This window comes from Variovorax sp. Varisp85 (assembly GCF_047304045.1).
Taxonomy (GTDB): domain Bacteria; phylum Pseudomonadota; class Gammaproteobacteria; order Burkholderiales; family Burkholderiaceae_C; genus Variovorax.
The window spans coordinates 1-57,118 of record NZ_JBGLYN010000008.1 but is presented as its reverse complement, the minus strand read 5'-3'; the positions used below and the strand labels follow the sequence as shown (position 1 = coordinate 57,118).

Genomic DNA, 57,118 nt, shown 5'->3' with positions numbered 1-57,118 from the left:
GGCAATCTGCAGGGCGATCACACGCAGCGACTCCAGCGTCTCGGCGTCGTCCACGTACGGATTGCGGGCAAAAAGCTCCAGCGCGGTGGTCACACCGGTGGTGACCATCGGCACAACGAGGCCGCCAGCCAGTCCGGCCTGCCCCGCCATCGCATCGCGCACAAAGTCGCCCGGGGCTGCCCGGGTGTCGATTTGCACGACGCCACCGGTCCCCCAGGCGCGGCCCAGCGAGCCTTCGCCAGGCCGGTATTCGAGCGAGCGGCTGTCGCTGACGAATTGCCGCACGGCCGGGCCGCTGTCGGCATGCCAGGCGGCGGCGCAGCGAACCAGGCCGTCGTCGCCGACGCGCCACAACATGCCGCAGTCCCAGCGCAACTCGGTGCATACCGCCTCCAGCGCCTGCGTGATCACCGTCTCTGCCGCGCCATCGCCGGCAAGCAGCCGGGCGATCTCGTACTCGAGCTTCTGGCGCAACGCATCCTTGCGGCGCCGCGTGGCATCGCGCACGGTGCCGCGCACCAGCGTCTTTCCGTCTTCCTCGGCCGACTGCGCAATGACGTGCAGCCAGCGTTCGGTGCCATCGGGCAGGCACAGGCGGTGCTCGAATTCGCTGCGTTCCATGGACCGGGAGGCCTGCGCGATCTGTTGTTCGACCTCGGAGCGTTCCGAGTCCGGAACTCGCGAGAGCAGCGCCGGCAGGTCTGGCAGCAAGAGGTCGGTCTCGAAACCGAGGATGCGCCGGGCTTCCTCGGAGCATTGCAGGGCTCCGGTTTCGGGATCGAGGATCCAGCTGCCCAGGCTCGCCAGGTGCTGGGCATCCTCCAACTGTCGTTCGCTGGTGCGCAGGTGGCTGGTCATCTCGGTCGCCAGGACCTGGGCCCGGCTGCGTGAAGTGGTCAGCGAAAAGACGATGCCGGCAATCAGCATGCTGGTGGCCAGGCCGCCGAGGACGATGAACCAGGGGATGGCCTTGTCGAGCGGACCGAAGACCTGGCGCTCGTCCTGGCCGACCTCGACCAGCCAGGAGTGGCCGCCCAACTCGAAGCCGAGCACACGCTCGAGGCTGCGCGCCGGTGCGACGGCCGACTTCGCCAAGGCCGCGCTGTCGAACAGCAGTTGCCGCTCGCCGAAGGGGGTCGGCTTCACGAACCTGGTCTCGACGCGCGTGCCGACCGCCCCCTGGCCCGGGCCGGCATCGATCAGGCGCAGCCGGAGCGTCCTCGCGGCATCGTCGCCCACCATGTCGCGCAGCATGCCTGCGATGCTGAAGCCCGCGCCGACCGAACCCATATAGGCGCTGCGCCGCTGCTCGAGCGTATCGAGCGGCTGCCCCGTGCGATAGACCGGCAGCCGCATCGCCAATCCGATGTCGGACTCGCGACCCGGGATGCGCACCTTGCGCCCGGAGGAGACGAGCCCGCCGGTGTCACGCCCCTGCTCGAGCGCGTCCCCCCTGTCGGGCATCGCGCCCAGGTCGTTGCCGAGCAGCTTCTCGTTGCCGGCCTGCGGTTCGATGTAGATCAGCGGGTAGTAGGTGTCACGCTCGCCGGGCGGCTTGATGGCGAAGCGGGAGGCAACGCTGGCGTCGAGACTGGCATCGCCACGGACCCGTGCCTCGAAGAACTGCTTGTCGCCCGCCGCAACGCGGGGCGCATAGGTGACGGCCTGGAAACCGGGGTACGCGGTCGCAAGGTTCAGCCCCGCGACGTAGTCCCTGAAATCGCTTCGCGTCACGGCCTCGGAGGTGTTGAATCGCGCACGCAGGCCGATGAGGACGGCAATGTAGTCGTCGAAGCGAGCCTCGACCTTGCGTGCCAGATCGAACGCGGTTGCGTCGAAGCGCGCCTGGGCGCTGCGCCCGATCTCCTGGCGCGCCGAAATGCTGAGGGCGATCGATAGCGCCGCGCCGAGGATGAAAATTACCAGCGGCAGGCGAATCCTGGCCCAGACGGACAAAGACATGGGTTTGATCCTGTCGCTTGTACGAGCCGGGTAGCTCCGTGGACAACAGTGTGGCACGGCAGAGAACGCAACGGTTGCATTTTGGAACAATATACGGGGGATGTAAGGGCGTTACAAATGATTTTTGCCTAATTTTGAAAATCAAAGTATTAGCTCTACCCAGTCATCTCCCCAATTGCAAAGAGCCTGGCGTCTCGCGACGCCTGGCTCTTGTTCAAAAAGTAAAAAGGCCCGTTCAGAACGGAATGTCGTCATCCATGTCGTCGAAGCCCGACGACGACTTGGCCGGCGCCTGGCGTGGAGCCGGCGCCGGAGCGCGCGGTGCCGCCGCGGGCGCACGCGCGGCGTACCCGCCGCCACCGCCACCGCCCTGCGAATAACCACCGCCGCCACCACCTTGCGAGTAGCCGCCGTCGTCATCACCGGGGCCACCCGACGGGCCGCCCTGGCCCTGGCGGCTGCCGAGCATCTGCATCTGGTCGGCGCGGATTTCGGTGGTGTACTTTTCGATGCCGTCCTTGTCGGTCCACTTGCGCGTGCGCAGGCTGCCTTCGACGTACACCTGCGAGCCCTTGCGCAGGTACTGGCCGGCGATTTCGGCCAGGCGGCCGTTGAAGACGATGCGGTGCCATTCGGTGGCTTCGCGCATTTCGCCGCTTTGCTTGTCTTTCCAGCGATCGGTGGTGGCCACGGTGACGTTCGCGACCTGATCGCCGCTCGGGAAGGTCCGCATTTCGGGGTCGCGCCCCAGGTTGCCGACGACGATGACTTTATTGACCGATGCCATATGCACTGCCCCTGATAAGTAGATGAAGGAGGAGGTTGAGAGGAACCCTCGATTGTGCCCCAAGGCTGTCGGAGCTCGGAGCCGGTGCATCCGTCTCCGCCGCAACCCGGCACCTCGCCATGAAATGCGCGGCGGTCTATCATGTCCGGTTGCCCTCGGACGATCGCCCCCTTTGAATTCAAAAGCCACTGAATACGCCGCCGCCGACGAGGAAAGCGCACGCGACGCGGAACTCGAGCGAAACACCTACCTCGGCGCCGTGCTGGCGCAGCAGCGCATCAGCATCCGCGGTGCGCGCACGCACAACCTGAAGAACGTCGATCTCGACATTCCGCGCAACAAGCTGGTGGTCATCACCGGCCTGTCGGGCTCGGGCAAGTCGAGCCTGGCCTTCGACACGCTGTATGCCGAAGGGCAGCGGCGCTACGTCGAGAGCCTGTCGGCCTATGCACGGCAGTTCCTGCAGCTGATGGACAAGCCCGACGTCGACGTGATCGAGGGCCTCTCGCCCGCGATCAGCATCGAGCAGAAGGCCACCAGCCACAACCCGCGTTCCACCGTGGGCACGGTGACGGAGATCCACGACTACCTGCGCCTGCTGTACGCCCGCGCCGGCACGCCCTACTGCCCTGACCACCACCTGCCGCTGCAGGCGCAGACGGTCTCGCAGATGGTCGATGCGACGCTCGCGATTCCCGACGAACCGCGCCTCATGATCCTGGCACCCGTGGCGCGCGAGAAGAAGGGTGAGTTCCTCGAACTCTTCGCCGAGATGCAGGCGGCCGGCTACGTGCGCTTTCGCGTCGACGGGCAGACCTACGAATACAACGACCTGCCCAAGCTCAAGAAGACCGAGAAGCACGACATCGACGTGGTGATCGACCGCCTGCGCGCGCGCCCCGACATGCAGCAGCGCCTGGCCGAGAGCTTCGAGGCCGCGCTGCGCCTGGCCGAGGGCCGCGCGATAGCGCTCGAACTCGGCGCCGAGGGTGCGCCCGACAAGGAACACCTGTTCAACGCCAAGTTCGCCTGCCCGATCTGCCACTACTCGCTGTCGGAGCTGGAGCCGCGCCTGTTCTCGTTCAACTCGCCCGTGGGCGCCTGCCCGAGCTGCGACGGCCTGGGCCATCGCGAGGTGTTCGACCCGGCGCGCGTGGTGGCCTTTCCCTCGCTCTCGCTCGCGAGCGGCGCCATCAAGGGCTGGGACCGCCGCAACGGCTACTACTTCAGCATGATCGAGAGCGTCGCGAAGCACTACAAGTTCGACGTCGATGCGCCCTTCGAATCGCTGCCCGCCTCGGTGCAGCAGGTGCTGCTGCACGGCTCGGCGGCCGAAGAGATCAAGTTCAACTACACCATGGAGTCGGGCAACTTCGCGGGCAAGAAGCTCACGAAGAAGCATCCCTTCGAGGGGATCATCCCGAACATGGCGCGGCGCTACCGCGAGACCGATTCGGTGATGGTGCGCGAAGACCTCGCGCGCTTTCGCAACCTGCAGCCGTGTCCCGACTGCGGCGGCTCGCGGCTGCGGCCCGAAGCGCGCAACGTGTTCCTGGTGGACGAATCGGCCCGCCCGGCCGATGGCAGCGAGCCGCCGCGCATGGCGATCTTCGAACTGAGCCATCTCACGCTGCGCGACTCGCTCGCGTGGTTCCAGACGCTCAAGCTGCGCGGCGCCAAGGCCGACATCGCCGACAAGGTGGTGCGCGAGATCGGCCTGCGGCTGAAGTTCCTGAACGACGTGGGCCTCAACTACCTGAGCCTGGACCGCAGCGCCGAAACGCTCTCGGGCGGCGAGGCGCAGCGCATCCGCCTGGCCTCGCAGATCGGCTCGGGCCTCACGGGCGTGATGTACGTGCTCGACGAGCCCAGCATCGGCCTGCACCAGCGCGACAACGACCGCCTGATCGGCACGCTGAAGCATCTGCGCAACATCGGCAACAGCGTGATCGTGGTGGAGCATGACGAGGACATGATCCACGCCGCCGACCACGTGATCGACATGGGCCCCGGCGCCGGCGTGCATGGCGGGCGCGTGATGGCGCAGGGCACGTACGCCGAGGTGTCGTCCAACCCCGATTCGCTCACGGGCCAGTACCTCTCGGGCACCAAGAAGATCGAAGTGCCCAGGCACCGCACCGCGTGGCTGCCGGTCGTGAAGAAGCCGGCCTTCAACGAAGGCAGGAAGCCCTCGCGCTTTCCGCAGAGCCCCGCGGCCGAACGCCGTGCCGCGCGCGAGGCGGCCCACCTCGCGACGCAGACCGACCTGCAGGAAATTCGCGTGGTCGGCGCCACAGGCAACAACCTGAAGAACGTGAGCGTGGCCTTCCCGGTCGGCCTGCTGACCTGCGTGACCGGCGTGTCGGGCTCCGGCAAGTCGACACTGGTGAACGACACGCTCTACACCGCCGTTGCACGCACGCTGTACCGCGCGCACGAAGAGCCGGCCGCGCACGAATCGGTGGAGGGCATTGAGTATTTCGACAAGGTCATCAACGTCGACCAGAGCCCCATCGGCCGCACGCCGCGCAGCAACCCGGCCACCTACACGGGCCTGTTCACGCCGATCCGCGAACTGATGGCCGAGACCAACACCGCGCGCGAGCGCGGCTACGGCCCCGGCCGCTTCAGCTTCAACGTGGCGGGCGGGCGCTGCGAGGCCTGCCAGGGCGATGGCGTGGTGAAGGTCGAGATGCACTTCCTGCCCGACGTGTACGTGCCCTGCGAGGTGTGCCACGGCCAGCGCTACAACCGCGAGACGCTCGAGGTGCTCTACAAGGGCAGGAACATCGCGCAGATCCTCGAGATGACGGTGGAGGTGGCGCACGAATTCCTGAAGGCCGTGCCCACCATCGAGCGCAAGCTGCGCACGCTGCTCGACGTGGGCCTGAGCTACATCAAGCTGGGCCAGTCGGCCACCACGCTGTCGGGCGGCGAGGCGCAGCGCGTGAAGCTCGCGCTGGAGCTCAGCAAGCGCGACACCGGCCGCACGCTCTACATCCTCGACGAGCCGACCACCGGCCTGCACTTCGCCGACATCGAGCTGCTGCTGAAGGTGCTGCACCAGCTGCGCGACGCGGGCAACACCATCGTCGTGATCGAGCACAACCTGGACGTCATCAAGACGGCCGACTGGCTGATCGACATGGGCCCCGAGGGCGGCGCGGGCGGCGGCACGGTGGTGGGCGAAGGCACGCCTGAAGACATCGCGGCGAACGAGGCGAGCCACACGGGGCGGTATCTGAAGCGGCTGCTGTAGCCGGCGCGGCCCATGCCTTCCTTCACCCCGCGCCAGCTGGTACTGCTCGTTCTCCTGACCCTTGCATGGGGGTTCAACTGGCCCGTGATGAAACTGGGCGTCGCCGACTATCCACCTCTCGCCTTTCGCGCGATCTCGATCTGGCTCGGCGTGCCGGTGCTGGCCCTCGCGCTGGTATGGATGAAGGTGCCGTTCCGCGTGCCGCGCAGCGCGTGGCCCGAGCTGCTGTGGCTGGGCGCGACCAACATGTTCGTCTGGCACGCCTGCATCATCCTCGCGGTGAAGGCGCTCTCGGGCGGGCGCGCGGCGATCCTGGGCTACACGATGCCGGTGTTCTCGGCCGTCATCGGCGCGCTGCTGTTCTCCGCGGTGCTCACGCGGCGCGCGTGGCTGGGCGTGGGCGCCTGCGCGATCGGCGTGGGGCTGCTGCTGTGGCATGAACTCACCGACTTCGCGGGGCGGCCCGGCTACGTGGCGCTGGCACTGGTGGCGGCCGCCACATGGGCGCTGGGCACGCAGTTGCTGCGGCACACGCGCATCGGGCTGCCGACGCTCACGCTGTCGTTCTGGATGACGGCGCTGACCGCGGTGGTGATGACGGTGCTCTCGCTGCTGTTCGAGCGCGGCCAGATGTACTGGCCGGGCCGCGTGAGCTGGGCTTCGATCGGCTACAACGCCGTGCTGATCTTCGGCTTCGCGCACGCCGCCTGGTTCTACCTGGCGCGCGGCCTGCCGCCCATCGCCTCGACGCTCAGCGTGATGTTCATCCCGGTGCTCGGCGTCTTCAGCGGCGCGGTGTGGCTGGGCGAGGCCGTGCACTGGCAGGACTGGGTGGCGGTGGCGCTGATGATGGTCGCCATCGCCTCCGTGCTGTGGCCCTCGCGCAACGCAGCGAAGGCCTGAGCGCGCCTTTTTCTTTTTTCAGGTCGTCGTCTGTACGTGCAGCCGGCTGCTCTTGCAGCGGTGCAGCGCGCGGTAGTGCTCCAGCGGCCTGCCATTGGCACCGTAGGCGATCGACTCGATGCGCAGCAGCGGCTCGGGCTGCGGCAGGTTGAGCAGCCGGCAGGTCTCGGCATCGGGCAGCACCGCATCGATCCAGCGCTCGGCGCGCACGAGGCGCAGCCCGTACTGGCGGCGCAGCACGTCGTACAGCGAGCGATCGTCCAGACGCGTGCGGTGCAAACCCGGCGCGAGGTCGGCGGGCACCACGGTCTCCACCAGCAGGCGCAGTTCGCCGTCGACGCTGCGCAGGCGCTTGAGCGCGACCACCTGGGTGTCGTCGGTGAGCCCCAGCGAAGCGGCTTCCTGCTCGGTGGGCGCGCGCAGTTCCTGCGTGAGGATCTGCGTGCGCACCGAGCGGCCCTTGCGCTCCATTTCGTCGGAGAAGCCGAGCACGGTGGAAACGAAATCCTCGTCGCGCTCGCGGGCCGACACGAAGGCACCGCGGCCCTTGATCTTGTAGATGAGGTTGTTGCGCACGAGGTCTGCCAGCGCCTCGCGCACCACGATGCGCGAGATGCCGAACTGCTCGCCGAGCTCGGCCTCGGACGGCAGCTTGGCGCCGATGGGCAGCACGCCCTGCAGGATCTGCATGCGAAGCGCGTCGCGGAACTGGGCCCACAGGGGCGACTCGGAGTCGCGGTCGAGCACGGTCGAGATTTCGGTCGGAGAGTTCACGTCGAGGGTTGGCTCAGGGCCTGAGGAGTCATCAATGATGCATCGAAAGATGCAGGCGCATCCGCTGCCACCGGCGAAAGCCGCACGCCGTGGCGCTCGCGCAGGGCGGTGGCGCAGGCATGCAGCTCTGCGTGCTGCTGCGCCGCATCCCAGCCCAGCGCCTCGGCCGCGATGCCCGCCATCTCGGCCAGCGCGGCATCGGTGACGAACCCGCGGATGGCCAGCAGCGTGCGGCGGATCACGAGATCGTCGAGATGCACCACGCCGGTTTCGAGGCAAAGGTACGAAAGCTCGGCCACGGAGTAGCCGGGCGCATGGCGCAGCGGCATGTCGCCCGATGCGGCGAGGCGCTGCGCCAGCGGCAGCGCCTTCGATCCGTAGCGCTTCAGAAGCACCTGCGCGCGCGTGCGGCTCATGCCCGAGGCGCCGACCAGTCGATCGACAAAACGCTCCACCGCCTGCGCATCGGCCGGCAGCTCGGCGCCGCCGCCGATGGGCAGCAGCTCGGTCGATGCGGTGCGCGGGCGGCCCAGCTGCTTCAGCACCTCGTCGGCCGCTTCTTCCGCGAGCGCGCGGAAGGTGGTCCACTTGCCGCCCACGAGGCCGACGATGGGAATGTCGCGCGTGGCGTTGGGCGGGTCGAGCACCACCGAGTGGTCGCGCGAGATCTGCCCCGGCTTGTCGGCGTCGGAGCGCGCGAGCGGCCGCACGCCGACGTAGGTATAGACCACGTCGCCGCGGCCAAAGCGCAGGTTGGGGAACACCTCGGCCAGCACGTCGAGCAGGTAGTCAACCTCGGCCGGCTCGGTGCCGATCTGGTCGGGGTCGTCCACCGGGATGTCGGTGGAGCCCACGAGCACGCGGTCGAGGAAGGGATAGACGATGCACACGCGCCCGTCGACCGCCTCGAAGTAGGCCATGCGGCCTTCCAGCGCGTCGCGCAGCGCGGGATGGTCGAGCACGAGGTGCGAGCCCTTGGTGCCCATCACGCGCGAGCCCGCGCCGCCGAGCACGGCCGTGCTGCGATCGAGCCACGCGCCGCTGGCATTCACCACGGTGTCGGCCGTCACGCGCACCAGCGTACCGGTGATCTCGTCGCGCAGCGTGATGATGTTGCCCGCGCAGCCCATCACGCGGCAGTAGTTGGCGGCGGCCGAGCGCGGCTGGTCGCGGCAGGCATCGCCGATGAGTTCGAGGATGAGCCACTCGGGGTGGCTGATCCACGCATCGAAGAAGGTGGCCGTCCAGCGCACCGCCGCGCGGAACAGGCTGCGGTCATTCGGCGGCACGCGGCTGATGCGGTGGTTGGGCATCACGCGCTGGCGGCGGCCCAGCAGGTCGTACAGGCGAAGGCCCGCAGCCACCGCAAGCAGGCCGCGCGTTCGCTGCGGCGGCGTGCGGCCGAAGAACTTGAGCGCGCTGCTCATCAGCCCGCCGAAGAAGCTGGACAGCGGCACCACCGTCTTCAGCGGCTGCACCAGGTGCGGTGCGTTGCGCAGCAGCAGGTTGCGCTCGCGCGTGGCCTCGGCCACCAGCGAGAAGCTGCCGTTCTCCAGGTAGCGCAGGCCGCCGTGGATCATGCGCGAGGGCGCGCTGCTGGCGCCCGCGCTGAAGTCGCCCTTGTCGACGATGAGGCAATCCACGCGCTGCAGGCACAGGTCGCGGAACACGCCCACGCCGTTGATGCCGGCGCCGACGATCACGGTAGAGAAATGACGATCGGCCAGCGAGGCCGGGCGCACGAAGGGCAGCTGCCAGGCGCTCATTTCGAGCCTCCCGACAGATGGAAAAACACAGGGGACATGGTGTCGATCAGTTCGTTGAAACCGGCGTTGAAGTCGGCATGGGCGCAGGCCTCGGTGGCATCGGGCTCGACCGTGTCGCAGGGCGCGAGCAAGGCGCTGCCCTGCCCGGCGTGGCCGATGCCCTGCGACATGGCGGCGTAGATCGCGGCGCCGCGCGCGCCGGTTTCGTCGTCGGCGCAGCGTTCGACCGGATGGCCGAGGAAGGATGCGAGCAGGCGCACGAGGCGCGCATCGCTCGCGCCGCCGCCGAGCACGGTCGATGCGGACGCAGGCAGGCCGCATGCCGCGAGGCGTGCCGCGTGCCGCGCATGCAGTGCCACGACCGCATCGACCACCGCGCGTGCCATGTCGCCCCGTGTGTGATGACTCTTGAGGCCGACGAAGCCCGCCGTCACGCCGCCACCGCCATTGACGAACGGCAGGAAGCGCAGGCCGCCCGCGCCCAGCGGCACCGACATCGCCAGGTCGACGACGGCGCGCGAATCGGGCAGTCCCAGCACGCCGGCCAGCCACGCGATGTTGGCCATCGACGAAGGGCTGTTCTCCATGTAGAGCCGCTGGTCGTCGCGCCCGAAGTTCACGACGGCCGCCACGTCGGGCCTGGGCTCGATCACCGGGCCGATCACCGCGTTCACGCACCACGTGCCGAAGACCGACACCGCGCGTCCGCGCCCTTCCGCACAGATCGCGGTCATCGACGCGAGCAGGTCGATGGCTCCCATCGCCACCGGAATGCCGGCAGGCAGGCCGCACAGCGCGGCCTCGGAAGGCCGCAGCCTGCCGATCACTTCGCCGCTCGGCACCAGCGGTCCGAAGACCTGCGGCCCGAGCTCCGCGATGCCCGAGGCATCGAAGGCCGCCTGCGACCACCTGCCCGTGGCGATCGACACCAGCCCCGCGGTGCTCGCATCGCTCGCGTCGGTGGCGATCTCGCCGGTCAGCAGGAAGCCGAGGTAGTCCTTCGCGAACAGCAGCCGGTGCACCGCGCCGCGCTGCACGGCATCGGTGCCGAGCAGCGCGGCGGCGATCACGGTGGGCTGCCCCGGCCACGGCCTGCAGCCGACGTCCGCGAACAGCGCCTCACCATGGCCGAGCGCCAGCGAGCGCGCCCGTGCGTCGGCGCGCTGGTCGGTCGAGGCAACCGCCCTTCCCCCCACGAGTTCGTTGCGCGCATCGAGCGCATAGAGCCCCGCGCCATGGCCCGTGCAGCCGATGGCGCGAACCTCGGTCACGCGCTCACCGAGTTGGTGGGCGACGTCGCGCAGCACGTGGGTCAGGGCCGTGCGGATCGCAGTCGCGCCCACTTCGCATCCCCCTCCAGGCAGCCGGTCGTGCGGCAGCGGCATGCGTGACAGGGCGATGGAGCGGCCGCTCCCGGCTTCGAGGGCCAGGGCCTTCAGGCTGCTCGATCCCATGTCGATGCCGATCAGTATGTTTGGCTTCATGTCATAACAGCTTCGGCGGAATAAAAGCACCTCGCCAGTAGCGTTTCCCCTAGTTATCCCGTCAAACGTCCAGAGCGTACATTCTACCTGTCATAACAAGTGACGCGACACCGAAGATCAAGATGCTGTCCTGAAAAGCAGCATCGCAAGCTGTGCCCCCCAACGTGAGGAGACAAAAATGAGGCGTAATTTCCTGAAGTCCGCCGCGGCAGCCGGCATCGGCCTGGCTGGCGCCAGCGCATTGGCGCAGCAGCAGGCGGCTGCCCCTGCAGCAGGCGGCGGACTGCGCGGCAACCCGAGCGACGTCTACGTGATGAACGTGATGGTGTCGGGCGTGGAGTACTGGTTTCCGGTCTACGAAATGATGAAGCAGCTCGGCCGCACGCTGGGCGTGCGCACGCGCTACACCGGCACGCCGGAGTACGACGTGAACAAGCAGCTCGCCTCCTTCGAGCAGGAGCTGGCGCGCAAGCCCGCGGGCATCCTGCTGCACCCGATGAACCCCGACCCGTTCATCGAGCCGATCAATCGCGCCGCGGCGATGGGCATCCCGGTCGTCACCTTCGCGGCCGACTCGCCGAACTCCAAGCGCACATCGTTCGTCACCTCCGACAACGACCGCGAAGGCACGCAGGCCGCCGACGCCATCGCCGCCTCGCTCAACGGCAAGGGCGAATACGCCGTGCTGGAGAACCCGGGCCAGGACAACCACGACCGCCGCATCGCCGCCTTCGTGAACCGCATGAAGGCCAAGCACCCGGGCATGAAGCTGGTCGGCCGCGCCGCCAGCAACCAGGACCCGAACAAGGCCTACCAGGCGGTGCTGAGCCTCGCGCAGGCGAACCCGAACCTGGGCGCGCTGTTCATGCCCGAGGCCAACTCGGCCCTCGGCGCGGCGCAGGCCAAGGTGGAGACCAAGAAGAACATCAAGGTGATGTGCTGCGACGTCAACGCCAAGATCCTCGACATGATCAAGTCGGGCGACGTGTTCGGCGCCATCAACCCGAACCAGGGCATGCAGGGCTACATGGGCATGATGATGCTGTTCCTGGCCAGGAACCCCACGCTCATCGACCCAATGAACGATGCCAAACGCAACGGCACCAACCCGATGGCCGTGCCCTTCCTGGACAACGGCCTGGCGGTGGTCAGCAAGGCCAATGCCGACGACTTCTACTGGGACAAGTACCTCGCACGCCGCGGCACCAAGGGAATCGGCGAGTGAGCCACCTGCTCGAACTGCGCGGCATCGGCAAGCGCTTCGGCGCTTCGCGCGCGCTCTCCGGCGTGGATTTCTCGCTTCAGCGCGGCGAGATCCACGCCCTGTGCGGCGAGAACGGCGCGGGCAAGTCCACGCTGATGAACATCATCGACGGCATCCACCAGCCGGACGAGGGCGAGATCTCGCTCGACGGCCGGAAGGTGGTCATCGACGGCCCCGCGCACGCCATGCGCCTGGGCATCGGCCTGGTGCACCAGGAGATCGCCCTGTGCGCCGACGCCACCGTGGCCGAGAACATCTTCATGCCGGAGATCAACGCCGGCAGGCACGCATGGATGGACTACGCGAGCCTCGACGAACGCGCCGCCAAGGTGCTGCAGCGGCTGGGGCAGGACGTCGACCCGGCTGCGCTGGTGAAGGACCTGAGCATTTCCACGCAGCAGCTGATCGAGATCGCCAAGGCGCTCACGCTGGACTGCAAGGTGCTGATCCTCGACGAGCCCACCGCCGCGCTCACCGACAACGAATCGGCCGCGCTCTTCAGGGTGCTGCACGACCTGAAGGCGCAGGGCATCGGCATCATCTACATCAGCCATCGCATGGCCGAGATCTTTGCGCACTGCGACCGCGTCACCGTGCTGCGCGACGGGCGCAACGTGCATTGCGGGCCGCTGGCCGAACTGGACGCCGACGGGCTGGTGCGCCGCATGGTCGGGCGCGACCTGGGCAACTACTACCCGCCGAAGCAGCAAGCGCCTGCATCGGAGGAACACGTGCTCGAAGTGACCGGCATCGCCGACGGCGAGCGCGTGCACGGCGTGTCGTTCACGCTGAAGCGCGGAGAGATCCTCGGCATCGCGGGCTTGATGGGCGCCGGTCGCAGCGAGCTCGCAGAGACCGTGTGCGGCCTGCGCCCCGCGCGCAGCGGCACCGTGCGCCTGCGCGGCAGGGCACTGGCGATCCGCAAGTACGGGGACGCGCTGCGCGAGGGCATCGCCTACCTCAGCGAAGACCGCAAGGCGGCCGGCGTGTACCTCGACCTGCCCATTGCGCAGAACATCGCCTCGATGGCGCTCGCGCGCGTCAGCTCGCGCTTCGGGCTGCTGCAGCGCGCGGCCGAGCACAGGCTGGCGGTCGACCTCGGTGCGAAGCTCAAGCTCAAGTCCGACGGCGTGGCCATCGAGGTGGCGAGCCTGTCGGGCGGCAACCAGCAGAAGGTGGCCATCGCCAAGCTGCTGGCCACCAACCCATCGGTGCTGCTGATGGACGAGCCCACGCGCGGCGTGGACGTGGGCGCCAAGTCGGAGATCCACCACATCCTGCGCGAGCTGGCCGGCCAGGGCGTGGGCGTGATCGTGATCTCGTCGGAGCTGCCCGAGATCATCGGACTGTGCGACCGCGCGCTGGTGATCCGCGATGGCCGGCTCGCGGGCGAACTGGCATCTAACGAGATGACGGAGGAAGCCCTGTTGCGGCTCGCCTCCGGACTCTGCGAACAGGAAGCGGCATGAAAGACCTGCAGGGTTCGTGCGGCGCTTTGGTCGGTTCGGGGCGCGCTCACGCCGACGGGGTACCTTGCTCCGCGAATGTCCCCCGGCCTGCGGCCTCCTCCTTTATTTCGCTGCGCAAGGCACCCCGCCAGCGTGATCAATGGACGCCGCGGTTGATCGCAGGACACAACGACAGCGCCCACTGTGCACAGGGCACCGGGTGCTCCCCGCAGCGAAATAAAGGAGGAGCCGAAGGCGGGGGACATTCGCGGAGGGGAGCACCCGGTGGCCTGTGCACGCGCCCCGAACAAGAGCGCCAAGAACACAAACATCAAGAACACAACCGACAAGCAAGACAACGCGCAGTGGAGCATCCGACATGAACTACCCGGCCCAACTCGACGCAGGCCTTCCAGCAAGACAGCAAGGAAGACCCCCCGCAAAACCCGCCAGCAAGCTCGGCAGCATGCGCGAGATGGGCTTGCTGCTCATCATCGCCGTGCTGTGCGCGGGCATGAGCTTCGCGTCGCCCTACTTCCTGACCTGGGACAACGTGCGCGCCATGCTGCTGTCGTTCTCCATCGAAGGCATCGTGGTCGTCGGCATGACGATCCTGCTGATCGTCGGTGGCATCGACCTGTCGGTGGGCTCGGTGGTGTGCTTCGCCATGGTGGTCACGGGCAAGCTCTTCCTCATGGGCTTCGACCCGTGGACCGCAGGGCTCATCGCCATTGCGGCGAGCGCCATGATCGGCGCGATGATCGGCGGCTGCGTCACGCGCATCGGCCTGAACCACTTCATCGCCTCGCTGGCCTTCATGGTCATCGTGCGCGGCCTGTGCCTCGCGCTCACGCAGGGCACGCCGCAGTCGCTGTTCTCGCTGCCGGCGGAGTTCAAGTTCATCGGCCAGGGCACGCTGTTCGGCATTCCGGCCGTGATCCTGATCTTCCTGGCGATCGTGGTGGTGAGCGACTTCCTGCTGCGCCGCTCCACCCTGCTGCGCCGCGTGTTCTACACCGGCAGCAACGAGAAGGCCGCGCTCTACTCCGGCATCCGCGTGGGCCGCGTGAAGTTCTGGGTCACGGTGCTGTGCGCGGCCTCGGCGGGCCTGGCGGGCGTGATCTACACCGCGCGCTTCGGCGCCGCCACGCCGACCTTCGGCATGGGCATGGAGCTCAACGTGATCGCCGCGGCGGTGATCGGCGGCGCCAGCCTCAAGGGCGGCTCGGGCACCGTGCTGGGCGCGGTGCTCGGGCTTGCGCTGCTGTCGGTGGTGACCAGCTCGCTGATCCTGCTCGACGTGTCGCCCTACTGGCAGGACGTGATCAAGGGCCTGATCCTGCTCGCGGCCGTGACCATCGACCACATCCTGAACACGAGAAAGACCAAGCGATGAACAGCAGCAACAACGCATCGATGAAGCAGACCACCCTCGGCCCGTCGGGCATCGAATGCTCGGCCATCGGCCTGGGCACCTGGGCGATGGGCGGCTGGATGTGGGGCGGCGGGGACAACGCGGCCGCCGTGCTGGCCATCCAGGCCTCGCTCGACGCGGGCGTGAACCTGATCGACACCGCGCCGGCGTACGGGCTCGGGCGCTCCGAGAGCATCGTCGGCACCGCGCTGAAGGGACGCCGCCACGAGGCCGTCGTCGCCACCAAGTGCGGACTGGTATGGCACACGCAACAGGGAACGCACTTCTTCGAAGAGGATGGCCACCCGGTGCATCGCTACCTCGGGCGCGAATCGATCGTCCATGAGTGCGAAGAGAGCCTCAAGCGCCTGCAGACCGACTACATCGACCTCTACATCACGCACTGGCAGGACAGCACCACGCCGGTCGAGGAAACGATGGACGCGCTGCTGGAGCTCAAGAAGCAGGGAAAGATCCGCGCCATCGGCGTGAGCAACGTGAGCCCCGAAACGCTCGCCGAATACCTGCGCCATGGCCCGGTCGATGCGGCGCAGGAGCGCTACAGCCTGATCGACCGCGAAATCGAGCAGGCGCTCGTGCCACTGTGCAGCGAGCACGACGTGGCGGTGCTGGGCTATTCGTCGCTGGCGCTGGGCCTGCTGGCCGGCCCGATCGACCCCGGGCGCAAGTTCACCGGCGACGACCAGCGCGCGAGCAACCCGCGCTTCAGCGCGCAGAACCGCGCGAAGCTCAAGGCCTTCTTCGACGAGCTGGAGCCGCTGCGCAAGCAGCTCGAATGCTCGTTCGGCCAATTGATGATCGCGTGGACGCTGGCACGCGGCAGCGTCTCTGTGGCGCTGTGCGGCGCGCGCGTCAGCAAGCAGGCGGTCGAGAACGCAGCGGCCGGTTCGGTGCGCCTGCGCGACGACGCACTGCAACTCGTCGACGCCGTTGCGGCCAAGCACCTGAACGCGCTGGCCTGATCCTCTCCACTTTCAATACAAGGACCTCTTTCGTATGTCGAAGGACAAGACCGCACGCCTGAACCGGCTGCTGAACAACGGGCGCTGCCTGGACATCGCGCTCGACCACGGCGTGTGCAACGAGCCCTCGTTCCTCAACGGGCTGGAAGACATGCCGCAGGTGATCGACAAGCTCGTGGCCGCCGGCCCCGACGCCATCCAGCTCAACTACGGCCAGGCCGATCTGCTGCAGGACCGCCCGGGCCGAGACAAGCCCGCGCTGGTGCAGCGCATCGACATGGGCAACCCCTACAACGCCACCGCCCACCGCGTGATGTGGGCCGTGCTGCAGAACGAGCACGACCCGGTACTGCCGGCAGTGCAGCGCGACGCAGCCTGCGTGGTCGTCAACCTGTTCATGCTGCCGAACGAGCCCGACCTGTTCCGCCAGTGCGTGCAGAACATCGCGCGCGTGCGCGCCGACTGCGACCGCTACGGCATGCCGCTGATGATCGAGCCGCTGGTGATGCGCCCGCACAGCGAGCAGGGCGGCTACATGGTCGATGGCGACGCCGAAAAAATCGTCACGCTGGTGCGCCTTGCACGCGAGATGGGCGCCGACATCGTCAAGGCCGACCCCACCACCGATCCCGCCGAGTTCCACCGCGTGGTGCAGGCCGCGCGCTGCCCCGTGCTCGTGCGCGGCGGCGGGCGCGAAGACCTGCAGCAGGTGTTCGCGCGCTCGCGCGTGCTGCTGGACCAGGGCGCGGTCGGCATGGTGTACGGGCGCAATGTGTACCAGCACGCCAACCCGTCGGCGGTGGTGAATGCGTTGATGGCCATGATCCACCGCGGCGCAAGCGCCGAGGAGGCGTGGGGCATCTACGAATCGGGCGGCACGAAGAAGTAACGCAGCGCCGCCGGAAAAAAAGAGAGGGAGAGGCTGTACGGCAGGCGGCGCACTCGTCGCCGGCCGGGGTGCGCCCTGCGCGCGCGCTTTCGCGAGTGAACACCACAACTTGGAGGCGACGATGAAGATCCGGTATTACCTGATGGCTTTGATGGTGCCGTTCGTCACACTGCTGACGCACGCGGCAATCACCGGGGTCAGTCCGATGACGACCCTGGGCAACATGGCGGCGGCGGTTTCCGAAGCTGTCGCCGACCCGCTCCCGCTGCAGGGTCCGGGCCTGGGCAACCTCACCTACACCTCGGCGGAACTGTTCAAGCCGGTGTCGATGATCACCAGCGCGGCGCATCCGCTCGATCCGGCACACAGCAGCGCCTACGAGTCGCGCGAGGTGCCCGCCACCTACCCGGGCCGCAAGGACTACGGCATGAACGCGGGCATCATGATCAACGGCTACTTCCTCACCTCCTTCGCGCCGGACAGCGGCCTCGGGCCGGGCGGCTTCCTGCTGTACGACGTGTCGAACCCGCGCCAGATCCAGCTCGTCAAGAAGATCTACGAGCCCGAGGCCCGCACCAAGGAGTTCCGCGAGACCCATTCCTTCGGCACCGCGAAGATCGGCGGCAAGACGTATGTCGTCCTGCCCAGCATCAACGGCATCGAGTTCTGGGACTTCTCCGACATCAACGACATCAAGCAGGTGAAGAAGCTGGCACTGCCCGGCGTCAACGGGGGCGACTACGAGGACGTCGCCTGGCAGCTCTGGTGGCAGGCGCCTTACCTGTACGTGGCGTCGGCCGGCCGGGGCATCTTCATCGTCGATGCCAGGGACCCCGCGAACGCAGTGATCGCGAACCGCGGTGCGGGCAAGCCCAATCCGGTGCCCACCGGCGAACTCGGCGGTTTCCGCATCGGCCCGATCTTCACGATGGGCAACCACATGGTGCTGACCGCGATGGAAAGCAACGGCGGCTTCGCGAGCCTGGACATCTCCGATCCGCTCAACCCCAAGGTGCTCGATTCCATCATGGGCACCACGCCGTTCTACTACGCCACCTGTTTCGACGGCAGGAACCTGCACGCCTCCGCGCGCAACAGCGGCGCCAGGATGTACAGCTACGACCTGAGCGACCGCTCGCGCTTCGTGGCCGAGGACAACCGGCTCGTCATCGACGAAATGCTGTACTGCGCCACGCAGGACAACTACGTGATCCAGGGCGCGCAAACGCGCATCCACAAGGTGGACGTGAGCAATCCGCTCAATCACGTGGAGGTGGGCCGCGGCAGCATCCTGCGCGAGGACGACCCGAACTTCTCGCATTCGGACAACGGCCAGGTCGCGATGTTTGGCAACCTGGTCTTCGTGGGCAACGACCACGGCTCGGGCAGCGGCTTCATCGTGCATGCGGTGGACCCCGACACCACCAAGCCTGAAGTCAAGCAGGTCTCGCCGGCCAACGGCGCGAAGCAGCAGGCGCTGACCTCGCGCATCGGCCTGGGCATGACGGACAACATCCGGCCCGAGAGCGTGAATTCCAACACCTTCATCGTGCGCCCGGTGGGCGGCAACACGCTGGCGGGCACCTACAGCGTGCAGCTGGGCATCATCAACTTCTCGCCCGACCAGCCGCTGCAACCCGGCACCAGCTATGAAGTGTTCCTGCCGGCCAACGGCGTGAAGGACTATGCGGGCAACGCCATCGCGGCCGACTACAAGTCGACCTTCAACACCGGCAACGCGACCGACATCAACCTGATGCATTACTGGACGCTGGCGGGCAACCTGTCCGACCAGATCGGCAGCAACAACGGCACGCCGGTCGCGGGCGACGCGTTCGAGAGCATCGGCCTGAACTTCGCGAACCGCACCGCCGGTGTGCCGCTGAAGAACGATTCAGTGGCCACCGTGCTCGGCGGCACCGCGTCGCTGAGCTTCTACATGAAGACCACGCAGGCGGGCGGTGCGAACTCGTGGACCGCGCCCGGCATCTTCGGGCGCGACCAGGCGAGCGGCACGGACGACGTGTTCTGGGGCTGGCTCGACAACGGCGGGCGCATCAAGCTGTCGGCTGGCAACGACGCCGGCACCACCTCCACCGCGGCGGTGAACGACGGCACCTGGCACCACGTGGTGCTGACGCGCGACGCGGCCTCCGGCGCCCAGGCCGTGTACGTGGACGGCGTGAAGACCACCTCCACCGGCCCCACGGGCAACAAGGGCCTCACGAACAAGTTCAGCGTGCTGGGGCAGATCCAGGGCAATGCCGCGCTCTTCAAGGGCACGCTGGCAGAGGTGCGCGTCTACAGCCGCGTGCTGAGCGACACCGAGGTCAACACGCTGCGCAGCCAGGCCATCATCGGCGACCCCGGCATCGGCGGCGGTCCGAAGCTGGTCAACGGCCAGCTGGTGTTCAACCCGGGCACGCTCGGCAGCAGCGGCGCGCAGTTCCGCTGGAACTTCGGCGACGGCACGCAGACGGCGTACTCGAACCAGCCGAACTACACCTACACCTACAACCGCCCGGGCCACTTCACGGTGACGCTGACGGTGAAGGACGTGAACGGCCGCGAGACCTTCTACACCTACAACCTCACCGTGATCGCCCCGGTCACGGCGCGGGCGCCGACGCACACCACCAACATCGCGGGCGATGCGAATTCGGTGTACTCGGTAAACCCCGACAGCGGCACGGTCGCCGCCATCGATGCGCAGACCCTGGCCAAGCGCTGGGAAACGCGCGTGGGCGACGAGCCGAAGACGCTGGCCGTCGGCCCCGACGGACGCATTTGGGTCACGGTGCAGGGCGAGGACAAGCTGGTCGCGCTGAGCGCGGCCGACGGCAGCCTCTCGACCACCGTGCCACTGGCCTACGGCAGCGGCCCCTACGGCGTGGCCTTCACGCCGGACGGTGCGAAAGGTCTGCTCACGCTGGAGAGCAAGTCGGTGCTGATGAGCTTCGACCCGAGCAACGGCAGCACTACCGGCGCGGTCGCGCTCGAAGGCAACCTGCGCGGCATCGCGGTCAACGCCGACTCGCAGGTGGCTTATGTCACGCGCTTCAAGTCGAAGATGACCGGCGGCCAATTGCACAAGGTCAACCTGCAGGGCATGAGCGCCATGACCACCATCGCGCTGCCGGTGGACACCGCCACGGTGGACACCGAGAGCCACGCGCGCGGCGTGGCCAACTACCTGAGCCAGGTGGTGATCTCGCCGGACGGAACGCGGGCGGTGCTGCCCTCGAAGAAGGACAACATCGTGCGCGGCAAGTTCAGGGACGGCCTTGCGCTGGAGCACGACAAGACGGTGCGCTCCATCCTCTCGCAGGTCAACCTGCAGACGGCCGCGGAAGTGTTCGCCGAGCAGATCGACTTCGACGACCGCGCACCGGCGCGCGCGGCGCTGTTCTCGCCGTCGGGCGACTACCTCTTCGTGGCGCAGATGGAAGGCAACCGCGTGGCCATCGTCGATCCGTACAGCCGCGCGGTGCGCGGCGAGATCAACACCAGCAGCGCGCCGCATGGCCTGTACCTGGACGCGACGCGCAAGCGCCTGTTCGTCAACAACTTCCTGGCGCGCTCGGTGTCCGTGCACGACGTGGCTTCGGTGCTGTCGTCCGAGACGGCGGCCGCGATCTTCCTGCAGAACGTGGCGACGGTGGCACAGGAACCGATGGCAGCCGCGGCGCTGCGCGGCAAGCAGGTGTTCTACAACGCCTCCGACCGTCGCATGAGCAAGGACAACTACATCTCCTGCGCGAGCTGCCACGCAGACGCCGGCGACGACGGCATGGTGTGGGACTTCACCCAGCGCGGCGAAGGCCTGCGCCGCACCATCAGCCTGCAGGGGCGGCGCGGGCTGGGCCACGGCAAGCTGCACTGGACGGCCAACTTCGACGAGGTGCAGGACTTCGAGAACGACATCCGCAACGAGTTCGGCGGCACCGGCTTCCTGACGAATGCGGACTTCGCGGCCACCTCCGACCCGCTCGGTGCGCCCAAGGCCGGCAAGAATGCGCAGCTCGACGACCTCGCGGCCTACCTGAGCTCGCTGAACAAGTACATGCGCAGCCCGGCGCGCAATGCCGATGGCAGCCTGAGCGTCGATGCGGCGCGGGGCCAGGCACTGTTCACCTCGGCGCAGTGCGTGACCTGCCACGCGGGCGGCACCTTCCGCGACGGCATCCGGCACGACGTGGGCACGATCCAGGCCTCGTCGGGCAAGGGCATGAACCAGCCGCTCGCGGGCATCGGCTTCGACACGCCGACGCTGTCGGGCACCTGGAACACCGCCGCCTTCTTCCACAACGGCCAGGCGGCCACGCTGCAGGACGTGCTCGGCAGCGGCCATGGCAATGCCAACAGCCTGCCGGCCGCCGACGTGGTGGCGATCCGCGAGTACGTGCGCTCGCAGGACACGGCCCCGGCCGTCATCTCGCGCATCCGCTCGGACCTCAACCCCACCCTGTGCGTGAACATCAAGGGTGCGGCGACCACCAGCGGCGCGACGGCCGTGCAATGGCCGTGCGGTACGGCGGGCAACGAGAAGTTCACGGTGACGAGCCTCCCCGGCGGCTACGTGCAGTTCGTGGCCGAGCACAGCGGGCTGTGCCTGGCGCAGAACGGCACGGCGACGACGAACGCGCCGGTGGTGCAGCTGGCGTGCACGGCGGGCAACACGGCGCAGTGGAGCATGGTCGGCGGGAGCATCCGCAACCGCGCCTCGGGTTCGTGCCTGGACGTGCCGAACAGCTCGACGGCGCAGGACACGGCGCTGATCACATGGACCTGCAACGGCGGGAACAACCAGAACTGGACACAGCTTCCGTAGCGCCAGCAGCGTTCCACGAAAGGCCGGCCGCTTCATGCGGCCGGCTTTTTTCATGCCGCCCATGACCTCCCACGTCATGGACCGTGCGCACCCGCTCTGGGAAAGTACCTCCATCGATCCATCAATCAACCACCAGGAGAAAACACAATGACCGGCTTCAACATCCTTCCCCTCGCAGTCGCCCTGCTGATCGGCATCGCCGCGCTCGGCTCGTGCCTCGGCATCGGACTGGTCGGCCAGAAGTTCCTGGAAAGCACCGCGCGCCAGCCCGAGTTGGTCGACACGCTGCAGACCAAGTTCTTCCTGATCGCGGGCGTGACGGACGGCGCATTCATCATCGCGACGGGCATCGCCCTCTGGTTCGCGACCGCCAACCCCTTCGGCTGAGGCCCTGTTTTTTTTACTTGCGCCGGATGCGCAGCATGCCTTCCTGCGCTGCCGAGGCCACCAGCCGGCCGTCGCGCGCATAGAGGCTGCCGCGGCACAGGCCGCGCGCGCCGCCCGCGCTGGGCGAGTCGAGCACGTACAGCAGCCAGTCGTCCATGCGGAAATCGCGGTGGAACCACATCGCGTGGTCGAGGCTGGCGGGGCGCACCTGGCCGCTCATGAAGCTCAGGCCGTGCGGCAGCATCGCGGCGCGCAGCAGGCCGTGGTCGGAGGCGTAGGCCAGCAGCGCGCGGTGCACCATCGGGTCGTCGGGCAGCGGCGCGATGGCGCGCATCCAGATGGCGCTTTGCGCCGAGGCCGGGCGCACCTGCGGGGCGATCAGGTCTTCGGGGTCGACGCGGCGGTACTCGATGCCGTGCGGCTGGACCGCCTTGGCGCGCCAGGGCTCGGGCAGGCGATCGCCGAGGGCGATGCGCTGGTCGAGCTCGCTGATCAGGCCTTCGGGGCCGGCCACCTCGGGCATGTCGAACTGGTGCTCGACGCCGTCGTCCACGGTCTGGAACGAGGCCGACATCTCGAAGATGATCCGCTCCTGCTGGCGCGCCACCACGTGGCGGGTGGTAAAGCTGCGGCCATCGCGCACGCGGTCGACGCTGTACTCGATGGGCGCGTGCTCGCCGGGCAGCAGGAAGTAGGCGTGCATCGAATGCACGGGGCGCTCGGCGCCCACGGTGAGGCTGGCGGCCATCAGCGATTGGCCCAGCACCTGGCCGCCGAACACGGCGGGCGTGCCGATGTCTTCGCTCTGCGCCAGGAAGCGGTCGCCGCCCAGTGGCTCGAGCTGCATGAGCGCGACGAGTTCGTTGACGAGGCGGGAGGCGGTGGCGTGATCGGTGGTCATCGGAGGCATTCAGGGCAAGCGGAAAAGCAACCCTCGACCATAGCAAAGGCCGCGCCCGAAAACTGTCGCGGGCCGGTCAGCCGGCGCCCCCGATGGGCCTATTTGTAGAAGCAGACACCCATGAAGCGGGCGCTGCAACCGGAATCCGTGCCGCCCTGAACCACGCGCACCGGCACGCCGCCCAGCAGCATCGAACCGTCGTCGGCATACACCAGCGGCGAAGGCGCGGCCCTGGCGAAGGTGCCGCTGAGCGTTTCCTGCTCGACGTACTTGAGGTACTGGCGCCGCGAAAAGTCGACCTTGTCGGCCGACTTCAGCGGCGCGGCCTCGTAGCGCTTGCCGTACACCGTGCCGAAGTAGCGCAGTGCCGGCCCGGTGCGGTCGCCGTACTTCACGTCGGCCTTCGCGAAGCCGGTCTGGACGAGGAAGGTGCGGTCTTCGGGCGTCAGGTCGGCGTCGAAGGCCATCAGCACGTACTGGCCCTCGAAGCTCTGGTTGCGCGCCACCTTGAGTTCGCCGATCAGCGCGGGCGTGACTTTGGTGCGGCCATCCCAGCGCAGCAGCGCCGCCACGGACGGATCACCGTCGAACACGTAGTGGTAGTTCTCGCCGGCAATGGCGACCTTGCGGCCGTCCTTGGCCGCCACGAAGCTCACGACCCGGTCCTTGCCGTGGACCGGGTCGCCTTCGGGCGTGCTGGCGCAGCCGGTCTGCAGCAGGCCGAGGGCGGCGCAGGACAGCGCCAGGAAGATGCGACGTGCGGAGGTCGGCAACGAAGGGAGGTGCACTTTTCGTCCAGGGTTCGAGTTCATCAAGCCCCGGACTCTAGCCTCTGGCGGTCGAGATCGGCGCCGTCTGCGGCCAGCTTCTTCTGCAGCGCGGCCACGTCCACGCCGGCGAACGCGGTGCTGCCCAGCGCCGCCGCCGCCGTGCCCGCGGCCTGCCCCATGACGAAGCAGCCGCCGCTCGCACGCGCGGCCGACTGGCCTTCGTGCGTCATCGATGCACAGCGCCCGGCCACCAGCAGGTTGTCGACCGCCTGCGGCACCAGCATGCGCCAGGGCAGGTGGTTGTAGGCATTGGCTTCGTCGTGCGGAAAGGCCCACTCGATGCGGCCGTCGGCGTGCATTTCCATCGGCCAGGCGTTCAGGCCGATGTTGTCGTCGAACTTCGCCGAACCCAGGATGTCCTCGCGCCCGAGCGCATACAGACCCTGGATGCGCCGCGTCTCGCGGATGCCGACCTGCGGCGCGATCTCCACGATGGCCGACTGCGCGAAGCCGGGCACCTCGGCCTTCAAGAACTTGAAGTACTCGGCGATCTGGCGGCGGCCTTCGAGCTCGCCCTCGCTGAGCTCGCGCGCGTCGACGCCGTTCATCGCGCGGCCCTGGGCATTGCGGATCTGCGTGACGTTGGCGCGCCATTCGCGCGGGTCCCTGTTGGGCCGCAGGATGGCGCCTTCGCGCGGAAACCTGTACTTGCCCGGATGCTGCTGCTCGGCGCGCGCCATGTAGTCGTTGATGGCCGAGAACTCGCCCACAGCCGCCAACGCGGCCGGCGCGTCGACCTGGCCGATGCGGAACATCGTGGTCGGAAACAGCCCGCTGCCGTGGCCGTCGCCCACCTCGAAGGGCACGCCGGCAAAGGCCGCCACGTCGGCGTCGCCACTGGCGTCGATGAAGGCGTTGGCGCGAATGGCCTGGCGGCCCGACTTGGTCTCGACCACCAGCGCGTCGATGCGGCTGCCGTCGCGGATGACGGACGCGGCCAGCGCGTGGAACAGCAGCTTCACGCCGGCGGCGCCGAGCAGCTGGTCGGCGGCCAGCTTGTAGGCCGAGGTGTCGTACGAACGCACGCAGATGCGCCCGCCCATGCCGTTCTGCGGCGCGTTCATGCCGTTGAACCCGGCGATGCGGTCGATCAGCTCGTCGACCACGCCGCGCACCAGTTGCGTCATCTCGCCCTTGCGCTTGCCGTACAGGCCCGCGAAGTTGGTGACGCCGCCGGCCGTGCCCATGCCGCCGAGAAAACCGTAGCGCTCCACCAGCAGCGTGCTCGCACCGTGGCGCGCGGCGCTCACGGCGGCCGCGATGCCGGCAGGGCCGCCGCCGACCACCACCACGTCGTATTCGCCGAACACCGGCAGCGCGCGCGCCGGCTCGTTCAATGTCTGCGCTGTCATCACTGCAACTTGATGCCGCGGGCCGAGATGATCTTGGTCATGATCGCGGCCTCTTCATTGACGCGCGTGCGCATGCCGTCCGGCGAAGTGCCCACGGCCTGCCAGCCCTGCTCGAAGAGCTTGCGGCGCACGTCGGGGTTCTTCATGACCACTTCGAGTTCGCGGCTGATGCGGGCCTGCGCGGCCTTCGACAGGTTGGCCGGACCGAGCAGCGCCACCCACACCTCGAGGTTGAAGTCCTTCACGCCGGCCTCGGCCAGCGGCGGGATCTCGGGCACCAGCGCGCTGCGCCCGCCCGTGAGGCCGATGGCCTTGAGCTTGCCGGCGCGGATCTGCGGCATGGCCACGCCCGGCGGGATCAGGCCCATCTGCACCTGGTCGCCCAGCATCGCCGTGACGACCTGCGGATTGCCCTGGTAGGGCACGTGCTCGGGCTTGAAGCCGCTCACTCGGGTCTTGAGCAGTTCCATGCCCAGGTGGCCGACCGAGCCGATGCCCACCGAGCCGTAGTTCCACTTGTCGCCGGCCTTGCGGCCCGCGTCGAAGAAGGCGGTGCCCGAGGGCAGGTTGTTCTGCGCCACCAGCACCAGCGGCGCCGTGGCAATCAGCGAGAGATAGGTGAAGTCCTTGGCCGGGTCATAGGGCAGCTTGGGGTACAGCATCTTCGACGACGTGAGATTGCCGTTGATGACGAGGCCCAGCGTGTGGTCGTCGGTGGCCTTGGCCACCTGGTCGGCCGCGATGTTGCCCGAGGCGCCAGCCTTGTTGTCGACCACGATCGGCTGGCCCAGCGCCTTGCCCAGCGGCTCGGCGATGGTGCGCGCCGCGATGTCGGGCGTGGAGCCGCCCGGGAACCCCACGAGCAGGCGGATCGGCTTGGTCGGCCAGGCGGCGTTCTGTGCGCTGGCGGCCAGCGGCAGTGCGGCGGCGGCAGCCAGGCCGCAGGCAATCAGGAAAGCTCTCTTGGTGGCTTGCATGGAAAAAAGTGTGAGAAAGTTGTCAAAAACCAGAGCAGGCCAGCTTAACTGCCGAGCGAAGCGCCGGGCAAGGCGCGTCCTCGCTATTCGAGGCTGATGTTGCCCCTGCGCACCAGCTCGCCGTACACCTTCGACTTGGCCTCGGCATTGCGCTCGATTTCCTCGGGCGACCAGGCCAGCGGCTCGAAGGCGAAGGTGTCGAAGCGCGCGCGGATCTCGGGGTCGGCGATGACCTTGGCCACGTCGGCATTGATCTTCGCCTTGACGGCCGCCGGCACGCCCTTGGGCGCGAGCAGCGACACGAACGAGTTGACCTCCAGCGAGGCCGGGCCGCCGGCCTCGGCCATGGTGGGCACGTCGGGCATCTGCGGAATGCGCCTGGGCGCCGCGATGGCCAGGTAGCGCAGCTTGCCGGCCTTGTAGATGCCCTGGCTCGACGGAATGCTCGCGAAGCTCCACGGCACCTCGCCGGCGCCCACGTTGGAAAACAGCTGCGACACCTCGCGGTAGGGCGCGTGGCGCATGTGGATGCCGGTGAGCGCCTCGAGCTGCTGCGCACCCAGGTGGCCAGGACTGCCGACGCCCCACGAGCCGTAGACGATGCCATCGGGGTTGGCCCTGGCCGCGCCGATCAGGTCGCTCATGTTCTTCCATTTCGAATCGGTGGCCACGGCCACGAAGAAGGGCGTGCGAAACAGCGAGGCCACCGGATCGAAGTGCTGCAGCGTCACGAAGTTGCGCGACTTGTACAGGTGCGGCAACGCGGCGATGTGCTCGCTGTCGAGCTGCAGCAGCGTGTAGCCGTCGGGCGCCGCGCGCCGGGCCTGGTCGATGGCGATGAAGCCGCCGCCGCCGGGCTTGTTGTCGATCAGCACGCGCTGGCCCCACAGGCGCGAGAGCTTGTCGGAGACGAGGCGCAGCACCGCGTCGGGGCCGCTGCCGGCCGCGAAGGGCGTGACCAGGGTCACGGGCTTGTTGGGAAAGTCGCCGGCTTGCGCCAACGCCCCTGTAGCGACGGTCAGGGCAAGCCCCGCGGTCAGCAGTGCGCGCGAAAAGTTCATGGTGTCTTGTCTCCTGGGCCTGTGGCCTCGATGGTTATGGGTGATGGAAGAAGCAGGCTTCAATGCGGCGAAAGCACGGCGAGCGCCCCGGGCCGCAGCGCCTCGGGCGCGTCGTCCAGGCAATGCTCCGGCCGCCAGGCGTAGAGCCACTCGACCGCATCGTAGAAGCGCTCGGGCGAGCGCCCTGCCCACAGGCTGTTGCGCACCAGGCGCTCCACGCCCCTGGCGTGATAGAGGCGCCCCATCTCGCGCACCGACAGCACCACGCGCGCCGTGCGGGCAATGCGCGCCGCTTCGTACAGCTTGAACGCGGCGGGCATGTCGAAACCGCAGGCCTGCACAGCGGCGCCGAGCGTCACGGCATCCTCGAGCGCCATGCAGGCGCCCTGCGCGAGGTACTGCATCATCGGATGGGCCGCATCGCCCAGCAGCGTGGCAGGGCCCTCGCTCCATCGTTCGACCGGGTCGCGGTCGGCGGTGCTCCAGCGGCGCCACGAGGTCGGGCGGTCGAGCAGCTGGCGCGGGCGCGCATGCACGCCCTCGAAGTACGAAAGCACTTCGGCCTTGCTGCCATCGGTCACGCCCCACTCCTCCTGCCCGCGGCTGTGGAAGGTGACGACGAGGTTGTATTGCCCGCCATGGCGCAGCGGGTAGTGCACCAGGTGGCAGTCGGGGCCGGCCCAGACCACGGGCGCGTTCCAGCGCAGGTCGGCGGGCATGTCGGCCGCGGGCACGACGGCGCGGTACACCACGTGCCCCGACACGCGCGGCGCGTCGCCGATGAGCTTGCTGCGCACCACCGACTTCACGCCATCGCAACCGACGATGGCATCGGCCTGGAAGCGGCGGCCATCGCGCGTGACAGCCGTGACACCGTGCGCACCGGTGTCGATGGCCTCGACCTGCGCCGAGGTGTGGAAGCGGATCAGCGGGTGCTGCCTCACGGCTTCATGGATCGCGCCGTGCAGGTCGGCGCGATGGCTCACCGCGTACGGGTTCCTGAAACGTGCGCGAAAGGCTTCGCCGACCGGCACCGAGGCCACTTCGCCGCAATCGACGGCGTCCATCATCACGAGCCGATCGGTGAAGACCGAACCGCGGCGCACCGCCTCGCCCACGCCCAGCGCATCGAGCGCGGCAAAGGCATTGGGGCCGAGCTGCAGTCCGGCGCCGATCTCGCCGATGGCAGCGCTCTGCTCCAGCAGGTCGATGGAAACGCCCAGGCGCGCCAGTGCCAGTGCGGCAGCCATGCCGCCGATGCCCCCGCCGACCAGCAGCACCGAGGGAGGATTCTTCGAGGGAGTCATGGCAGGCCTGCGCGGTGGAGGGAGTCAGTCGATGTGCACGGTGAGCGAGGGCAGGCGCTCGATGCTCACCTTGATCGTCTGGCCCGGCTTCACCGCACCCACGCCTTCGGGCGTGCCCGTGAAGATCAGGTCGCCGGGCTGCAGCGTGAAGAGCGTCGACAGGTTGGCGATGACTTCGTTCACCGACCAGATCAGGTGCGTGATGTCGCTGTTCTGGCGCACCTCGCCGTCGACTTCGAGCGTGATGGTGCCGGCGTTGAGTTCGCCCACGTCGGCCAGCGTGCGCAGCGGCGCGATGGGCGCGGAGAAGTCGAAGGCCTTGCCGATTTCCCACGGACGGCCCTGCTCGCGCATCTTCATCTGCAGGTCGCGGCGGGTCATGTCCAGGCCGACGGCGTAGCCGTGGATGTGGCTGGCGGCCTGCTCGGCCGGGATGTCCTTTCCGCCCTTGCCGATGGCGACCACCAGCTCGGCTTCGTAGTGGTAGTTGCTGGTGAGCGGCGGATAGGGAATCGAGGCGCCCTTGCCGTCCGCCACGGGCACGACGGAGGCGTCGTCGTTCGGCTTGCAGAAGAAGAACGGCGGTTCGCGGTCGGGGTCGAAGCCCATCTCGCGCGCATGGGCCGCGTAGTTGCGGCCCACGCAGTAGACGCGGCGCACGGGGAACTGCTGGTCGGAGCCCACGATGGGCAGGCCGACGATGGAAGGAGGCGTGAAGACGAAGGACATGAAAACTCCTGCCGCATGGGGCGGCGCTGGGTCGAACAAACAAGAAGAAAAGCCGGGCGCCCGGTTCAGGCGTCTTCGAGGAAGGCTTCGCGCAGGATGCCCATGGCCTGCTGCACGGGACGGTCGGAGAAGCTGAACAGCACCGTGTCTTCATCGGGCGAAGACAGGCGCAGCGGCGCCCACGAAGGCACCACGAAGGTGTCGCGCGGACCGAACGCGAAGCGCTGGCCGCCAATCTCGGCCGTGCCGTGGCCTTCGACCACGCTGTACACCGCGCCGTCGGTCGCCCGATGCGTCCTGCCCGCGAAGCCCTTGGGCAGCAGCTGCAGGTTGGTCGAGATGGTCGGCATCGGCGAGCCGCCCGTCAGCGGATTGATGTAGCGCAGCTTGTGGCCCAACCAAGCGTCCGGCGCCTCCTGCTTCTGCAGCTGGGCCAGCGCCTCGCGGCTGCGGGCATAGGGGTAGTTGAAGATCGGCGAGGTGGCCGAGGCGTGGTCGTGGCGCACCGGCACCATGTTGTGGCCGAAGCGAGCGAGGCTGTGGCCCTCGGGGCGAGCCACGTGCTGCACCTTGGCATCGTCGTTCTCGGCGAAGCCGGCGTCGAAGAAGCGCAGCATCGGGATGTCGAGGCCGTCGAGCCACACCACCGGCTCGACCGATCCGCCGATGCCTTCGTTGCCATGGTCGTGCCAGGCCCAGGAAGGCGTGATGATGAAGTCGCCCGGATGCATGGTGGTGCGCTCGCCGCCGACCGTGGTGTAGGCGCCCTTGCCGTCGACGATGAAGCGCAGCGCCGACTGCACGTGGCGGTGCGAAGGCGCCACCTCGCCCGGCATGATGAGCTGCAGGCCGGCATAGAGCGACTGCGTGATCGACGAATTGCCGGGCAGCGCCGGGTTCTCCAGCACCAGCACGCGGCGCACGGCCTCCTCGGCGGTGATGAGGTCGGCCGACTCCATCAGCAGCGGGCGGATCTCGTCGTAGCGCCACAGCGCGGGCACGCAGGGCGTCTGCGGTTCGCGCGGCACCAGCGCGTGCAGCGATTCCCACAGCGGCGTGAGGTGCAGGGGGCTGATGCGGGCGTAGTAGTCGCGGCGTTCGGCCGCATTGGAAGGCGCGGGTTTCATTGGGCTTGGGTGTCTCCGTGGCGGCATTGTTGGTCCGCACCACTATTTCCTCAAGACCGCCTGCCAATACACGGAATTCGAAATTTCGATAATGGTGACTTTCACCGCAGCGTCAATCGCCCATGTCCAAGCTCGATCTCGAATGGCTCGCCGTGTTCGACGAGGTCTACAAGACCGGCAACGTCTCGAAGGCCGCGGAGCGGCTGGGCATGGCGCAGGCGGCGGCCAGCACCGCGCTGAACAAGCTGCGCGCGCACTTCGACGACCGCCTGTTCACCCGCACCGCGCAGGGCATGCAGCCCACGCCGCACGCCGAGCGCATCTACCCGAACCTGCGCGAGGCGCTGGCCCAGCTGGCGCAGGCCCAGGGCAACCGCAGCAGTTTCGAGCCCGCGCAGGCGCAGCGGCGCTTTCGCATCTGCATGACCGACATCAGCGAGGTGGTGCTGCTGCCCGGCCTGCTCGACCACCTGCGGCGCGCGGCGCCGGGCGTGCACATCGAGACCGAGATCATCTCCACCCTCAGCGGCCGCCGCCTGCAGGACGGCGAGGTCGACCTCGCCGTGGGCTTCATGCCGCAGCTGGACGCGGGCTTCTACCAGCAGACGCTGTTCATGCAGAACTTCGTCTGCCTGGCAGCACAGAACCACCCGCGCATCGGCGCGAAGCTCACGCGCAAGCGCTTCGAGGCGGAGGCGCATGCGGTGGTGTCCACCTCGGGCACCGGGCATGCCATCGTCGACACGACCCTCGCGCGGCTGGGCCTGAAGCGCAACGTGGTGGTGCGGCTGTCGAGCTTCCTGAGCGTGGCGCGCATCGTGGCGCACACCGAACTGATCGTGGTGGTGCCGCGCATCCTCGGCAACGTGCTGGCCACGCAGGAGCCGGTGAAGCTGCTGGAGCCGCCTTTCGTGCTGCCCGACTACGCGGTGAAGCAGCACTGGCACGAGCGCTTCCACGCCGACCCGGGCAATGCCTGGCTGCGGCGCACGCTGGCCCAGCTGTTCAGCGGCAGCTGACCGGGCGTGCATGCCCGAGCGACGGGCGGCGTCCGCAGGCGTGGCCCCGCTCGCATAATCGCGGCTCCTCCCACAGCCATATCCACAAAAGGCGGCCCCATGTCTTCGATCACCCTGCGCTTTCTCGCCGAACCCAGCACCGTCAACTTCGGCGGCAAGGTCCACGGCGGCACGGTCATGAAGTGGATCGACGAGGCCGGCTACGCCTGTGCGACCAGCTGGTCCAAGCGCTACTGCGTCACCGCCTTCATCGGCAGCATCCGCTTCCACCGCCCGATCATGATCGGCGACCTCGTCGAGGTGGAGGCCCGCCTGGCCTACACGGGCAACACCAGCATGAACATCTCGGTCGAGGTGCGCAGCGGCGACATGAAGGGCGGCGCGATGGAAAAGACCACCGAATGCCTGATCGTGTTCGTCTCGGTCGACTCGCACGGCCGGCCACTTCCGGTGGAAAGCTTCGTGCCCGGCACCCCCGGCGAAATGGCACTGGCCGAGCGCGCCAAGACACACCTCGATGCGAGCCGCGCAGCCGGCGCGACACCGTAGACCCTCCCGGCTTCGCATGTAGACGTGAAGCTCTAATGGGGAGCACGCCGAGCGGCTAGAGTCAGGCGATCGTTTGCAAAAAGGAACATTCGCATGGCTACCCAGGACGACGACAGCAACGGCAAGGCCGCCGACCGCATCAAGGATTCCGCCCAGCAGATCTGGCTCGCAGGGCTCGGCGCCTTCGCCAAGATGCAGCAGGAAGGCAGCAAGGCCTTCGAGGCGCTGGTGAAGGACGGCGCCGGCATGCAGAAGAAGACCCAGCAGGCCGCCGAGGAAACCCTGGCCCAGGCCCAGCAGCGCATGGCCGGCTTCGCCAGCGAGTTCGGCACCAAGGCCGCAGGCCAGTGGGGCAAGCTGGAGAACATCTTCGAAGACCGCGTGGCGCGCGCCCTCGAAAAACTGGGCGCACCCACCGCAGCCGACATGGCCGCGCTGCAGGCGCGCGTCGAGGCGCTCGAAGCCCAGCTGAAGAAGCAAGCGGGTGCGGCCCCCCGCAAACCCACGGCGCGCAAGACGGCCGCCCCCGCCGCCAAGAAAACCACCTTGCGCCGCAGCAAGGCGGGCTGACACCGCGCCGGCCCCGAGCGGCCGGCCGGTATTGCGGCACCGCACAAGAACCCGGCGCTGCAAAACATGTCCCGCACCGTCCATGGTGCGGTGCACATAGGCTAGAGTGTCCCCAAGAACACGAGCACACGGGGGCACCGACATGGCAAAGAAGGCGCCACGCCGCACGGCGCAACGCATCCTCGAAGCCGCACTGGATCTGTTCAACCGCTTCGGGGAGCCGAACGTCTCGACGACGCTGGTGGCGGGCGAACTCAACATCAGTCCGGGCAACCTGTACTACCACTACCCGGCCAAGGAAGAGCTGATCAACAAGCTCTACGAAGCCTACGAAACCGAGCTCAACGAGCTGCTGCACGCGAGCGAGGGCGTGCACGACGTGGAGGACGCGTGGTTCTTCATGCACAGCCTGTTCGAGCTGATCTGGCGCTACCGCTTTCTCTACCGCGACCTGAACGACCTGCTCAGCAAGAACCGGCTGCTGGAAACCCGGTTCCAGCTGGTGCTGAAGAACAAGGCCCGCGCCATCCGCCAGCTGATCGCCGGCCTGAGCCGCGCCGGCCATCTCGAGATCGACGTGCACGAAGTCGACACGCTGGCGCAGAGCATGGTCGTCGTGCTGACCTACTGGCTCAGCTACGAGTACGTGCGCAATCCGCGGGAGGCGCTGGAACCCGCGCACGCACAGGGCGCGCTGATGCGTGGCGGCCATCACACCCTGCACCTGCTCGCACCCTACCTTGAGCGCGAGCAGCGGCGGCATTTGCTGACACTGAGCAACGCCTACAACGGTGAAGATGCCGCCAGCAGCGGCAGTCTGGGCGCCGGCGCCGCGGCATCTCCTGTCGATATGGCGGCCTAGACAACCATGCCCCACCCCGATTTCAAACCGCTCTCGCTGATGTCCGCCAGCCCGATTGCCGCCGCCAGCCCGGGCCCCTGGACGCCCCTGCCATGGGCCGACCTGCCCCGCTTCGACGTGCGCAGCGTGCTGGCCCACTGGCTGCGCCTGCATGCCGGCCACGAGCTGCCGCTGCCGGCCGAAGGCTCGCCGCTCGCCGAAGGCTGGGCGCTGTACCACAGCGGCGAATTCGAACGCGCCGCCGCCGTCGGCCTGCAATTGGGCGGCGAGGGAATGGCGCTGGCCAACCAGGCGACCGCGATCTACGCCAACTACCTGGAGCCGCGCGAGGCCGTGCGGCTCGCGATGCTGCGCCAGGTCATCGAGCGCGCCAGCGCGCAGGCCGCCGCCGAGCCCGAGAACTGCCAGGCGCTCTACTGGCAGGCCTATGCGCTGGGCCGCTACAGCCAGGGCATCAGCGTGGCGCGCGCACTGGCCCAAGGCCTGGGCAGCAAGCTCAAGGGCGCGCTGGAACGGGTGATCGAACTGCAGCCGCGGCACGCGGACGCCCACCTCGCGCTGGCCTCGTTCCATGCCGAGGTGATCGACAAGGTCGGCGCGCTGGTCGGCCGCATGACCTACGGCGTGCGCTCGGAAACCTCGCTCGCGCTGTTCGAGCGGGGCCTGGAGCTGCACCCGCATTCGGCCGCCGGAATGATGGAATACGCCCGCGCACAACTGATGCTGCACGGCGAGTCGCGCATGGGTGAGGCGACGCGGCTCTATGAAAAGGCAGCGGCGCTGAAGCCGGCCGATGCGCGCGAACGGCTGGACGTGGAGCTGGCCCGGGCAGGACTGAAAGACTGAACCTGGTACCCAACGGTACCGCTCAATTTAAGATGCGCGGTTTCCGCTTTTCAATTCGAGCCCCATGTCCGACCTCAACGCCCAATTCGAAGCCGCCCAGGCCAACTCCAAGCTGCTCGCCGAGCGTCCCGACAATCCGACGCTGCTGAAGATCTACGGCCTTTTCAAGCAAGCCACCGAGGGCGACAACACCGCCAAGAAGCCCAGCTTCAGCGACATCGTCGCGCGCGCCAAGTGGGACGCCTGGACGGCCCAGAAAGGCGCGAGCGCCGATGAAGCCAAGCAGAAATACATCGACCTCATCGAATCGCTGCGAGGCTGACCGCGACCCTCAGCCGATGATCCCCCGCGCGTGCAGCGCGGCGATCTGCTCGGCGCTCAGGCCGATTTCCTTCAGCACCGCATCGGTGTCCGCGCCCAGCGCCGGCGCGTTGTGCCGGTGGCTCGCCGGCGTGAGCGACAGCTTGGGCACGAAGCCGGGCACCGCGAGCGCGCTGCCGTCGGGCATGCGCACCTGCTGCAGCATGCCGCGCGCCGCATAGTGCGGGTCGGCCGCGATGTCGGCGATGGTGTAGATGCGCCCGCCCGGCACATGCGCCGCGTCGAGCGCGGCCAGCACCTCGTCCACGGTGCGCTGTGCGGTCCAGTCGCCGATGGCGGCGTCCAGCATTTCGACCTGCGCCACGCGGCCCGTGTTGCCGGCCAGCGCCGGATCGGCCGCCAGGTCGGGACGGCCGATGCATTCCATCAGGCGGCGGAAGATGCTGTCGCCGTTGCCCGCGACGATGGCGTAGCCGCCGTCCGCGCAGCGGTAGGCGTTGGTCGGTGCGATGCCGGGCAAGGCGCTGCCGGCCGCCTCGCGCACCGCACCGAAGGCGCCGTACTCGGGCAGCAGGCTTTCCATGCAGTTGAAGACCGCCTCGTACAGCGCCACGTCGACCACCTGCCCGCGCCCTTTCGGGAATTCCGCGCTCACCGTCGCATGCCGGTGCTGCATCGCCATCAGCACGCCGATCACGCCGTGCAGCGAGGCCAGCGTGTCGCCTATCGACACGCCCACGCGCACCGGCACCCGACCTGGCTCGCCCGTGAGATGGCGCAGCCCGCCCATGGCCTCGGCCACCACGCCGAAGCCGGGGCGGTCGCGGTAAGGCCCGGTCTGGCCGTAGCCGCTGATGCGCAGCATGACGAGCGCGGGGTTGGCGGCCAGCAGATCGTCGGGGCCGAGGCCCCAGCCTTCCATCGCGCCGGGGCGGAAGTTCTCGATCAGCACGTCGGCTTCGGCCGCGAGCTGCCGCACGATGGCCTGCGCCTCGGGCTCGCGCAGGTCCAGCGCCAGCGAGCGCTTGTTGCGCGACTGCACCTGCCACCAGACGGAGGTGCCGTCCTTCAGCAGCCGCCAGGTGCGCAGCGGATCGCCCGCGCCGGGCGGCTCGATCTTGATGACCTCGGCACCGAAGTCGCCCAGCGTGCGCGCCGCGAAAGGCCCGGCGATCAGCTGCCCGAGCTCGATGACCTTGAGGCCGGCCCGCGGGCCCGCGGCCGGAGGGGAAGAGGTTATGGTCGTCGTCATGGCGCCAGAGTGTGCCGTGCCACCGCCGTCCGGATCCCGGAGACGGTCAGGCGAGGCGGCTGCGGCCCCGGTGAGACTGGAGCATTGCGTCGAGGCTGCGCGTGATTTTCTGCTCGATCATTTCGCTGAAGCTGCTGAACAGGAAGCCCAGCGTCGCGTCGAGCGTGAAGGTGCTCTCCGTGACTTCGACCGTGCCGTCGATGCCCGCGCGGGTGAAGGTCGCCACGTCGCGGCCGTCGCCCTGGGTGTAGACGCATTCGAGGCCGAACTCCTGCTCGACCTGCGCGATCCATTTGTGCGCGACGGCGCGCGCCCCGGCAATGCCCAGCGTGTGGTTGCGTTCGATATGGATGTCAGGCACCGTGGTCTCCGTTTTTGTGTTCCGGGCTAGAATGGGTCTGCAGGATGCCGGTCGCCGACTGAAGCGCACTGCGGCGTTCCGCGTCGGTCGGCAGCGCGGCAATGCGCCGGACCGCAGTGTAGAAGCGCGGCCAGTCGCGGCCTTCGCGCTCGAAGAGTTTCTCGAAGCCGGGCACGAGGTCGTCGTAGGCGGCCTGCGCACCGAAAGCTGCGTTGTTGGCGCGCGCCACCCAGGCGTCGTAGGCGTTCTGGCGCGGACCGGTCCAGCCCGCCTTCAGCTTCGCATAGCGTTCGTGGAAATCGGCCATGGCGGCCCGCTTCATGGCGTCGACCCTGGTCCGGTCCCCGGCTTTGGCTTCGGGCGATTCGTAGATGCGGTTCAGCGCGCGGCGCGTGTCGAGCGCCAGCGCGCGGAATTCCTGGCGCTGCGCGTCGAACTGCGCGTACTCGCGCCGCGCCGGCTCGCCGGCCTCGTGCTGCAGCCACAGCGCCCCGCCGATGCGCTCGACCGCGGTGGCGTACGACTCGTTGAACACCGTGTCGCCGGACACGTAGAGCACCTGGTGCGCCAGCTCGTGGAACACGATGCGCGCAAGCTCGCCCTCGGGGTAGCCGATGAAGGTGGACAGCAGCGGATCGCCGCCGGCCCAGTTCATCCAGCCCAGCGTGGAGTACGCGGGCACGGGGTACACGGCCGTTTCCAGCTCCTGCTTCTTCTGCGCCTCGGCTTCGGCATTGGCCGCATCCTCGCTGTAGTAGCCGCGATAACCCACGCAGCCCGCGACCGGGAAGCACCAGCTCTTGAGCGTGAGCGAGTACGGCGGCGCGGCCACCACGTTCCACACGGCGGCGCGGCGGTGCAGGTCGGCGTACGACTTGTAGCTGGCGTTGTCGGGCAGGCCGAGTTCGCTGGAAGCGAAGCGGCGGATGCGCTGGGCGAGTTCGAGCTTGGCCTTCAGCGGCGCGGACACGGCCGGATCGGCCAGCCATTCGGGCACGGGCCTGGCGGCCCGCATGATGCCGATGTGGCCGCTGGCGGACTGCCAGTAGTAGCCGAGGTCGGCACAGCCGGCCAGGAACAGCGAGCCGGCCAGCGCGAGAGCGCGCAGGGGCCTCACGCCTTCTCGACCTCGACGAGGCAGTCGTAGAAGGTGGGCCCCCGGCCGATGTCGGTCAGGCGCTGGCTCGTCAGTTCGTTGACGTTGGTGCCGTCCACGCCGAACTTGCGCCACCAGATGCCCATGCCATGCACCACGCCCTGCCGCGCGCGGCGCGAGACTTCTGCGCGGCAGCGGTGTTCGCCGCGCTTGTTGAACACACGCACCATCGCGCCGTCCTCGATGCCGCGCGCGGCGGCATCGGCCTCGTGGATCTCGAGCAGCGGCTCGACCTCGATGGCACGCAGGCTCGTCACGTTGACGAAGGTCGAATTGAGGAAGTTGCGCGCCGGCGGCGAGATCATGGCCAGCGGGAATTCGGTCGAGCTGCCGGCCGGCTCCCAGTTGGGGACGTGATCGGGCAGGCCGTCGATGCCCATGGCCTCGAGTCGCGCGCTGAAGAATTCGCAGCGGCCCGAGGGCGTGGGGAATTTGCCATCGGCAAACGGCGCCTCGGGCAGCTTCAGGCTGGTGAAGCCCTGCGCCAGCAGCTCGGGAAAGTCGATGGTGTTCCCGGCGAAGGCGGTGCGGCACAGCGTCTCGTCGTCGTCGGAGAAGCAGGGCTCGTCGAAACCCATGCGGCGCGCCAGCTCGCGGAACACCCAGGCGTTGCTGCGGGCCTCGCCGCGCGGCGCCACGGCCGGCCGGTTCAGCAGCACGTCGGTGTGGCCGTAGCTGCAGTGGATGTCCCAGTGCTCCAGCTGCGTGGTGGCGGGCAGCAGGTAGTCGGCATAGTCGGCAGTGTCGGTGCGGAACTGCTCCAGCACCACGGTGAACAGGTCTTCGCGCGCGAAGCCCGCCGCCACCTTGGCCGACTCGGGCGCCACCGCCACCGGGTTGCTGTTGTAGACCACGATGGCCTTCACCGGATTGGCGGTGTCCAGCAGCGCGTCGCCGATGGTGCTCATGTTGATGGTGCGCGGCTTGCGCCCGGCCAGCAGGTCGGGGCGCTGCAGCGCGGCGCGGTCGACCGGGTAGTGGCCCGAGCTGCTCAGCAGCAGGCCGCCGGCGCGGTCGCGCCAGGCCCCCACCAGCGCCGGCAGGCACGCGACGGCGCGCGCCGCGTTGCCGCCGCCGCGCACGCGCTGCATGCCGTAGTTCAGGCGGATGGCGGCCGGCTTGGTGGTGCCGTAGGCCCTGGCCAGCGATACGATCTGTTCTTCGGGAATGCCGCAGACCTGGGCCGCGCGCGACGGCGGCCATTGCAGCGCGCGCTCGCGCAGCTGCTCCCAACCCAGCGTGTGGTTGGCGATGTAGTCGTGGTCGAGCCAGTCGTGCACGATCAGCTCGTGCATCAGGGCCAGCGCCAGCGCGGCGTCGGTGCCGGGCAGCAGCGCGATGTGCTCGTCGCACTTGTCGGCGGTTTCGGTCCTGCGCGGGTCGATGCACACCAGCCGCGCGCCGGCGCGCTTGGCGGCCTGGGCGTGGCGCCAGAAATGCAGGTTGCTGGCAATGGAGTTGCTGCCCCAGATCAGGATCAGCTTCGCCTCGGCGAAGAACTCGATGCGCATGCCGACCTTGGCCCCCAGGGTGTGAACCATGGCCTCGCCGCCGGCCATCGAGCAGATGGTGCGGTCCAGCAGGGTGGCGCCCAGCTTGTGGAAGAAGCGCCGGTCCATCGACTCGCCCTGCACCAGCCCCATGGTGCCCGCATAGCTATAGGGGACAATAGCTTCGGGTTTTCCCTGTAATACTCGAAGATGCGCGGCGATGTCGTCCAGGGCGGCGTCCCAGCTCACCGGCTCGAACTGGCCGCTTCCCTTGGGACCGACACGCTTCAGGGGCTGTATCAGCCGTTCCGCATGGTCGTTGCGCTCGATGTAGCGCGACACCTTGGTGCACAGCACCCCGCCCGTGTGCGAATGGGCGGGGTTGCCCTGCAGTTTCACGGCCACGCCGTCCCTGACGGTGGTGACGAGTGCGCATGTGTCCGGGCAATCGTGAGGGCAGGCGCCCAGCACGGCGGTCGATGCGGGTTGGGAAGGTGCTTCTTCGAGCAAGGTATCCGATGCGTGGGCCATCGGGCGAGTCTAATTTGTGTGCGCGAGACAGAGCGCAGGAGTGGGTTTTGGACATGATGAATCGACGACGTTTTTCCCTGGCCGCTGGCGCGGCCGCCACGCTGGGTGGCTTCGGCATTGCGCGGGCGCAGGGCGACACGCCGCTGGTGCTGGGCCAGTCGGCGCCGTTCACCGGGCCGGCGGCGCAGCTGGGCATCCAGTTCCACCAGGGCGCCAAGCTGTTCCTGGACGCCTACAACGCCCAGCCGGGCCGCCGCAACGTGGTGATCAAGAACCTCGACGACGGCTACGAGCCCGAGCGCTGCGCCGCCAACACGCAGAAGCTGATCGAAGAGGACGTGTTCGCCCTCTTCGGCTACGTCGGCACGCCGACCAGCCTGGCCGCGCTGCCGCTGGCGGTGAAGGACAAGGTGCCGTTCATCGCACCGCTCACCGGTGCGATGTCGCTGCGCGAGCCTTTCCAGAAGAACGTGTTCCACCTGCGCGCCTCGTACAACGACGAGACCGCGCTGATGGTGAAGCAGCTCACGCACCTGGGCCTGAAGAAGATCGCGGTCTTCTACCAGAACGACGCCTACGGCAAGGCCGGGCTCGACGGCGTGACGCTCGCGCTCGGCGAACAGCAGCTCAAGCCGGTGGCGCTGGCCACGGTGGAGCGCAACTCGGCCGACGTGGCGCAGGCAGTGAAGACCCTGGTGGCGGCCCGGCCCGACGCGGTGGTGCAGGTTGGCGCGTACAAGGCTTGCGCGGCCTTCATCCGCGAGGCGCGCAAGGCGGGCTACGGCGGCACTTTCTTCAACATGTCTTTCGTTGGCACGCAGGCGCTGGCGGACGAGTTGGGCAAGGATGCGGCCGGCGTGATGGTGACGCAGGTGGTGCCCTCGCCCTACAACGCGGCCAATGCGCTGGCGCGCGAGTTCACCGACGCGGTGCGCAAGGCCGGCGGCGGCGCGAGCGCCAATTTTTCGAGCATGGAAGGCTACCTGGCCGCGAAGGTGCTGACCGAGGGCCTGCGCAAGGCGCCGGGCAAGCCCACGCGCGAGAGCCTGATTGCAGGGCTCGAAAGCATCGACCGCCAGCAGTTCGGCGGCTTCGAGGTGTCGTTCTCGGCCAGGAACCACGTGGGCTCGAAGTTCGTCGAGCTGTCGATGCTGACGGGCGACGGCCGCGTCAGGACCTGAACTTCTTTCGTGGAATACCGCGGAACCGGCTTTGCCGGGCCGCAGGTATTGCCCCCTTGAGGGGGTTGGCGTAGCGACACGAAGTGCGCGAAGCCCCGGGGGGTGGGTCAGGCCGTCAGGCCATCCACAGCCTGGAACATCGCCTGCCGAGCCTGGCTGACGATCTGCCCGCGCCAGGCATCGGTGTCGGTATAGAACGCCTCGAGCATCCGCGCGCGGATGCCGTCGGCCAGATCGGCCGGCGCCTCGGGATGCTTGTACAGCCAGTGGTCGGCGCGCAGGGCGCCGGTCACTTCGAGCATCGGCAGCGTGCCGTATTCGAGCGCGATGCCGGTGTACTCGGCCTGCGGGCATTCCTCGTACGCCGAATCCCACATCATCCCGCGCAGCAGCGCCGATGTCGAAGAACCGTCGTAGATCGAGGTGACGGGCGCGGCCGGCGTGCCCCACCATGCATTGGCGCGAGCATAGGCGGCCTTGTCGTCGCGGCCGGCGAAGATGCGTTCGCCCAGCCCGTTGGGGCCGAGCCCCGTGTGCAGGTCGATCCAGGCGATGCGCCGAGCATTGCCCGCATGGCGCTTCAGCACGCTGCGAATCGTCTTGTTGCTCCAGGTCGGCGCCCTGCCGCCGAAGAACAGGCCGTCGTCGAACTGGTACTGCCCGCTGGTCACTGCCGCCTGGAAGGCAGTGGCGCCGTGCTTCTCGATCCACTTGGCGACCGCCGCCTGGTTCTCGGGGGTGGGCGGCCAGGTGGCGGGCAGCAGCAGCTCGTGCAGCTTGGCGTAGGGCTCGTTGACCGGCACCGGCTTCGAGAAATCGATGAAATTGCGGTTCAGGTCGACGTTCTCGTGCGTCACGCGACGGCCGTGCGAAAAGCCGTGCGGATTGAGCGCGTGCACATACAGCACCGCCACACCCTGCGCCTTCGCCTTCTCGCGCCATTCGGCATCGTGCAGCGCGAACACCTGCACACCGCTGCCGCAATGGCCCTCGACGCCGTGGCAGGCGCTGGTGACGATCAGCAGGTTCTGCGCGTTCGCATCGCCGTCGAGCGCGACGTCCATCGACAGGTCTTCGCCGTCGCGCCCCTTGAGCGGATGCGCATGCGGCTCGACCGAGAGGCCGGCACTCACGCAACCCTGCAGGAACTTCTGGCGCGCCTGGGCATAGCGCGGCGAGAAGGCTTCGGCGATTCCGATCATGTGGCGATCAGGCGCTTGCGCCGCCGGGCTTGAGGAACTGCTCGGCGATCTGCACCCAGCAGGTGGCACCCAGCGGGATGAGATCGTCGTTGAAGTCGTAGCTCGCGTTGTGCAGGGTGCACGGGCCTTCGCCGTGGTGCACGTCGCGGTGCGTGCCGTCGCCGTTGCCGATGAAGGCGTACGCGCCCGGCTTGGCCTGGAGCATGAAGGCGAAGTCTTCCGAGGTCATGGCGGCCTCCTGCTTCAGCACGTTCTCGGGGCCGACGATGCCGCCCATCACGCGGCGCGCGAAGTCGGCCTCGGCCTCGGTGTTGACGGTGGGCGGGTAGTAGCGCTCGAAACGGAAGTCGCAGGTGGCGTCGTGCGCCGCGCAGATGTGGTCGCAGATCTGCTTCATGCGCGCCTCGATCATGTCGAGCACCTCGATCGAGAAGGTGCGCACCGTGCCCGACAGCTCGCAGTTGTCGGGAATCACGTTGTTGGCTTCGCCGGCGTGGATGGTAGTGACGGAGATGACGGCCGAATCGGTCGGCTTCATCTTGCGCGTGAGGATGGTCTGGAAGGCCTGCACGATCTCGCAGGCGATCGGCACCGGGTCGATGCCGGTCTGCGGCAGCGCGGCGTGGCCGCCCTTGCCGATCACGTTGACGAAGAACTTGTTGCCCGAGGCCATCACCGGACCGGGGCTCACGGCGAACTGGCCGGCCTTCATGCCGGGCCAGTTGTGCATGCCGAAGACGGCGTCCATGGGGAACTGCTCGAACAGCCCCTCCTTGATCATTTCGCGGGCACCGCCGCCGCCCTCTTCGGCCGGCTGGAAGATCAGGTACACGGTGCCGTCGAAGTTGCGGTGCTTCGCCAGGTGCTGCGCGGCCGCCAGCAGCATGGCGGTGTGGCCGTCGTGCCCGCAGGCGTGCATCTTGCCGTGGTGCTTGCTGGCGTGGGCGAAGGTGTTGAGCTCGGTGACGGGCAGCGCGTCCATGTCGGCGCGCAGGCCCACGGCGCGGCTGCTGGTGCCGTTCTTCACGATGCCCACCACCCCGGTGGTGCCCAGGCCGCGGTGGATGGGAATGCCCCATTCGGTGAGCTTGCCTGCCACCACGTCGGCGGTGCGGATTTCTTCGAAGCAGAGTTCGGGATGGGCGTGGAGGTCACGTCGGACGGCGGCGATGCCGGCGGCCTGCGTGACGAGCGAGTCGATGAGTTTCATGGCGTGGTCGTCTCAAAACGCCAGTCTATCCACTCCGGCGTTTCGAGGCACCCGCAAAGCCTCGTTATCCGGTATTCAGTGCCCGGCGGTCCAGAAGCCGATGTGCGGCGCGGAGGCTTCTTCCTCCAGCAGCGGCCCCACCACCTCGACGCGCCGCTGCCCGCGCGCAAAGACCTCGCGGCAGGGCAGCGAGAAGGTCGGGTTCTCGGGATGGTCGCCGGTCAGGCCGAGCAGCGCGTGCTCGGACAGCGCGTAGACCACCCGCCCGATGTTCGTCCAGTAGATGGCGCCCGCGCACATGCAGCAGGGCTCGGCGCTGGTGTACAGCGTGCAGCGCTCCAGTTGCCCGGGCGTAAGCAGGCGCGCGGCCTGCGCCGCTGCCGCCAGCTCGGCATGCTGCGTGGGGTCGCCCTCGGGCGGCATCGAGTTGTTGCCCGCGGTGGCCACGACTTCGCCGTGCTCGTTCGCCACCAGCGCGGCAAAGGGATGGCGCCCACGCGCCTTCGATTCGTCCGACAGCCGGATGGCCATGCGAAGCAGTTCGAGGTCGCGCGGGGACAGGTCGGCGCTCATGTCTGGACGACGCCCCGCGTTCAGCGGCCGATGCTCTTCAGGTAGTCGGCGCGCGCGGCCAGCGCAGTGTCGGTGAAGTCGGTGAACACACCGTCCACGCCGAGCTTGTAGTACACGCCGTATTCGTTCTTGCCGTCCTTGTTGTAGTCGGAGGCCAGGCGGCGCGACTCGTTGCGGAAGGTGAAGGGGTGCACGAACAGGCCCGCCTTGTGCGCGTCGGCGATCAGCGAGGTGGGTGCCGTGGAGGTGGCGTCGGCGTCGTTGATCTTGCCGTCCTTGTTGACGTCCACCGGCTTGCCGTCGGCGCCGATGGTGCCCTTGACGCTCACGATGTAGCGCTTCCAGGGGCCGATGCCGTCGGCATACGTCTTGATCTCGGCCAGGCCCGCGGGCGTGACCATGGCGTCGAAGTTGCGCTTGTCGCCGGCCTTGGTCCAGTCGTAGGGGCGGTCGCTGGGCACGGCGAAGGTCACCGCGCCGGTCTTCAGGTCGACGCTGTCGCCGTCGATCAGCTGGACGATCTTCGTGTTCAGGCCCTTGCTCTTCATGTATTTCAGGCTGCCCGGCTCGAACGACTGCACGTAGATGGGCGCGGTCTTGCTGTTCCAGCCGGCGGCGTTGATGGCCGCGATGACCTTGTCTTCCAGCGGCAGGCCCAGGTCGCGGAAGTAGGTCGGGTTCTTCGTCTCGGGGTAGATGGCGATGGTGCGGCCGGTTTCCTTCGACTTCGCCTTGGCGAAATCGATGATCTCCTGGAAGGTCGGGATCTTGTACTTGCCGTTGAACTCCTGCGGGCGCTCGGCATCGGTGGAGATGCCGCCCAGGGTCTTGATCTCGGCCAGCGTGAAGTCGTTGCTGAACCAGCCGGTCTGGGTCTCGCCGTCGACCTTGATGGTCTTCTTGCGCGAGGCGAAGCGGGGGTGCTTGGCCACGTCGGTGCTGATGGCGAGGTTGGGGTCGTGGCGGGCGATGAGCACGCCGTCCTTGGTGGAGACCAGGTCCATCTCGATCACGTCGGCGCCGAGTTCGATGGCGCGCGCATAGGCTTCGAGCGTTTCTTCCGGCAGATAGCCCGATGCGCCGCGGTGGGCGATGACCAGCGGCGGGTTGCCGTCGAGCGTCAGCAGCTTGTTGCTGGAGGGTCCGGTGCTGCTGCAGGCTGCCACGCAAAGGGCGGCTGTGGCGGTCAAGGCGATCTGAAGGGTGCGCATGGTCGTGGTTTCTCCGTCCGAATGAAGAGGCGCAGGGTAACCGCTTCGCGTGACAGCTTCGGCACCCACGCTCGCGCGGCGCCGACTTCCTGGAGAATGTGTTGCATGCTCCATACGCTTTCCCCCCAAAGCCTGCTGCTGGCCCAGACCCTGGTGCGCATGAACACCGTCAGTGCCAACAGCAACCTCCAACTGATCGACTTCGCGCAGAGCCACCTCGCGGCCCTGGGCGTCAAGAGCCGCATCACCTACAACGCCGAGCGCACCAAGGCGAACCTGTTCGCCACGCTGGGCGAAGGCAAGCCGGCCGGCGTGATCGTCTCGGGCCACACCGACACGGTGCCGTGGGACGGGCAGGACTGGAGCGTCGACCCGCTCTCCGCCGTGGTGCGCGACGAGCGGCTGTACGGCCGCGGCTCGGCCGACATGAAGAGCTTCATCGCCATCGCGCTGTCGAACGCGAAGCGCTTTTTGGAAAGCGACTCGCCCTTCGCGGTGCACTTCGCATTCAGCTACGAGGAAGAGATCGGCTGCTTCGGCGTGAAGGAACTCATCGCCGACATGCGCGAAGCCAACATCAAGCCGCTGGCCTGCATCGTGGGCGAACCCACCAGCATGGTGCCCGCCATCGCGCACAAGGGCGTCTACCGCTACAAGTGCTGCGTGCGCGGCAAGGAGGCGCATTCGTCGCTCACGCCGAAGTCGGTCAATGCCATCGAGATGGCGGCGCGCGTGATCGGCAAGGTGCGCGACATGGCGGAAGGCTTCGAGCGCAGCGAGCCGCGCTACGAAGGCTTCGACGTGCCATTCAGTACCGCGAGCGTGGGCCAGTTCCACGGCGGCATCGCCGACAACGTGGTGCCGCGCGACGCCGAGTTCCGCTACGAGTTCCGCGACCTGCCGACCGCCGATGCGAAGCGCATGCAGGCCGACGTGGTGGCCTACGCGGGCAGCATCGAGCCCGCGATGAAGAAGGTGGCGCCCGATGCGGGCTTCAGCTTCGAGACCATCTGCGAGATCCCGAGCTTCCTGGGCTCTGCCAACGACCCCGTCACGCTGCTGGCGCAGCGCCTGGCAAGCGAGGATCGCACCACGCTGGTGGCCTTCGGCACCGAAGCGGGCCTGTTCAAGAACGCCGGCATCCCCACGGTGGTGTGCGGTCCGGGCAGCATCGAGCAGGCGCACCAGCCCGACGAGTACGTGAGCCTCGAGCAGCTGGCGCGCTGCGAGCTGTTCATGGAGCGGCTGGCTTCTTCTTCTGCCATCGGCTGAGATGGGACGTTGCTTTCCGGGGCGTCGTTCGGGGCGCGCTCACGCCGACGGGGGACATTCGCGGAGGGGAGTACCGGGTGCCCTGTGCACGCACCCCGGAGCATCGCGGCTGTGCGATGGAAGACTGACGGGCTTGAATTGACCGAAAGCAGCACCCCACTGCAGCGCATGAAGCGCGTCGCCCTCGGCCTGCTGTGCGGCGCCGCCGTGCTCTACGCAGTGGCCAGTGCACTGCACGCGCAGCACCCGGCGTGGGGCTACGTCGCCGCCTTCTCCGAAGCCGCGATGGTCGGCGCCATTGCCGACTGGTTCGCGGTGGTGGCGCTGTTTCGCCATCCGTTGGGCCTGCCGATTCCGCACACCGCCATCATCCCGAGCAACAAGGACCGCATCGGCGCCAAGCTCGCGGGCTTCATCTGCGACAACTTCCTGAGCACCGGGCAGGTGCTCGGGAAGCTGCGGGAATTCGATGCGGCCGGGCGCATCGCCGACTGGCTGGCCCGGCCCGCGAGCGGCGAGAAGCTCGGCGAATGGGGCGTGGCCGCCGCGCGCTACGGGCTCTCGGCCTTCGACGACGAGCGGGTGCGCGACTTCCTGGGGCGCGCCGCCGCGGCGGGCCTCGAGAAGATCGATCTCTCGCGCCTCACCGGCCAGGCGCTCGACGCGCTCACCGCCGGCGGACGCCACCAGGCCCTGCTCGACGACGTGCTGCAGCAGGTGGCCGGCCTGCTCGAAGGCGACGAGGTGCAGGCGCACATCACCGAGGCCATCGCGCGCGAGATCAAGACGCTGCGCTACGTCGGCCTCGACCAGGTGGCCGCCAAGCTGGCCACGCGCAAGATCGTCGCAGCCGTGGCGCGCACCATCGGCGAGCTGGCGGCCGAGCCCGACCATCCGATGCGCAGGCGCTTCGATCACTTCGTCGACGACTTCGTGGTGCGCCTGAAGCTCGACCCCGAGTTCCAGCAGCGCGGCGAGCAGATCCGCGCCGAACTCGTCGCGCACCCGGCCCTGGGCGACTACCTGCATGGCCTGTGGGGCGAGCTGCTGGCGTGGCTGCACGACGACCTGGGCCGCGGCGACTCGACCATCCGCCGGCGCATCGCCTCGATGGCCGGCGCGCTGGGCACGCGGCTGCAGGGCGACGAGGCCATCCGCCGCTGGATCAACGAGCAGATCGAGGCGGCCGCGCCGCTGGCCATCGAGCGCTACCGAGAAGACATCCGCCGCTACATCGAGGAACGCGTGGGCGAGTGGAACGCTCAGGAAATGACGCTCGAGCTGGAGCGCCACATCGGGCGCGACCTGCAGTTCATCCGCATCAACGGCACGCTGGTGGGCGGGCTCGTGGGACTGCTGATCCACACGGTCACGCAGCTGCTGCGCGGCTGAGCGGCCCCGGGTAATCCACAGCGGACGAAAGTCCGCATCCTGTCTCCGGAGAGACCCCGCGGCCCCTCCCGCCTCCTAGACTGTTTCGCGCATCGATCAACCAGAGGAGACACGCACCATGCCCCGTCGAAGCAGCCTCGGCGCCCTCGCGCTGACCGCCACCCTCGCCCTGCTGGGCGCCTGCGGCAGCCTCGCGCCGCCATCGGCCACGCGGCCCGCTTCCTGGGGCCCGCCCGAGGCGCTGGTCGCCCCGTCGTCCTTCGCGGGGGTGCATGGGCTGGCCATCGACGCCAAGGGCCGGCTGCTCGCCGGCTCGGTGCTCGGCAACACGCTGTGGGAGGTCGACCGCAGCACCGGCGCAGCCAAGGTGCTGATCGACGCGCCCGAGGGCCAGGCCGACGACATCGCCGTCGGCCCGAAGGGCGAGCTGGCCTGGACCAACTACCTGATGGGCATGCTGCGCTACCGCGAGAGCGACGCCGCGCCCATGCGCGTGCTCGCCAAGGACCTGCCCGGCCTCAACTCGCTCGACTTCGACCGCCGCAACGGCAGGCTCTACGCCTCGCAGGTGTTCCTGGGCGACGCGCTGTGGGAGATCGACCGCGAAGGCCAGAAGCCGCCGCGGCTCATCAAGAAGGACATGGGCGGCTTCAACGGCTTCGAGGTGGGGCCCGACGGCATGCTCTACGGGCCGCTCTGGTTCAAGGGCCAGGTCGTGAAGATCGACCCGGCGAACGGCGCCATGACCGTGATCGCCGATGGCTTCAAGATCCCGGCCGCCGCCAACCTCGACGGCAAGGGCAACCTCTGGGTGGTCGATGCGCGCAGCGGCGAGCTGGTGCGGGTGGACCTCGCCACCGGCCGCAAGACCGTCGCGAAACAGCTGCGGCCCTCGCTCGACAACCTCGCCATCGCGCCGGATGGAACCATCTACGTCTCCAACATGGCGAACAACGAGGTGCAGGCCTTCAACCCCGCCACCGGTGACCTGCGCACGCTCACCAGCGGCAAGTTGGCCGTGCCGGCCGGCATGAAGATCGACGGCAACGACCTCTGGGTGGCCGACGTCTTCGGCTTCCGCCAGGTCGATGTGCGCACCGGCGAGGTGCGCGACGTGTTCCGTATGCAGCGCGACCCCGACCTCGACTATCCGTTCGCGGTCGGGCTTTCGGCCAGGCTCTTCGCGCTGAGCTCGTGGTTCACGGGCACGGTGCAGCTGGTCGACCGCCAGACGCTGAAGACCGTCGAAACCATTCACGGCCTGAAAGCGCCGTTCGACGCCATCCCCATGCCCGACGGCAGCGTGATCTACGCCGAGATCGCCACCGGCAGCATCACCCGCGCGAGTGGACCGAAGTTTTCCGAAAAGTCAGTGCTTGCTAGCGGCTTGAACGGCCCGGTGCAGATGGTCGTCGGCCGAGACGGCGCGCTCTACGTGACCGAGGCCGCCGGCAAGCTCTTGCGCATTCCGCTGGACGCCAGTGCGCCGCTGCGCACCGTGGCCGACGGGCTGGCGCTGCCCGAGGGGCTGGCGCAAACGCCGTGGGGCAGCTTCATCGTGGCAGAGAGCGCGGCGCGCCGGCTGGTGGAAATCGACCCCGTGAACGGCACGCGCCGGACGGTCGCCGAGAACCTGCCGATCGGCCTCGCGCCCGGGCCGGGACTGCCCCCGCCCTATGTGGTGACAGGCGTTGCAGTGAGCCGCGACGGCACGATCTACATGGCTGCCGATCGCAACAATGCGATATATCGAATTCGGCCTGTAAGGTAGCGTAACGAAAAGTTTGGATTTCTGTTTACTTTTAAAAACAAATATTACAGACTGCGCGGGACGTCTTGCAGCGTCCCGATCGCATCCGGTGATGGGGAGTCCGCGAGGCGCTCTTTTTCTTGAAAGGGACATCGCATGACACCGCTCGTCACAGGCCAACTTCTGTCGCCCGAGTACGCACTGGGCATGGTCGCGCTTTCGTTCGTCATTTCTTTCGCGGGCTCGCTGGTGGCCCTCATCTGCGCCGGCCGCATGGTCGGGGCGGACGGCAAACCCAACCTCGCCGTCGTGGCCTGCGCAGCAGTGGCGCTGGGCGGCATCGGCATCTGGTCGATGCACTTCATCGGCATGCTGGCGTACCGCCTGCCGGTGGCCATCTCGTACAACATGCCGCTCACGGTGGTGTCGCTGGTGGCGGCCATCCTGATCTCCGGCATTGCCCTCTACATGGCCGGCGGACGGCGCAAGTTCAGCAAATCGGGGTGGCTCGGCGGCAGCCTGCTGGCCGGCATCGGTGTCTGCGTGATGCACTACATGGGCATGTTCGCGATGAACATGCGCGCCTCGATGGACTTCGACCTGACGAGGGTCGGGCTGTCGGTGCTGATCGCCGTCACCGCCGCCGGCGCGGCCCTGTGGCTGGCGTTCAACCTGCGCAAGTTCACGCACAAGGTTGCGGCGGCCGTGGTGATGGGCGTGGCGGTCTGCACCATGCACTACGTGGGCATGAGCGCGGCCAGCATGGTGTGCATCGCCACGGCGCCCACTGACGCGCTGGCCATCGGCGGCAGCTACATGGGCCTCACGGTGTTCGGCACGGCCGGCGCGGTGCTGATCTTCATCTACTGGGTGGTCACCGGCAGCAGCCTCGACGCCCCGGTGGCCGCGCGGCGCGCCCGCGCAAGCTGACCTCCCTGCGGCCAGCCAGTAAGCGCAAGCGGGGGCGGCGCCCGCCCCCTAGAGTCGATGCAGAGCGAAAACAAGCGACCTGCACGGACTCCACATGCCAGTCATCGAATCCCGGCTGCAAACGGCCAGCGACACCTTCCAGGCCAACCGCACCGGCATGCTCGCGCTGCTGCTCGACACGGGCGCGCCCTTCCTGCCGCTGGCCTCGCTCGCGGGGCTGGGGCATGACGGCCCCGACCTGGCCAGGAGCGTGCCGGGCGGCGGCCTGATCTCCGGCATCGGTCAGGTGTCGGGCGTGCGCTTCTCGTGCGGCAGGCTGGCCGAGCAGGCGTTCGTCGCGAGGCAAGCCGAACGCGTGGATTTCCACTTTCGCGGCCAGTCGTTCCGATTGGAGAACCTGACGCACGTCGCGGTGGCGCGCACCGACGGCACCGGCAGCGACGGCCTGCTGCGCGCCTCCATGAACGGCCGGGTGATCGCGCTGCTCGTGGCCGAAGGCGATGCGGTCGCCGCGGGCCAGCCGCTGGTCACGCCCGAAGCGATGAAGATGGAGCACGTCCATTGCGCGCCGCGCGCCGGCCGCGTCGCCCTGCATGTCGTGGTGGGTGCGCAGGTCGCGGACGCATGACGGCGACGGCTCCTACCAATGTCCGAAGGTCATTCGCATGAATGCCCCCTCCTCCCGCTACCGCTCCGTCTTCGCGCCCGGCCTGTTCGACGGACAGGTCATCGTTGTCACCGGCGGCGGCTCCGGCATCGGCCGCTGCACCGCGCACGAGCTTGCCGCGCTCGGCGCGCAGGCGGTGCTGGTCGGCCGCAAGCCCGAGAAGCTCGAGCAGGTGAAGGCCGAGAACGGCGGCGCCATCGTCAACATCGTGGCCGATATCTGGGGCTCGATGCCCAACATGGGCCACAGCGGCGCGGCGCGCGCCGGCATGGTGAGCTTCACCGAGACCGCCGTGCTCGAATGGGCCGCGAGCGGCGTGCGCGTGAACGCGGTGGCGCCGGGCTACATCGCGTCCAGCGGCATGGACCATTGCCCGCCCGAGGCCGGCGGCATGTTGCGCGCCATGCGCAACACCGTGCCAGCGGGCCGTTTCGGCAACGAGGCCGAGACCTCCGCCGCCATCGCCTTCCTGCTGAGCCCCGCTGCCAGCTTCATCAGCGGCAGCGTGCTGCGCGTGGACGGCGCGCGGCCGCAGGTGCGCATGGGCTGGCCAATGGAGATTCCCGATGCGCAGACACAGCAGCGCGCGGCAGTGAGGCCTTTCGACGGCTTTCACCTCGCACAGACGCCGCGCGTGTTCCGGAATGACGAGCCCAACGACTGATTGGAGACAAGCGACATGCAGTACACCCACGAACACCTCGAGATCCAGAAGACCCTGCGCCGCTTCATCGACGAAGAGATCAACCCGCACGTGGACGAATGGGAAGAGGCAGAGATCTTCCCCGCGCACGAGGTCTTCAAGAAGCTCGGCAACCTGGGCATGCTGGGGCTGAACAAGCCCGAGGCCTTCGGCGGCGCGGGGCTCGACTACTCGTATGCGATGGCGATGGCCGAGGCGCTCGGCCACGTGAGTTGCGGCGGCGTGCCGATGGCCATCGGCGTGCAGACCGACATGTGCACGCCCGCGCTCGCGCGCTTCGGCAGCGACGAACTGCGCCGCGAATTCCTCGTGCCCGCCATTGCCGGCGACACGGTCGGCTGCATCGGCGTGAGCGAGCCCGGAGCGGGCAGCGATGTGGCGGGCCTCAAGAGCCACGCGCGCAAGGACGGCGACGACTACCTCATCAGCGGCCAGAAGATGTGGATCACCAACAGCCTGCAGGCCGACTGGATGTGCATGCTGGTCAACACCAGCGCCGGACCGGTTCACCGCAACAAGTCGCTCGTGATGGTGCCGATGGACAGCCCCGGCATCGAGAAGGCGAAGAAGATCCGCAAGATCGGCATGAACTCTAGCGACACCGGGCTCATCTACTTCGACAACGTGCGTGTGCCGCAACGCTTTCGCATCGGCGAGGAAGGCCAGGGCTTCGTCTACCAGATGCAGCAGTTCCAGGAAGAGCGCCTGTGGGCCGCCGCGAGTTCGCTGGAGCCGATGGAAGACTGCATCGCGCAGACCATCGAGTGGGCGCAGCAGCGCCACATGTTCGGCGCCACGCTGGCCGACCAGCAGTGGGTGCAGTTCAAGCTGGCCGAACTCAAGACCGAGGTGGAAGCGCTGCGCGCGCTGACCTACCGTGCCTGCGACCTGCATGTGCAGGGCGAGGACGTTCTCGAGCTCGCGTCGATGGCCAAGCTCAAGACCGGCCGCCTCACGCGGCAGGTGGCCGACACCTGCCTGCAGTTCTGGGGCGGCATGGGCTTCACGCTCGAGAACCGCGTCTCGCGCCTGTACCGCGACGGCCGGCTCGGCTCCATCGGCGGTGGCGCGGACGAGGTCATGCTCGGCATCCTCGCAAAGACGATGGGCATCGCGAAGCGGCCGCCGCGCGGCTGAGGCGCCCATGGACGCCGAACTGCAAGCCGACCGCGCGGCGCTCGCCGACACGGTGCGGCGCCTTGCCGAAAGCGAGATCGCGCCGAACGTGCAGGCCTGGGACGAAGCGGGCGAGTTTCCGCGCGCGCTCTATGCACGCGCCGCCGAACTGGGATTGCTCGGACTGGGCTACCCCGAAGACCTGGGCGGTACGCCCGCTTCGTATTCGCTCAAGCTGCCCGCATGGATCGCACTGGCGCGCCACGGCAAGAGCGGCGGTGTGCTCGCAAGCCTGTTCTCGCACAACATCGGATTGCCGCCCGTGGTGCTGCATGCGAGCGATGCGGTGCGCCGCGAGGTCGTGCCGCCGGTGCTGCGCGGCGAGAAGATTGCCGCGCTCGCCATCACCGAGCCCGGCGGCGGCTCCGACGTGGCCGCGCTGCGCACCATGGCAAGGCGCGACGGCGATCACTATGTGGTGAACGGCGAGAAGACCTTCATCACCTCGGGCATGCGCGCCGACTGGATCACGGTGGCCGTGCGCACCGGCGAAGGGCGCGGCGCGAGCGGCATCTCGATGCTCCTCGTGCCCGGCGATGCGCCCGGCCTTTCGCGCACGCGCCTCGCGAAGATGGGCTGGCTGTGCTCCGACACCGCGACGCTGCACTTCGACAACGTGCGCGTGCCGGCGCGCTACCTGCTCGGCAACGAAGGCGCGGGCTTCCGCATGGTCATGGGCAACTTCAACGGCGAGCGCATCGGGCTCGCGGCGGGCGCACTCGGCTTCTCGCAAGCCTGCCTCGACGAGGCGCTGGCCTGGGCGCGCGATCGCAGGACATTCGGTGCCGCGCTCATCGAGCACCAGGCGGTGCGCCACAAGCTGGTCGACATGCAGATGCGCATCGCCTCCACCGAGGCGTGGATCGAGGCGGTTTCGGCCGAAGGCGACGCGCACGAAGCGGCCGGGCGCTTCAACGCACCCGAATGGGTCGCGCAGGTCTGCATGCTGAAGAACCATGCGACGCAGACCATGCAGTTCTGCGCCGACCAGGCGGTGCAGATCCTCGGCGGCATGGGCTTCATGCGCGGCACGGTGAGCGAGCGCATCTACCGCGAGGTGAAGGTGATGATGATCGGCGGCGGGGCCGAGGAGATCATGAAGGAACTGGCGGCCAGGCAGATGGGCTGGTAGGCGCACGCCTACAAAAGGCGCCGGACCGATCCCTGTTCGGCGCCTGTCTGGAACGCTTGCGCCATGCGCGTGTCCAACAATCCAGCGGCCCTTGCCGGGTCGCAGGAGATCACCATGTTCTCTTTCACTTACGGCATCGGCGCCGTCGTCCTCGTGTTGCTGGTGATGCTGGCCTTTTCCGCCATCTGGATCTTCCGCGAATACGAGCGAGGCATCGTGTTTACGCTGGGGCGTTTCACGCGGGTCGCGGGCCCCGGGCTGGTGATCGTGATACCGGCCATCCAGCAGGTGGTGCGCGTCGACCTGCGCACCGTGGTGCTCGAAGTGCCGACGCAGGACGTGATCTCGCGCGACAACGTGTCGGTCAAGGTCAGCGCGGTCGTCTACTTCCGCATCGTCGACGCAGAGAAGGCCATCATCCAGGTCAAGGATTTCTTCAACGCCACCAGCCAGCTGGCCCAGACCACGCTGCGCTCGGTGCTCGGCAAGCACCAGCTTGACGACATGCTGGCCGAGCGCGAGAAGCTCAACCTCGACGTGCGCGAGTCGCTGGACGTGCAGACGGCGTCATGGGGCATCAAGGTGTCGAACGTGGAGATCAAGCAGATCGACCTCACCGAATCGATGGTGCGCGCCATCGCGCGGCAGGCGGAGGCCGAACGCGAACGGCGCGCCAAGGTGATCCACGCCGAGGGCGAGCTGCAGGCCTCGGAAAAGCTGTTCCAGGCCGCGCGCGTGCTGGCGCAGGAGCCGCAGGCCATCCAGCTGCGCTACCTGGAGACGCTGACGGTGATCGGCGCGGACAAGAATACGACCATCGTGTTTCCACTGCCGGTGGACCTGCTGACGAGCTTCCTGGGCAAGCGTTCGTAGCCTGCGCGGCACTGGGTCAGTCGTTCTTCTCGGGCGTTTCGCCCCGTGCAGCCGCAAGCGCGGCCGCCGCGCGCAGCTTGTCCTTCTTGCTCGGCCGCTTGCCCTTGACGCCGCCGGTACCCGACGCATCGACCACGGGCACTGCCACCTCCGTCGGCTCGAAGCCTTCGACGCGTTCGCGCGGCAGGCTCAGCCCCTGTCGCTTCTCGATCAGCCGGAAGTGCGCCTCGGTGGCCGCGCTCACGAAGCTGATCGCCAGTCCACTCTCGCCCGCGCGGCCGGTGCGGCCGATGCGGTGGATGTAGTCGGTCGGCGAGCGCGGCAGGTCGTAGTTGATGACCACAGGCAGCTGCGCGATGTCGATGCCGCGCGCTGCGAGGTCGGTGGCGATCACCACGTCCCAGCGGCTCTGCTTGAACTGCGAAAGGATGTCGGTGCGCGTGCCCTGCGCGATGTCGCCGTGAAAGGGCACGGCGTAGATGCCGTTCTTGTAGAGCTTCTCGGCCACGGTCTGCGCCGCATGCTGCGTGGCGACGAAGACCAGCACGCGATCCCATTCGCCTTCGTGCTGCTTCAACAGATGGCGCAGCAACTGCGTGCGGCGGATGGCGTCGACCTCGATCACGCGCTGCACGATGTTCGGCTCGGTGCCGGGCTCGCCCTGCACGTCGACGACGGCCGGATCGCGCAGCATGCCGTCGGCCAGCGCCTGGATGGCGCTCGGGAAGGTGGCGGAGAACAGCAGGTTCTGGCGCTGCTTCGGCAAGAGCGCGAGGATGCGGCCGAGCTCTTCGGCAAAGCCGAGGTCGAACAGGCGGTCGGCCTCGTCGAGCACCAGCGTCGACACGGCATCGAGCTTGAGCGCGTTGTGGTCGACGAGGTCGAGCAGCCGGCCCGGCGTGGCGACGACGATGTCGGCGCCGCCGCGCAGGCTCATCATCTGCGGGTTGATCGACACGCCGCCGAAGGCGACGACGATCTTCAGGCGCTCGGGCAGGTGCTGCGCCAGGCTGCGCATGGTCTCGCCCACCTGGGCCGCGAGCTCGCGCGTGGGCACGAGCACCAGCGCGCGCACGCGGCGCGAGCCCTGTGCGCGCTCGGCGCTCAGGCGCTGCAGCAGGGGCAGGGAAAATGCGGCGGTCTTGCCGGAGCCGGTCTGCGCCGAGCCCCGCAGGTCGCGGCCTTGCAGAATCGCGGGGATGGCCGCGGCCTGGATGGCGGTCGGCGCGGCATAGCCGCTTTCGGCGGCGGCCTGCACGAGCGCGGGGGCCAGGCCCAGTGAGTCGAATGGCATGTAAGCAGACACAGAAGAGAAGAAAGACGGATCGGATGTCGACGATGAAACAGCAGCGCAATCAGGCCGGCAGCGCCCTGGTGTACTCCACGGAAGCGGGCGGCCGCATGTGCCCCGGCTGCGGCGAGCCCATGGCCCGGTGCCGCTGCAAGGAGCTCAAGGCGCGCCTGCCGGCCACGGACGGCATTGTCCGCGTATCGCACGAAACCAAGGGACGCAAGGGCAAGGGCGTGACCGTCGTCAAGGGCGTGGCGCTCGATGCGGAAGGCCTCGCGGCGCTCGGCAAGCAGCTGAAAACGGCCTGCGGCTCGGGCGGCACGGTGAAGGATGGCGTGATCGAGATCCAGGGCGACCACCGAGAACTGGTGGTCGCGGCGCTGGTGAAGCAGGGCCACACGGTCAAGCGGGCGGGAGGCTGAGCACCGATGCAACCCGAAGACCTGCAGCGCCTGGTGACGCTCCAAATGCCGTTCGGCAAGCACAAGGGCACGCTGATTGCCGATCTGCCCGGAAATTACCTGACCTGGTTTGCACGCGAGGGTTTTCCCTCAGGAGAAATTGGCCGGCTGCTCGCGCTGATGCATGAAATAGACCACAACGGGCTATCCGGCCTGCTGAAACCGTTGCGAAACCGCCCATCGGGCCGAGATGTTTCTCAATAACACACGATTTCCCCACGCTTTTTGTCAATCGGGCCGGATAATCCGGCCTACGTGTCTGTGAGCTTTGTCTCCCGTGCACGTAATTCGGTGATCGGTCAGTTTCGCGCCACAGCGCATTTTGTTTGTTGTGATTCTGGGACTCCATCGCTTTGTCTTGTTGGTTTGAATTAGGAGTCCCTCAATGGGCAAGAAACTCTACGTAGGCAACCTCGCCTACTCCGTGCGTGACAACGATCTGGAACAAGCCTTCGGCGAGTTCGGCGCCATCGTCAGCGCCAAGGTCATGATGGAACGTGACACCGGCCGTTCGAAGGGCTTCGGCTTTGTCGAAATGGGTTCGGATGCCGAAGCACTGGCAGCCATCGAAGCCATGAACGGCCACTCGCTGCAGGGCCGCGCCCTGACGGTGAATGAAGCCCGTCCGATGGAAGCTCGTCCCCCCCGTACCGGTGGTGGCGGTGGCTACGGTGGTGGTGGCGGCGGTGGCGGCTACGGCGG

At 68.1% G+C, this 57,118-nt stretch carries 50 protein-coding genes (1 of these 50 cut by a window edge); 28 read left to right on the top strand and 22 right to left on the bottom strand.

Features of this window, described 5'->3' with window-relative positions; genetic code table 11:
- Positions 1-1,962, bottom strand: the 5' portion of a protein-coding gene (locus ACCC97_RS05340) for an EAL domain-containing protein (protein WP_413331791.1). 1,359 nt of this gene lie to the left of the window's left edge; only the first 1,962 of its 3,321 coding nucleotides appear in the window; its start codon is at positions 1,960-1,962; its stop codon lies beyond the left edge, outside the window.
- 235 nt (positions 1,963-2,197) lie between these two features.
- Complete coding sequence (gene ssb, locus ACCC97_RS05335; RefSeq protein ID WP_413312380.1) at positions 2,198-2,749, bottom strand: single-stranded DNA-binding protein; 552 nt, start codon at positions 2,747-2,749, stop codon at positions 2,198-2,200.
- 172 nt (positions 2,750-2,921) lie between these two features.
- Here ssb and uvrA point away from each other — a divergent pair, with 172 nt between their 5' ends.
- A complete protein-coding gene (gene uvrA, locus ACCC97_RS05330; RefSeq protein ID WP_007836742.1) occupies positions 2,922-6,008 on the top strand; it encodes an excinuclease ABC subunit UvrA in 3,087 nt (1,028 codons plus the stop codon).
- Between the two features lie 12 nt (positions 6,009-6,020).
- Positions 6,021-6,911, top strand: a complete 891-nt coding sequence (locus ACCC97_RS05325; protein ID WP_413331790.1) for a DMT family transporter — start codon at positions 6,021-6,023, stop codon at positions 6,909-6,911.
- Between the two features lie 18 nt (positions 6,912-6,929).
- Here the strand turns inward: ACCC97_RS05325 and ACCC97_RS05320 are convergent, their stop codons facing one another.
- From ACCC97_RS05320 to ACCC97_RS05310, 3 genes are read right to left on the bottom strand one after another with little or no spacing between them, the layout of a single operon-like run.
- Positions 6,930-7,685 carry a GntR family transcriptional regulator gene (locus tag ACCC97_RS05320; RefSeq protein ID WP_007836740.1) on the bottom strand — a complete coding sequence of 252 codons (756 nt, stop codon included), beginning with the start codon at positions 7,683-7,685 and terminating at the stop codon, positions 6,930-6,932.
- Positions 7,682-9,451: a glycerol-3-phosphate dehydrogenase/oxidase gene (locus ACCC97_RS05315; RefSeq protein WP_413331789.1), complete on the bottom strand. Its 1,770-nt coding sequence runs from the start codon at positions 9,449-9,451 to the stop codon at positions 7,682-7,684. Before ACCC97_RS05315 ends, ACCC97_RS05320 begins: the two co-directional genes overlap by 4 nt.
- On the bottom strand, positions 9,448-10,935 hold the full coding sequence (locus ACCC97_RS05310) for an FGGY family carbohydrate kinase (protein WP_413331788.1): 1,488 nt from the start codon (positions 10,933-10,935) through the stop codon (positions 9,448-9,450). The genes ACCC97_RS05315 and ACCC97_RS05310 overlap by 4 nt, the downstream gene beginning before the upstream one ends.
- A 178-nt stretch (positions 10,936-11,113) precedes the next feature.
- On the opposite strand from ACCC97_RS05310, the gene ACCC97_RS05305 reads away from it, so the two are divergent.
- From ACCC97_RS05305 to atpE, 7 genes are all read left to right on the top strand, one after another.
- Positions 11,114-12,160, top strand: coding sequence for a substrate-binding domain-containing protein (locus ACCC97_RS05305; RefSeq protein WP_007836735.1), 1,047 nt, complete (start codon positions 11,114-11,116; stop codon positions 12,158-12,160).
- Entirely contained in the window at positions 12,157-13,668 is a 1,512-nt protein-coding gene (locus ACCC97_RS05300; RefSeq protein WP_413331787.1) for a sugar ABC transporter ATP-binding protein, read from the top strand. The genes ACCC97_RS05305 and ACCC97_RS05300 overlap by 4 nt, the downstream gene beginning before the upstream one ends.
- Before the next feature lie 358 nt (positions 13,669-14,026).
- Positions 14,027-15,043 carry an ABC transporter permease gene (locus ACCC97_RS05295; protein ID WP_413312367.1) on the top strand — a complete coding sequence of 339 codons (1,017 nt, stop codon included), beginning with the start codon at positions 14,027-14,029 and terminating at the stop codon, positions 15,041-15,043.
- On the top strand, positions 15,040-16,044 hold the full coding sequence (locus ACCC97_RS05290; protein ID WP_413331786.1) for an aldo/keto reductase: 1,005 nt from the start codon (positions 15,040-15,042) through the stop codon (positions 16,042-16,044). The genes ACCC97_RS05295 and ACCC97_RS05290 overlap by 4 nt, the downstream gene beginning before the upstream one ends.
- 34 nt (positions 16,045-16,078) lie before the next feature.
- Positions 16,079-16,933 carry a class I fructose-bisphosphate aldolase gene (locus tag ACCC97_RS05285; protein ID WP_056588449.1) on the top strand — a complete coding sequence of 285 codons (855 nt, stop codon included), beginning with the start codon at positions 16,079-16,081 and terminating at the stop codon, positions 16,931-16,933.
- Between the two features lie 121 nt (positions 16,934-17,054).
- Positions 17,055-21,764 carry an Ig-like domain-containing protein gene (locus tag ACCC97_RS05280; protein ID WP_413331785.1) on the top strand — a complete coding sequence of 1,570 codons (4,710 nt, stop codon included), beginning with the start codon at positions 17,055-17,057 and terminating at the stop codon, positions 21,762-21,764.
- A 147-nt stretch (positions 21,765-21,911) separates the two neighbouring features.
- Complete coding sequence (gene atpE / locus ACCC97_RS05275; protein ID WP_007835387.1) at positions 21,912-22,151, top strand: F0F1 ATP synthase subunit C; 240 nt, start codon at positions 21,912-21,914, stop codon at positions 22,149-22,151.
- Between the two features lie 13 nt (positions 22,152-22,164).
- Here atpE and ACCC97_RS05270 read toward each other — a convergent pair whose 3' ends face one another.
- The 8 genes from ACCC97_RS05270 to gtdA form a co-directional block, all read right to left on the bottom strand.
- Positions 22,165-23,052: an acyl-CoA thioesterase gene (locus ACCC97_RS05270; RefSeq protein ID WP_007835388.1), complete on the bottom strand. Its 888-nt coding sequence runs from the start codon at positions 23,050-23,052 to the stop codon at positions 22,165-22,167.
- Positions 23,053-23,150: 98 nt separating this feature from the next.
- A complete protein-coding gene (locus ACCC97_RS05265) occupies positions 23,151-23,840 on the bottom strand; it encodes a hypothetical protein (protein WP_413331784.1) in 690 nt (229 codons plus the stop codon).
- A 23-nt stretch (positions 23,841-23,863) separates the two neighbouring features.
- The gene (locus tag ACCC97_RS05260; RefSeq protein ID WP_413331783.1) at positions 23,864-25,234 is read right to left on the bottom strand and encodes an FAD-dependent oxidoreductase; all 1,371 of its coding nucleotides are present in this window, start codon (positions 25,232-25,234) and stop codon (positions 23,864-23,866) included.
- Entirely contained in the window at positions 25,234-26,211 is a 978-nt protein-coding gene (locus ACCC97_RS05255; RefSeq protein ID WP_413331782.1) for a Bug family tripartite tricarboxylate transporter substrate binding protein, read from the bottom strand. The genes ACCC97_RS05260 and ACCC97_RS05255 overlap by 1 nt, the downstream gene beginning before the upstream one ends.
- A gap of 83 nt (positions 26,212-26,294) precedes the next feature.
- Positions 26,295-27,272: a Bug family tripartite tricarboxylate transporter substrate binding protein gene (locus ACCC97_RS05250; protein ID WP_007835399.1), complete on the bottom strand. Its 978-nt coding sequence runs from the start codon at positions 27,270-27,272 to the stop codon at positions 26,295-26,297.
- Between the two features lie 59 nt (positions 27,273-27,331).
- Positions 27,332-28,579: a 3-hydroxybenzoate 6-monooxygenase gene (locus ACCC97_RS05245; protein WP_413331781.1), complete on the bottom strand. Its 1,248-nt coding sequence runs from the start codon at positions 28,577-28,579 to the stop codon at positions 27,332-27,334.
- Positions 28,580-28,603: 24 nt separating this feature from the next.
- Positions 28,604-29,308, bottom strand: a complete 705-nt coding sequence (locus ACCC97_RS05240) for a fumarylacetoacetate hydrolase family protein (protein ID WP_007835403.1) — start codon at positions 29,306-29,308, stop codon at positions 28,604-28,606.
- 65 nt (positions 29,309-29,373) lie between these two features.
- Positions 29,374-30,435, bottom strand: coding sequence for a gentisate 1,2-dioxygenase (gene gtdA / locus ACCC97_RS05235; RefSeq protein ID WP_413312350.1), 1,062 nt, complete (start codon positions 30,433-30,435; stop codon positions 29,374-29,376).
- 122 nt (positions 30,436-30,557) lie between these two features.
- Between gtdA and ACCC97_RS05230 the strand changes: the two genes are divergently transcribed.
- The 6 genes from ACCC97_RS05230 to ACCC97_RS05205 all read left to right on the top strand — a co-directional run bounded on the left by ACCC97_RS05230 (position 30,558) and on the right by ACCC97_RS05205 (position 34,603).
- Positions 30,558-31,454 (top strand): LysR family transcriptional regulator, encoded by an 897-nt coding sequence (locus tag ACCC97_RS05230; RefSeq protein ID WP_007835407.1) that lies wholly within the window; start codon positions 30,558-30,560, stop codon positions 31,452-31,454.
- A 99-nt stretch (positions 31,455-31,553) separates the two neighbouring features.
- On the top strand, positions 31,554-32,003 hold the full coding sequence (locus ACCC97_RS05225; RefSeq protein WP_007835409.1) for an acyl-CoA thioesterase: 450 nt from the start codon (positions 31,554-31,556) through the stop codon (positions 32,001-32,003).
- 93 nt (positions 32,004-32,096) lie between these two features.
- Positions 32,097-32,573 (top strand): phasin family protein, encoded by a 477-nt coding sequence (locus tag ACCC97_RS05220; protein WP_007835410.1) that lies wholly within the window; start codon positions 32,097-32,099, stop codon positions 32,571-32,573.
- A gap of 142 nt (positions 32,574-32,715) precedes the next feature.
- Positions 32,716-33,435, top strand: coding sequence for a TetR/AcrR family transcriptional regulator (locus ACCC97_RS05215; RefSeq protein WP_007835412.1), 720 nt, complete (start codon positions 32,716-32,718; stop codon positions 33,433-33,435).
- A gap of 6 nt (positions 33,436-33,441) precedes the next feature.
- On the top strand, positions 33,442-34,281 hold the full coding sequence (locus tag ACCC97_RS05210) for a hypothetical protein (protein WP_413331780.1): 840 nt from the start codon (positions 33,442-33,444) through the stop codon (positions 34,279-34,281).
- A 64-nt stretch (positions 34,282-34,345) separates the two neighbouring features.
- Entirely contained in the window at positions 34,346-34,603 is a 258-nt protein-coding gene (locus ACCC97_RS05205; RefSeq protein WP_007835415.1) for an acyl-CoA-binding protein, read from the top strand.
- 9 nt (positions 34,604-34,612) lie between these two features.
- Here the strand turns inward: ACCC97_RS05205 and ACCC97_RS05200 are convergent, their stop codons facing one another.
- The 4 genes from ACCC97_RS05200 to ACCC97_RS05185 are packed head-to-tail and all read right to left on the bottom strand — an operon-like array spanning position 34,613 to position 39,392.
- Positions 34,613-35,854: a CaiB/BaiF CoA transferase family protein gene (locus tag ACCC97_RS05200; protein WP_413331779.1), complete on the bottom strand. Its 1,242-nt coding sequence runs from the start codon at positions 35,852-35,854 to the stop codon at positions 34,613-34,615.
- 46 nt (positions 35,855-35,900) lie between these two features.
- Entirely contained in the window at positions 35,901-36,215 is a 315-nt protein-coding gene (locus ACCC97_RS05195; protein ID WP_413312341.1) for a polyhydroxyalkanoic acid system family protein, read from the bottom strand.
- Positions 36,208-37,332 carry an aminopeptidase gene (locus ACCC97_RS05190; RefSeq protein ID WP_007835418.1) on the bottom strand — a complete coding sequence of 375 codons (1,125 nt, stop codon included), beginning with the start codon at positions 37,330-37,332 and terminating at the stop codon, positions 36,208-36,210. Before ACCC97_RS05190 ends, ACCC97_RS05195 begins: the two co-directional genes overlap by 8 nt.
- On the bottom strand, positions 37,329-39,392 hold the full coding sequence (locus tag ACCC97_RS05185) for a molybdopterin-dependent oxidoreductase (protein ID WP_413331778.1): 2,064 nt from the start codon (positions 39,390-39,392) through the stop codon (positions 37,329-37,331). The genes ACCC97_RS05190 and ACCC97_RS05185 overlap by 4 nt, the downstream gene beginning before the upstream one ends.
- 53 nt (positions 39,393-39,445) lie before the next feature.
- Between ACCC97_RS05185 and ACCC97_RS05180 the strand changes: the two genes are divergently transcribed.
- The gene (locus ACCC97_RS05180) at positions 39,446-40,573 is read left to right on the top strand and encodes an ABC transporter substrate-binding protein (RefSeq protein WP_413331777.1); all 1,128 of its coding nucleotides are present in this window, start codon (positions 39,446-39,448) and stop codon (positions 40,571-40,573) included.
- A gap of 107 nt (positions 40,574-40,680) precedes the next feature.
- Here the strand turns inward: ACCC97_RS05180 and ACCC97_RS05175 are convergent, their stop codons facing one another.
- From ACCC97_RS05175 to ACCC97_RS05160, 4 genes are all read right to left on the bottom strand, one after another.
- Positions 40,681-41,775 (bottom strand): M14 family metallopeptidase, encoded by a 1,095-nt coding sequence (locus tag ACCC97_RS05175; RefSeq protein WP_007835423.1) that lies wholly within the window; start codon positions 41,773-41,775, stop codon positions 40,681-40,683.
- Positions 41,776-41,782: 7 nt separating this feature from the next.
- A complete protein-coding gene (locus ACCC97_RS05170) occupies positions 41,783-42,985 on the bottom strand; it encodes a M20 aminoacylase family protein (RefSeq protein WP_007835424.1) in 1,203 nt (400 codons plus the stop codon).
- Between the two features lie 75 nt (positions 42,986-43,060).
- On the bottom strand, positions 43,061-43,558 hold the full coding sequence (locus ACCC97_RS05165; RefSeq protein WP_413312333.1) for a deaminase: 498 nt from the start codon (positions 43,556-43,558) through the stop codon (positions 43,061-43,063).
- Between the two features lie 20 nt (positions 43,559-43,578).
- The gene (locus ACCC97_RS05160) at positions 43,579-44,769 is read right to left on the bottom strand and encodes a glycerophosphodiester phosphodiesterase (protein ID WP_413331776.1); all 1,191 of its coding nucleotides are present in this window, start codon (positions 44,767-44,769) and stop codon (positions 43,579-43,581) included.
- Between the two features lie 105 nt (positions 44,770-44,874).
- Between ACCC97_RS05160 and argE the strand changes: the two genes are divergently transcribed.
- The 9 genes from argE (at position 44,875) to ACCC97_RS05115 (ending at position 54,664) form a co-directional block, all read left to right on the top strand.
- A complete protein-coding gene (argE, locus tag ACCC97_RS05155) occupies positions 44,875-46,041 on the top strand; it encodes an acetylornithine deacetylase (protein ID WP_007835430.1) in 1,167 nt (388 codons plus the stop codon).
- A 168-nt stretch (positions 46,042-46,209) separates the two neighbouring features.
- Complete coding sequence (locus ACCC97_RS05150; protein ID WP_413331775.1) at positions 46,210-47,433, top strand: DUF445 domain-containing protein; 1,224 nt, start codon at positions 46,210-46,212, stop codon at positions 47,431-47,433.
- Between the two features lie 118 nt (positions 47,434-47,551).
- Positions 47,552-49,204 carry a hypothetical protein gene (locus ACCC97_RS05145; RefSeq protein ID WP_413331774.1) on the top strand — a complete coding sequence of 551 codons (1,653 nt, stop codon included), beginning with the start codon at positions 47,552-47,554 and terminating at the stop codon, positions 49,202-49,204.
- 135 nt (positions 49,205-49,339) lie between these two features.
- Positions 49,340-50,113 carry an MHYT domain-containing protein gene (locus ACCC97_RS05140; protein WP_007835438.1) on the top strand — a complete coding sequence of 258 codons (774 nt, stop codon included), beginning with the start codon at positions 49,340-49,342 and terminating at the stop codon, positions 50,111-50,113.
- Between the two features lie 94 nt (positions 50,114-50,207).
- Positions 50,208-50,741 carry a biotin/lipoyl-containing protein gene (locus ACCC97_RS05135; RefSeq protein ID WP_413331773.1) on the top strand — a complete coding sequence of 178 codons (534 nt, stop codon included), beginning with the start codon at positions 50,208-50,210 and terminating at the stop codon, positions 50,739-50,741.
- A 37-nt stretch (positions 50,742-50,778) separates the two neighbouring features.
- Entirely contained in the window at positions 50,779-51,444 is a 666-nt protein-coding gene (locus ACCC97_RS05130; RefSeq protein ID WP_413331771.1) for an SDR family oxidoreductase, read from the top strand.
- 15 nt (positions 51,445-51,459) lie between these two features.
- Positions 51,460-52,620 (top strand): acyl-CoA dehydrogenase family protein, encoded by a 1,161-nt coding sequence (locus ACCC97_RS05125; protein ID WP_413331770.1) that lies wholly within the window; start codon positions 51,460-51,462, stop codon positions 52,618-52,620.
- A 7-nt stretch (positions 52,621-52,627) separates the two neighbouring features.
- A complete protein-coding gene (locus ACCC97_RS05120) occupies positions 52,628-53,791 on the top strand; it encodes an acyl-CoA dehydrogenase family protein (RefSeq protein ID WP_413331769.1) in 1,164 nt (387 codons plus the stop codon).
- Between the two features lie 165 nt (positions 53,792-53,956).
- On the top strand, positions 53,957-54,664 hold the full coding sequence (locus ACCC97_RS05115) for a slipin family protein (RefSeq protein WP_413331817.1): 708 nt from the start codon (positions 53,957-53,959) through the stop codon (positions 54,662-54,664).
- Between the two features lie 16 nt (positions 54,665-54,680).
- On the opposite strand, the gene ACCC97_RS05110 is transcribed toward ACCC97_RS05115, so the two are convergent.
- Positions 54,681-55,958, bottom strand: coding sequence for a DEAD/DEAH box helicase (locus ACCC97_RS05110; protein WP_413331768.1), 1,278 nt, complete (start codon positions 55,956-55,958; stop codon positions 54,681-54,683).
- A 44-nt stretch (positions 55,959-56,002) separates the two neighbouring features.
- On the opposite strand from ACCC97_RS05110, the gene ACCC97_RS05105 reads away from it, so the two are divergent.
- The 3 genes from ACCC97_RS05105 to ACCC97_RS05095 all read left to right on the top strand — a co-directional run.
- The gene (locus ACCC97_RS05105; protein WP_007835451.1) at positions 56,003-56,377 is read left to right on the top strand and encodes a translation initiation factor Sui1; all 375 of its coding nucleotides are present in this window, start codon (positions 56,003-56,005) and stop codon (positions 56,375-56,377) included.
- Positions 56,378-56,383: 6 nt separating this feature from the next.
- Complete coding sequence (locus ACCC97_RS05100; RefSeq protein WP_007835452.1) at positions 56,384-56,620, top strand: DUF3820 family protein; 237 nt, start codon at positions 56,384-56,386, stop codon at positions 56,618-56,620.
- A gap of 181 nt (positions 56,621-56,801) precedes the next feature.
- Positions 56,802-57,118 (top strand): RNA recognition motif domain-containing protein (locus ACCC97_RS05095; RefSeq protein ID WP_413331767.1); only part of this gene is annotated, 317 nt, incomplete at its 3' end.

Bases quoted from the DNA above. Each gene is read 5' to 3' on its own strand.
- ssb (WP_413312380.1), bottom strand. From the start codon at position 2,749: ATGGCATCGGTCAATAAAGTCATCGTCGTCGGCAACCTGGGGCGCGAC.
- ACCC97_RS05325 (WP_413331790.1), top strand. From the start codon at position 6,021: ATGCCTTCCTTCACCCCGCGCCAGCTGGTACTGCTCGTTCTCCTGACC.
- ACCC97_RS05315 (WP_413331789.1), bottom strand. From the start codon at position 9,451: ATGAGCGCCTGGCAGCTGCCCTTCGTGCGCCCGGCCTCGCTGGCCGAT.
- ACCC97_RS05310 (WP_413331788.1), bottom strand. From the start codon at position 10,935: ATGAAGCCAAACATACTGATCGGCATCGACATGGGATCGAGCAGCCTG.
- ACCC97_RS05305 (WP_007836735.1), top strand. From the start codon at position 11,114: ATGAGGCGTAATTTCCTGAAGTCCGCCGCGGCAGCCGGCATCGGCCTG.
- ACCC97_RS05295 (WP_413312367.1), top strand. From the start codon at position 14,027: ATGAACTACCCGGCCCAACTCGACGCAGGCCTTCCAGCAAGACAGCAA.
- ACCC97_RS05290 (WP_413331786.1), top strand. From the start codon at position 15,040: ATGAACAGCAGCAACAACGCATCGATGAAGCAGACCACCCTCGGCCCG.
- ACCC97_RS05285 (WP_056588449.1), top strand. From the start codon at position 16,079: ATGTCGAAGGACAAGACCGCACGCCTGAACCGGCTGCTGAACAACGGG.
- ACCC97_RS05280 (WP_413331785.1), top strand. From the start codon at position 17,055: ATGAAGATCCGGTATTACCTGATGGCTTTGATGGTGCCGTTCGTCACA.
- atpE (WP_007835387.1), top strand. From the start codon at position 21,912: ATGACCGGCTTCAACATCCTTCCCCTCGCAGTCGCCCTGCTGATCGGC.
- ACCC97_RS05270 (WP_007835388.1), bottom strand. From the start codon at position 23,052: ATGACCACCGATCACGCCACCGCCTCCCGCCTCGTCAACGAACTCGTC.
- ACCC97_RS05260 (WP_413331783.1), bottom strand. From the start codon at position 25,234: ATGACAGCGCAGACATTGAACGAGCCGGCGCGCGCGCTGCCGGTGTTC.
- ACCC97_RS05255 (WP_413331782.1), bottom strand. From the start codon at position 26,211: ATGCAAGCCACCAAGAGAGCTTTCCTGATTGCCTGCGGCCTGGCTGCC.
- ACCC97_RS05250 (WP_007835399.1), bottom strand. From the start codon at position 27,272: ATGAACTTTTCGCGCGCACTGCTGACCGCGGGGCTTGCCCTGACCGTC.
- ACCC97_RS05245 (WP_413331781.1), bottom strand. From the start codon at position 28,579: ATGACTCCCTCGAAGAATCCTCCCTCGGTGCTGCTGGTCGGCGGGGGC.
- ACCC97_RS05240 (WP_007835403.1), bottom strand. From the start codon at position 29,308: ATGTCCTTCGTCTTCACGCCTCCTTCCATCGTCGGCCTGCCCATCGTG.
- gtdA (WP_413312350.1), bottom strand. From the start codon at position 30,435: ATGAAACCCGCGCCTTCCAATGCGGCCGAACGCCGCGACTACTACGCC.
- ACCC97_RS05230 (WP_007835407.1), top strand. From the start codon at position 30,558: ATGTCCAAGCTCGATCTCGAATGGCTCGCCGTGTTCGACGAGGTCTAC.
- ACCC97_RS05225 (WP_007835409.1), top strand. From the start codon at position 31,554: ATGTCTTCGATCACCCTGCGCTTTCTCGCCGAACCCAGCACCGTCAAC.
- ACCC97_RS05220 (WP_007835410.1), top strand. From the start codon at position 32,097: ATGGCTACCCAGGACGACGACAGCAACGGCAAGGCCGCCGACCGCATC.
- ACCC97_RS05215 (WP_007835412.1), top strand. From the start codon at position 32,716: ATGGCAAAGAAGGCGCCACGCCGCACGGCGCAACGCATCCTCGAAGCC.
- ACCC97_RS05210 (WP_413331780.1), top strand. From the start codon at position 33,442: ATGCCCCACCCCGATTTCAAACCGCTCTCGCTGATGTCCGCCAGCCCG.
- ACCC97_RS05205 (WP_007835415.1), top strand. From the start codon at position 34,346: ATGTCCGACCTCAACGCCCAATTCGAAGCCGCCCAGGCCAACTCCAAG.
- ACCC97_RS05200 (WP_413331779.1), bottom strand. From the start codon at position 35,854: ATGACGACGACCATAACCTCTTCCCCTCCGGCCGCGGGCCCGCGGGCC.
- ACCC97_RS05185 (WP_413331778.1), bottom strand. From the start codon at position 39,392: ATGGCCCACGCATCGGATACCTTGCTCGAAGAAGCACCTTCCCAACCC.
- ACCC97_RS05180 (WP_413331777.1), top strand. From the start codon at position 39,446: ATGATGAATCGACGACGTTTTTCCCTGGCCGCTGGCGCGGCCGCCACG.
- ACCC97_RS05175 (WP_007835423.1), bottom strand. From the start codon at position 41,775: ATGATCGGAATCGCCGAAGCCTTCTCGCCGCGCTATGCCCAGGCGCGC.
- ACCC97_RS05170 (WP_007835424.1), bottom strand. From the start codon at position 42,985: ATGAAACTCATCGACTCGCTCGTCACGCAGGCCGCCGGCATCGCCGCC.
- ACCC97_RS05165 (WP_413312333.1), bottom strand. From the start codon at position 43,558: ATGAGCGCCGACCTGTCCCCGCGCGACCTCGAACTGCTTCGCATGGCC.
- ACCC97_RS05160 (WP_413331776.1), bottom strand. From the start codon at position 44,769: ATGCGCACCCTTCAGATCGCCTTGACCGCCACAGCCGCCCTTTGCGTG.
- argE (WP_007835430.1), top strand. From the start codon at position 44,875: ATGCTCCATACGCTTTCCCCCCAAAGCCTGCTGCTGGCCCAGACCCTG.
- ACCC97_RS05150 (WP_413331775.1), top strand. From the start codon at position 46,210: ATGAAGCGCGTCGCCCTCGGCCTGCTGTGCGGCGCCGCCGTGCTCTAC.
- ACCC97_RS05145 (WP_413331774.1), top strand. From the start codon at position 47,552: ATGCCCCGTCGAAGCAGCCTCGGCGCCCTCGCGCTGACCGCCACCCTC.
- ACCC97_RS05140 (WP_007835438.1), top strand. From the start codon at position 49,340: ATGACACCGCTCGTCACAGGCCAACTTCTGTCGCCCGAGTACGCACTG.
- ACCC97_RS05135 (WP_413331773.1), top strand. From the start codon at position 50,208: ATGCCAGTCATCGAATCCCGGCTGCAAACGGCCAGCGACACCTTCCAG.
- ACCC97_RS05130 (WP_413331771.1), top strand. From the start codon at position 50,779: ATGAATGCCCCCTCCTCCCGCTACCGCTCCGTCTTCGCGCCCGGCCTG.
- ACCC97_RS05125 (WP_413331770.1), top strand. From the start codon at position 51,460: ATGCAGTACACCCACGAACACCTCGAGATCCAGAAGACCCTGCGCCGC.
- ACCC97_RS05120 (WP_413331769.1), top strand. From the start codon at position 52,628: ATGGACGCCGAACTGCAAGCCGACCGCGCGGCGCTCGCCGACACGGTG.
- ACCC97_RS05115 (WP_413331817.1), top strand. From the start codon at position 53,957: ATGCTGGCCTTTTCCGCCATCTGGATCTTCCGCGAATACGAGCGAGGC.
- ACCC97_RS05110 (WP_413331768.1), bottom strand. From the start codon at position 55,958: ATGCCATTCGACTCACTGGGCCTGGCCCCCGCGCTCGTGCAGGCCGCC.
- ACCC97_RS05105 (WP_007835451.1), top strand. From the start codon at position 56,003: ATGAAACAGCAGCGCAATCAGGCCGGCAGCGCCCTGGTGTACTCCACG.
- ACCC97_RS05100 (WP_007835452.1), top strand. From the start codon at position 56,384: ATGCAACCCGAAGACCTGCAGCGCCTGGTGACGCTCCAAATGCCGTTC.